Genomic DNA, 49,234 nt, shown 5'->3' with positions numbered 1-49,234 from the left:
CTGTACATCAATATTGTCGGGGGCGGGGCAACGGGGGTGGAACTGGCTGCCGAGTTGCTGGAAGCCCGTGCTGATTTAAGCATTTACAGCATTCCGGGCAGCAGTTCGGACCGCGAAGTGCGCATTACCTTGCTGGAAGGCGCCGATCGCATTCTGTCTGCTCTGCCGCCCAAGCTGTCCGCTACCGCTCAAAGTCTGCTGGAGCAGCGTGGCGTAGCGGTACGGACCTCGGTGCGGGTCAGCCGTCTGGCGGCGGACCACATCGAGGATGCGAACGGTGGTCAATATCCCAACGATTTGTGCGTTTGGGCGGCGGGGATTGAAGCCCCTGCCTTTTTGGGCCAGTTGGGTTTGCCCGTCAACCGCATCAATCAGCTGGTGCTGGATTCCTGTCTGTCCACACCCGATCCCTATATCTGGGCCTTGGGCGACTGCGCACAAGTGCCCTGGGACAAGGAAGGTCAGTTCCTGCCTGCACGTGCCCAGGTCGCGCACCAGCAAGCCAGTTACTTGCGCAAACGTCTGGCCGCTCGCATCCAGGGCAAGCCTGTGGATGAAGCACCCTTTGTCTATAAGGATTACGGCTCGCTGGTTTCCGTGGGCCACAGCCGTGGGGTAGGGAGCCTGATGGGGGTCTTGTCCGGCAAGAGCTGGTTTGTGGAAGGTTTGCTGGCTCGCATCATGTACATGAGTCTGCACCTGATGCACCACATGGCGATTTTAGGGGTTGCGCGAACGGCAACCTTGGCTTTGGGCCGCTTGCTCAGCAAACGGGCCGCCCCTCGTGTTAAATTACATTGAGATTTGGAACAAAACGGGCTTTTTAGCCCGTTTTATTCATTCGTCTTACGGCGGGTGTCGTGTTTCATCAAGCGTTCTTGTTCGCGCTTCCAGTCTTTGTCGCGGGAAACATCACGTTTATCGTGCAGTTTTTTACCGCGTCCCAGACCGAAGTCCAGCTTGATACGACCTTTCTTGTAGTGGAGGTTCAGGGGAACCAGGGCGTAACCACGTTGTTCAACCTTGCCGATCAGCTTGCTGATTTCTTCGGCTTTGAGCAGCAGTTTACGTGTACGAGTGGCATCGGGCCGGATATGAGTGGACGCTGTCGGCAAAGCGCTGACGTGCATCCCTAAAATAAACAGCTCGCCCTCGCGTACGATGACATAGCTTTCTTTGAGCTGAACATGCCCAGCTCGGATCGCCTTGACCTCCCAACCCTCCAAGACCAGACCGGCCTCAAAGCGCTCTTCGATAAAATATTCGTGGGTAGCCTTGCGATTATCAACAATACTCATGAATTAATTGCCAACCATAGATTGTAAAATCAGAACATTCTATCTATTAACCAGACCTGATGCATACAGTAAAACGCTCCGTCCTCCTTCCTTATAGCTGCGAACAGATGTTTGACCTGGTTGCAGAGGTGGAAAAATACCCTGAATTCATGCCGTGGTGTGGTGGCGCCAGTGTCAACCAGCGTGACGAAAAGGGGATGGAAGCCTCGGTTACCATCAGCATTGCGGGTATTCGTCAAACCTTCACCACACGTAACGAACACGATTATCCCAATCGTATTGTCTTGCGCCTGGTCAAAGGGCCCTTCTCGGCCTTGACGGGGGATTGGCAGTTTACTCCTTTGGGCGAAGACGGTTGCAAGATCGTGTTCACCATGGAGTACGAGTTCTCCAGCCGCGCGCTGGAAATGGTGGTCGGTCCCATCTTTAACCGCGTTGCCAACAGCTTTATCGATTCCTTCACCCGCCGTGCCCAAGAGGTCTACGGTGACTGAATTATCCGTCAGCGTCATTGTGGCTACCCAGGCGCAGGTCTGGAAAGCCGCCCTGCGTTTGCCTGCGGGCAGTTGTGTACGTGATGCCCTGTTAAAAGCTGGCATTGCCGAAGGCCTGCGTGAATGCGGCTTGCCGCCGCTGGACGACGAACAGGGACTGGACGGGCTGCACGTCGGTGTCTACGGCCAGCGCTGCCAGCTGGACCAACTCTTGCAGGATCAGGACCGGGTAGAAGTCTATCGCGAGCTGGTCTTTGACCCCATGGATTCCCGCCGTCGCCGTTATGCGCACAAGCTGGCCGCCCGCGCTGCCGCCAGACCCCGGCGCAAACCCGCCCGCGCCTAGTTCTTCTGCGCCTGATCATCAGGCCGCTACTTTCAGCTAGACTGTCGCCTCCTGCCTGGCACTGCCCCCTATGAAACGGCTGATTGTCATCAGCACGACAACTAAAGGGGGCGGCTCGCATTATGGTGGGTAAAAATAAGGAGACAGACATGATACTGACAGACGATCAGAACGCTTTTGCGCAAGCGGCTCGCGAGTTTGCACAAGGGGAACTGGCACCGCATGCGGCACGTTGGGATGAGGAACAGATTTTCCCGATCGAGGCGTTCCGTAAAGCCGGCGAGTTGGGTTTTTGCGGCTTGTATGCCCCGGAATCCATCGGCGGCCTGGGCCTGGGGCGTCTGGAGTCCAGCCTGGTGTTCGAAGAAATGGCGGCAGTTGATCCCTCGACCACCGCATTTCTGACTATCCACAATATGGTTACCTGGATGGTCGGCACCTGGGGTACGGACGAAGTCAAATCCCAATGGGGCGAGCTGCTGAGCAGCGGCCAGAAACTAGGCTCTTACTGTTTGACCGAACCGGGCGCAGGCTCGGATGCCGCCTCGCTGCGGACACGTGCCGAGCGTGATGGTGACGACTACCTGATCAGCGGCAGCAAAGCCTTTATCTCCGGTGCCGGAGACACGGACTTGTTGGTGGTTATGGCTCGTACCGGAGGGGATGGCGCAAAGGGGATTTCCGCTTTTGCCGTACCTGCCGATGCCGCCGGTATCACTTACGGCCGTAAAGAGTTGAAGATGGGCTGGAATAGCCAGTCCACACGGGGCATTACCTTTGAGCGCGTACGCGTTCCTGCCTCGGCCATGCTGGGCCAGGAGGGCGAGGGCTTCAAACTGGCCATGAAGGGCCTGGACGGTGGGCGCATCAATATTGCCTGCTGCTCGGTAGGAGCCGCCCAGGGTGCTTATGATGCTGCCCGTCAATATATGCAGGAGCGCCGCCAGTTCGGCAAGCATCTGGACCAGTTCCAGGCTCTGCAATTCAAGTTGTCCGACATTCTGACCAGCGTGGTTGCCGCCCGCCAAATGGTGCGCCTGGCCGCTTCGCACCTGGACGCCGGTAGCAGTCAGGCCAGCACCTACTGCGCCATGGCAAAGCGTATGGCCACGGATCTGGGTTTTCAGGCCTGCGTGGATGCACAACAGCTCTTTGGCGGTTATGGTTACCTGAAGGATTATCCTGTTGAGCGACTGGTGCGCGATACTCGGGTGCACCAGATTCTGGAAGGCACAAACGAGATCATGCGTGTCATCATTGCACGACAAATCATAGATCTTGGAGCTGATATTCGATGACGGATTCTGTTTTGTTTGATCGCCTGCCCGGCCAGAACGGCAAGGCGATTGGTGTTGCTACGCTGAACCGCCCGCAAGCCCTGAATGGGCTGAATTTGGAGATGTGCCAGCTGCTGTTCAAGCAGTTTCAGGAATGGGCGCAGGATTCCAGTATTGCCATGATCGTGTTGCATGGCGCCGGAGAAAAGGCCCTGTGTGCCGGGGGCGATCTGCATTCGCTGTATGCCTCCATGCAAAAGAACCAGGGTGGTTCGGCCTGGGATAACGAGTACGCCCGCGAATTCTTCGATGTGGAATACCGCCTGGATTATCTGATCCACACCTTCCCAAAACCTATCCTGTGCTGGGGTGACGGGATTGTAATGGGTGGGGGCGTGGGCTTGTTCAACGGCGCCAGCCATCGTGTGGTGACCGATACCACGCGTTTTGCCATGCCCGAGATCTCCATTGGCCTGTTCCCCGATGTGGGTGGCACCTGGATGCTATCACATCTGCCTGCGGGTATCGGCCATTTCCTGGCGCTGAGCGGCGCGCAAATCAACGCCTCGGATTGCTTGTTCCTGGGCTTGGCCGATGCCTACTTGCCACGGGTGCATTTCGATGCCTTGCTCAAGGCCTTGCAAGCCACGAACTGGTCTGATGAACGTGACGCTCGTGATAGCAGCGTGCATCAGGTCCTGCGTAGTCTGGCAGAGGGCGCTCGCCCCGATACCGGCCCGCTGGAGCAAAACTACGCCATGCTGCGTGATGTCTGCGCCAGTCGTGAGTTTGAACGCATTACACAGGCTCTGCAGCAGTGGCAGGACAGTGCCGACCCCTGGCTGTCCCGTGCCGCACAGACCTTCGCCAAAGGTGCTCCAGGTTCGGCTCGTTTGTCCTTTGAACTGCTGGAGCGTGTACACCACCTGTCTTTGGCTGATGTCTTCCGCCTGGAATACATTGTGTCGCTGCAATGTGGCGTACAGGGTGACTTCCAGGAAGGCATACGCGCACTGCTGATTGATAAAGACAAACAGCCACGCTGGAATCCGGCCTCGCTGGAACAGGCTGATGCCCGCTGGGTGGAACGTTTTTTTGTTCCCGCCTGGCCTGCAGAAACGACTCATCCCTTGGCTGACCTGTGATCCAGGCAGACCGCTGCGGCGCCTGACGGCGCCGTTTTCATAATGACGAGGAGACAAAATGAGTAACACGATTGCATTTATCGGGCTGGGCCATATGGGCAAACCCATGGCGCTGAATCTGCTCAAAGCCGGCCATAGCCTGAAGGTCTTTGACCTGAATGCAGATGCCATGAAGGAGCTGCAGGCAGCGGGGGCGCAAGTGGGCGAGTCGGCGGTGCAGATCGCCAAAGACGCGCAGATGGTCTTTACCATGCTGCCTGCTGGTCGCCACGTTCGTCAGGTTTACGAGGGCGAGAACGGCTTGTTGCAGGCCGTGGCCCCCGGCACAGTGCTGGTTGATTGCAGCACGATTGATGCTCAAACCAGCCAGGATCTGGCGGCCAAGGCGGCCAAGCTGGGTCTGTTGATGCTGGATGCGCCTGTTTCCGGTGGTACTGGTGGCGCAATGGCCGGCACCTTGACCTTTATGGTGGGGGGCGAGGATCCGGCGCTGGAAAAGGCGCGTCCTTACCTGGAAGCCATGGGCAAGAACATTTTTCATGCTGGTAAAGCCGGTGCGGGCCAGGTTGCCAAGATTTGCAACAATATGCTCTTGGGGATTTTGATGGCGGGTACCGCCGAGGCCCTGGCTCTGGGCGTTGCTCACGGTCTGGACCCGGCAGTGCTATCGTCCATCATGGCGCGCAGCTCCGGCCGTAACTGGGCGACCGAGCTGTACAACCCCTGGCCTGGCGTGATGCCGGATGTACCGGCTTCGCGTGATTATCAGGGTGGGTTTGCAACAGGTTTGATGCTGAAAGATCTGGGTTTGGCGGCCGATGCGGCCGTGAGCCAAAACAGTGCGACACCCTTAGGCGAACTGGCCCGTAACCTGTTCGCCTTGCATGCCGCACAGGGTCAGAATGCCGGGCTGGATTTCTCCAGCATTCTTAATTTGTACCGTCAGAAGAGCTAAGTTCTGGCAGAGCATAGGGCAGGGGCTGCAATTCCAGCGCCTGTCCTTGCTCCAGTTGAAACTGGCCTTGTTCCAGGTCCGCCAGTACCACTTCCATCAAGACATACAGACGCTGCTGCTCGGCTTGCCAGGCGCGGTTGATAATGCGCGCAGCCGCAACCGGCTCTGCGCCTTGCGAGACCAGGAGCACATCGGCGGCTTCTTGCACCTGTGGTGCCGTGTCCAGAATGGCGCTGCGGGCGGCCATCATGCGGCGCTTGATCGTGCCTCGATAGTGGCTGCGTGCTACCACTTCCTGGCCGGGATAGCAGCCCTTCTTGAAGTTGATGCCGTCGATCAGGTCCAGGTTCAGAGTCTGGGGAATGAACAGATCCTGCGTGTCGGCGCTGATCCAGGGCAAGCCCGCCAAAATATCTGCCGTTTCCCAACGACCCTCAGAAGCCGGAGCGTTCGTGTCCTGCTGGGGAGAAATCCGCCAGGAGCGATTCAAGCCGTCCAGCTCGCCGGGGGCTTGGATGAAGGTGTCGTCACCATCGCGCTGCAAATTCCAGACTGCTTGGGCAGCAGATTGATCTGCCACACCGTAAACCTGCAACTCGGCCAGACTGATCGTCACTTTGCTGCGCAGCACGAACATGCGCAGGCGCTTGATCAGGGCCTCGCTCAGGTCACGGCGCACCAGGGCATAGACGGTCTCGTCCTGTTCGCGCCACAAGACCATGGTCGCCAAACTGCGACCTTTGGCGGTGCAATAGGCCGCGATGCAGGCGCGGTCGGCTGCCAGATGCTCCAAATCATTGCTGACTTGAGCATGGAGAAAGGACACGGCATCGGCTCCCTGAAACTGGAGGACGCACAAATCAGGCAGGGCGAAAGAGGAGGGGGCTGGCATTCCGGTCATGGCTGAGCGAAAAAAATAAATTTAAACATCAATGATACCGTGTGTGAGGCCGGTTTCAGGGGCATATCCCCGCTGGGATCAGGGCATGAGCTGGATAGCGCAATCCGGTAGCGCGGGCCTGTCCCGGTTTCTGTGTTTGACTGTGACACATATTCAGGAATATGCCGCCTTATTCTGATTACAATAGCGCTCGCATGAAAAAAACTGTCAAGATCTTCTCTGCCCTGTTGGGCCTTCTGGTGGTCGTCGCCTGTGTGATAGCGGGTGGCGCCTGGTATTGGGCCAAGAAGCAGCCCGTGACGATGAGTGCTGAACGCATCGACTATGTGGTGCCTGCAGGCTCAGGCCCCCGTGCGATTGCACGCAGCATGCAGCAGGCCGGGATCGATATTCAGGAAGATGCTTTTGTCTGGATGGCGCGTCTCTCTGGCCTGGATACCTCCTTGCAAGCGGGGGCTTACGAGGCCGTGCGTGGTGATACGCCATGGATGGTGATGGAGCGCATGTCCAGCGGCAATATGCTGCAAACCCGCCTGACCATTCCTGAAGGCTGGACCTATCAACGCATTCGCGAGACGTTGGCGAGCAATCCCCAGGTTCGCCAAACCTTGAGTGATATCAGTGATGCAGACTTGCTGCAGCGTTTTGGCTTGGACGCTGTACATCCTGAAGGTCTGTTCTATCCCGATACCTACGTTTTTGTACCGGGTACGGCAGATGTGGATATCCTGCGGCGCGGGTTTCAGGCTCAGCAGGAACTGCTGGAGCAGCTATGGGCGGATCGGGATGCAGATTTGCCCTTGAAGACCCCGTATGAAGCCTTGATCATGGCTTCCATCGTGGAGCGTGAGACGGGCCACAGTCAGGATCGAGCGCGTGTAGCCGGGGTGTTCATGAACCGTTTGCGCGTAGGCATGCCATTGCAGACAGACCCAACGGTTATTTATGGCATGGGTTCAGCCTATGACGGCCGTATTCGCAAGCGCGATTTGACGACGGATACCCCTTGGAACACGTACACGCGCAATGGATTGCCTCCCACGCCGATAGCCAGTCCTGGCAAGGCTTCCTTGATGGCGACTTTGCATCCCGAAAAGCATAATTTCTATTATTTTGTATCGCGTGGCGATGGAACCAGCGAGTTCTCGACGAATCTGGCTGCACATAACCGGGCCGTCGCCAAATATATTCTGAAACGCTAAACCATTCAGGCCCTAACGGGGCCTGAATGGTTTTTGGGGGCGGTTTGGTGACACTTGTATGGCTGAGCGCTATCCAAGGCCAGGGAGTCAAAGCTTCAAGCCGTGCCGTTGCGTGAAGCCCGTCCACAAATCATGGACCTTGCTGGCCAGTTCTTCCAGGCCTGCGTCATTGCGAATCAGATAGTCCTGGGGGGCGCGTTCTACCCCCCATTCGGAAGAGTGCTGGCTGATCACTGGATTGCCAGGGCGTTCGATATGCCAGATCTCTCCACCATGTTCACGGATGAAATTGGCCTCGTTTTCGTAACGAATGTCTTTAATCAGCAGACAACGGGCCTGACTCATATCAGGAAGCTGGTGGCTGGGCAGGAACAGGGGCAAGGTTTGGCGACGCTGCTCGTAATCCGGGTATTCGGCCAGAACCTGATTGCGTAGATGTTCGGCCGCCTGACGCGGACTCAAACCCCAAAAGGCATCCACATGATCCGCCCGCTCATCATCCAGGTGCTCAGGCACCATGCCGTAAATCGCGGCCAGAGCCAGCGCCCAGACCGAGTAGTCCTGAATGCTCCTGGCAAGGGGGGAGCCCGGTCCAAACTCCAGCACATGTTGGGCGCGGCGTAGCCAATGATCGGGATCGCGCTGGCGCATCCAGTCTGTTCCCAGTAGCTGGAAACACTGTCTGGGGGAGCGCTGCCACAGGGCAATAGGCACTTCTTTCAGACTGTCGTCTGTCCAGGCCTGGGCCGGACCTAGGCCAAACAGCACTTCACAGCCCATTTTCACGGGGTCGGCCAAGGCATAGGCGGCCAATAGAGGGTTTTGTGCCAGTAGTAGATTGGCGACGGTATCTTTGCCTGAACGCGCTTTGGCGGCCAGCCCGATCAATAAGCTCACTTCATCATCCTTGGTAGTGGAGCAGGCATTTTACCGGTTCATATTACAATGTGCGCTGAGCTGTTCAAGCGGGGGCGATTGCCTGGTCTTTCCTGCGTGAATCAGGCCTTTTGATGTGCAACCTTGAGGCAATACGGTGTCTGATAGTTTGACTTTTCTACCTTGGCAAATCGCGACCGCCCAAAATTGGCTGGGCAATCAGGAGCGTTTTGCCCATGCCTGGCTGATCCACGGTCTGCCGGGCATCGGCAAGACGCAATTCGCCCGTGCGGCCGCCGCCAGTTTACTGTGCGACCAGCCGGTGCAGGGTCTGGCTTGTGGCCACTGTCAGGCCTGTCAGTGGGTGCGGGGGGGAAATCACCCGGACTTGCGCCTGCTGCGCCCGGATGCGGTTGCGCTGGAAGAGCAGGGGCCAGACACCCAGGAAGGGGACTTGGCCAAAGAGTCGGCTGCCCGCAAAAATCCTTCCCGGGAAATCCGGGTGGAGCAATTACGCCAGTTGCAGCACTGGTTCAATACGGCCACTCATAGAGGCGGGTGGCGAGTGGCGGTGCTCTATCCGGCTCAGGCTCTGAATCTGGTATCGGCCAATGCCTTGCTGAAGGTGCTGGAAGAACCTGCGGACCGCACGGTTTTTCTGCTGGTAGCCGATGCGCCAGATCGGCTGTTGCCTACACTGGTATCGCGTTGCCGCCGTTTGCCTTTGCCCGCACCTGATGCTCAGCAATCGGTGCAATGGCTGGAGCAACAAGGGGTGGATCAAGCCTCGGACTGGTTGGCTGCCTGGGGTGGTGCCCCACTAAAAGCGTTAAGCGCCAGCCAGGATATGAATGCGCCGTGCCCCGATTGGTTAAGCGTCTGGATGGATGGGGTATTGAAAGCAGGCCGTGAGGCGGATTTGTCCTTGGCCGATACGCTGGAAAAACTGCCTGCTCAAGAGTGGATTGACCATTGGCAACGCTTGTTTGTCGATATTCAGCTGGGTGGTTTTGCCCAACCGGCGCGTTACTATCCTTCCCTGCAAAAGCGCATTGATGCCTTGGCAGCCCAATCCAACACCACAGCGGTGACGGAAGCTCTGAAGTGGCTGGTGCAGCAAAAGCGGCTGGGGAATCATCCGCTCAATGCTAAATTGTTTATTCATCATGCCCTGGACCGTTTGCACCAGGCATGTCGTCGTGTTTAAAAAAGTACCGTCTAATCATGTTTGTTGATTCGCATTGCCATCTTAATTTCCCTGACCTTGCTGAAAATCTGGACGACATCCTGGACAAGATGCGCCAGAACCAGGTGGGCTGTGCGCTGGTGGTCAGCGTGGATATGGACGACTGGCCCGGTTTGATGGAGCTGGTGCGTCCCCACGGCCATTTGTTTGCCTCGGTTGGCGTGCATCCGGATTATGAGAAAGTCACCGAGCCTACCGTCCAGGAGCTGATCAAACATGCTCAAGATCCCAAAGTGGTGGCTATTGGCGAAACGGGTCTGGACTATTACCGCTTGCAAGAGCCCCTGGATTGGCAGCGTGAGCGTTTCCGCACCCACATCCGTGCCAGTCGCGAGTCGGGCCTGCCTTTGATCATCCATACTCGCTCGGCCAGTGAGGACACCATTGCCATCATGCGTGAAGAGCAGGCGCAGATTGCCGGGGGCGTGATGCACTGTTTCACTGAAACCTGGGAAGTGGCACAAGCGGCCTTGGATCTGAATTTCTACATTTCCTTCTCCGGGATTGTGACCTTCAAGAACGCTACCCAGCTGCAGGATGTGGCGCAACGCGTGCCGCTGGATCGTCTGCTGATCGAAACGGACTCGCCGTTTTTGGCTCCTGTGCCATATCGAGGCAAAACCAATAATCCTTCCCTGGTCATTCATGTGGCTGAGAAGATTGCGGAGCTTCGTGGGATATCGGTAAAGGAAGTTGAAGAGGCTAGCGCAGAGAATTTCTTCAAATTATTCAGTAAGGTACAGCTTTAAGTTAATCTCGTTTAGAGGTTCTGGTAAGGCTTTTGTGACTGTTTGAGCCAAGATTCAGGATCTTGCACAAGGGCGGTTTAAAGTTGATTTAAAACTTTAAGAAGATGATTTAACTAGTTGACTTTAAGAGTAAAAATAGAAATCTACTGGATTTTTCTGCCTTTTAGGCTTGGTTTAAATTCAATTGGAATGTTCAGTTTTTATTAATAATCAATGTGTTATTGATCATTCTTAAACCTGTTTGTAGTTAAATGCTTCTCGCCTGGATAGAGAGAAGCAACGCCTGAAGCGGCATCTATCTGTACTTTCATAACCTGATAAAGCACTTTATGAAAAGGATTTAATAGCATGATTTTTAAAAGAAAAATACCCAATAAAACCATCCTTTCCGTGGTGCTTCCTTTGGCTTTTCTGCTGTCAGCCCCTGTGTCGGCGCAGGAACCGGAGCTTGAGAGCCGAAATTGGTATTTGGCCCTGGAAAATGACCGACCCAACATCATCGAGCAGGAGTTCATCAAGGGGGCGAACCCCAACGCAGTCGATTCCAAGGGCAATCCTTCCTTGATGCTGGCGATCCGCAACAAGTCCTGGAAAGTGGTGGACACTTTGCTGGCTAACCGACAAACCAATGTGAACATCGAGAACGAGGCCCGCGAAACTCCCATGATGTATCTGGCCCTGATGGGGGAGACCGCTCGTTTGCGTGATCTGCAAGCACGAGGGGGGCAGGTGAATCGGGTGGGCTGGTCACCTTTGCACTATGCCGCTTCCAAAGGACATGAAGAGACGGTGCGCTATCTGCTGTCTCAGAAAGCGATTGTGAATGCACCTGCACCAGACGGAACCAGCCCCTTGATGATGGCGGCTTTGTCGGGCAAACGGGCGGTGGTGGATGTGCTATTGGCTGCCGGAGCGGATCCGAGTATGCAAAATGCCCAAGGTTTGAGTCCGGCAGACTGGGCGCGTTCAGCCAATCATGAACAATTGGCCAGTTATCTGGATCAAGCTGTCGCTCGTAAAGCGGCCGCTGCACCAGCCGCAGCGGGGACTCACTCCGGTGGAGCGGTACAGACTTATGGTGTGCCAGAGCGGGTAGAGCAGCCTGATCTGAATCGGGTGCAAACGGTGACGGTAGAGCCCGAGCCAGCTCCTGCAGAAGACAGCTCCAGTTCGAAACCTGCTTCGTCCAGCAGTACCAGTCGCTATTTTGACCTGGATCGTTTCGACAAGCCTGTACAGCCTTAAGTCTGGGGGCAGGATGTAAAAAGGAGCCTTGAGGGCTCCTTTTTTGTTACGGCAATAATCGGGAATGGTTGTAGTGATACTGACGTCCTGCACTGCTTTCGCAGCTGTGGTGACTCAGTATTTCTACAGGCAGGAAACCAAAACCCTTTTTATCTATTGCCGCTTAATTGCCCTTTTCTTGCGCCTTGGCCATATGGGAGGCATGCACAAAGGTCTGGAAACCTTGCAGGTAGTTGCTGAGCATTCTCTGGATATTCTCATCTTGCAGTTTGCCTTCCGCATCAAAGGAATTCTGCGCACGAGACACCAGCAACGAGCCGCCGCTGTACAGGGACACACCCAGCATTTTCAGCGTAGGTAACCAGGCTGCCTGGGAGGAGATCGTGCCAAAGCCCCCCATGGAAGCGCCAATCAGCCCGGTGATACGGCCCGAGAAGATGGCTTTCATGTCTGTGCGAGAGAGCCAGTCGATCCCGTTCTTGAACACACCGGGTACGCCATTGTTGTATTCCGGGGTAACCAGCAAGAGAGCATCGGCGTTCAGGATCTTTTCTTTCAAGGCCAGTACGGCTTCTGGAATGCCGTCCTTGTTTTCGAGATCGCCGTCATACAGGGGGATGCCGTGTAGGGTGGCGACTTCAATCGCCATGCCTTGGGGAGCCAGGGCTTGAGCGGCGTGTGCCAAAGCGGTGTTGAAGGAGCTTTGGCGCAGGCTGCCTGATAAAGCCAGAACGCGGCAAGGGCCGGACAGATTCACCACGCCAGTCGTTTGACGCAGGGCCTCGCTTAACTGGTCAATGATCTGGATCCATTCCGGGGAATCCTGGAGTCGTTTTTCCCGAATGAACTCGGCTTGAGACTCGTTCCAGAAGGGAGCGTCAGCCAGCAGTACGTCATTAGGCAAAGGGCGGTGTTTTTCCAGAAAGCTGGCAATCGCCTCGGGGGTGTTGGGCAGACCCAGTTGAGCAAACAGGTCGTGAAAGCGGAACAAGTTATCAGACATGGTGGTAGGGGAGCTTGGAAGAGGGGATGATCGGACGCTAAGGGCGGGCGCGGCTCCAGTATGTATGGCTAAAGGTGCCGGGCTTTGATTAGCGTACAAAAAAATTACTGTTTTTATTAACAGGCAGCCTGATATAGGCTGCCTGTCTATTTACGGTGACCCAAACGCCTAATTGGCGGGCAGGTAGTCAGGACGCAGAATGCCACGCAGTTCCGAATAGGGCAGCAATAGCTCTGGCTGACCGAAGGAATACGGGGCGACCTCGTACGGGTTGTACTTCACCAGCAAGCCCTGATCGGTCAGAGCAATGTTCTGGGCGGGCTGGAAGGGCCACATTCTGTCCCAACCGGCTCGGTCTTCACGTGCCTCACTCAGGCTGGAAACCCAGTTGTTGTGCGCCTGGCGTACCAGTTCCTGGAAAGGCTTGATCTTGCCGGGGGCAATAATGCGGTCCAGAGGTAAAGCGGTCTTCAGGCGATTGTCCCAGTTGATGAACTGGGTTGCTGTAATGCCGTGAGCTGCACCTGTCATGTAGATGCTCGAGCTTAGCTCTACGACCGTCAGATCCCGGTTCCGGTAGCGCGTACGGGCGGATAAATGCACTTCGTCACGATTATTGGCGGTAGCCCAGTAGTAGTTCTCGAATTCCTTCAAACCGCGATAGCCAGGATGGCGGTCAGAGATAACCGTCATATGAGCCAGGCTTTCATCGACCAGCTTGGTCAGCTCGGCATTGCCGGGGAAAATCAGAGATTTCACTTCCAGGCGCGGGCATTCACCGGTACAGCCTGGCTTGACGTGCTTGTAGTCCAAGGGCTGGGTAAAAACGCCATCTTTTTCAGTCTGATCCTGGGTTTGCGTAGGAATCAGGGAGATATTGCTGGGCGTGCTGGAACACGCAGACAGAGCCATGGCTGTCAGGCCAATAAGCAGCAGCTGATAGGGGCGCTGTAAGGTCATGGGATCGTAGTCCTATCGGATGGTTTTGGAATCTTGGCCAAAGAGGATTTGACGGGCCTTGTCGTCATGGACGGGCGAGCCGGGGTTGATCTGTTCGACCAAGGCATAGGCACGCTCAGTTGCGGGACGCGCACTAATACGCTCAAACCAACGCTTCAGATGCGGGAAGTCGTCCAGGTTCTGGCTTTGGCGCTGGTGGGAGACAATCCAGGGGTAGCTGGCCATATCGGCAATGGAGTAGTCCCCAGCAATAAAGTCGCGCTGCTCCAGATGTTTGTTCAGCACGCCGTAGAGACGGCCAGTCTCACGCACATAGCGGTCGATCGCGTACTCGATTTTGACGGGTGCATAGACATTGAAATGGTGGTTCTGGCCTGCCATGGGGCCCAGGCCACCCATCTGCCAGTACAGCCACTGCAAGGTTTCGGTACGCACTCGCAAATCGGTCGACAGGAACTGGCCGGTTTTTTCTGCCAGATATTGCAGAATGGCGCCGGACTCGAACAGGGAGATAGGTTCGCCACCGTCTTGCGGAGCCTGGTCCACAATGGCGGGAATGCGATTATTGGGGGCGATACGCAGGAATTCAGGTTTGAATTGATCGCCTTGGCCAATATTGATGGGGTGGATGGTGTAAGGCAGACCGGACTCTTCCAGAAACATCGTGACTTTATGTCCGTTGGGAGTGGTCCAGTAATACAGGTCGATCATGTGTTCTCCTGGCTAAGTGAAGACGCTGGCCTGTCTGCAGCAAGCTACCCAGATGACGTATCCGGCGGCGCTGGGCTACTATTGTTCGCCTGAATACGGTTTATAGGAAGTCAAAGACTGTCATGAGCAAAATCTATCATAATCCGCGCTGCAGCACTTCGCGTAATGCCCTGGCCATGATGCGTGAAAAAGGTCTGGAACCCGAGATCATCGAGTACCTGAAAACACCCTTGTCGCGCAGCGAACTCAAAACTCTGATTGCGGCAACGGGCTTGACGGTACGCGAGGCCATGCGCAGCAAAGAGGCTGTTTACAGCGAGCTGAACCTGGGTAATCCCGATCTGAGCGACGAGGACTTGCTGGCAGCGATTGAAGCTAATCCTGTTTTGTTGAACCGTCCTATCGTGGTGACAGAAAAAGGGACGCGTCTGGCGCGTCCCCTGGAAGTGGTTCAGGAAATCCTTTAAACAGACTTCCTGAGTAGCGAGTGCTTCGCTATTACTGGGCAATGGCTTCCAGCGCAATACGGATAGTGACTTCATCACCGACGTAAGGCACGTTGGCGGCCATGCCAAACTCGCTACGCTTGATCTCGATCTTGCCGTCCGCGCCCAGGGCGGGTTTGTTCATCATGGGGTGCTTGGGCATGGTCAGGAAGGACTCAATGGTCATGGTCACGGGCTTGGTAATGCCCTTGATGGTCAGGTCGCCCTTGGCGGACACAGGCTTGTCACCGTCGAACTGAATGTCCTTGGACACAAAAGTTGCTTCGGGGAACTGCTCGGTGTCGAAGTGATCCTTGCCCTGGATGTGTTCGTTGAACAGGGGAAAGCCGGTGCTGACCGAACGGGTGTCGACTTTCATGTCGATGCTGCCGGTCTTGGCTTCCTGGTCCAGGGTAACGGTGCCTTGTGCCTTGTCAAAGCGCTGGCTTTGCGTGCTCAGGCCCAGGTGCTTGTAGCTGAAGTGCACGAAGGTGTGGCTGGGTTCAACCTGATAGGTCACCGGCGCTGCCTGAGCGGCAAAAGCAAATAGAAAACTGGCGGACAGGGCAATCACTGGCTTGATCATGAGGGTGTAATCCTTGTTATGCAGGGAGAGAGAGGGGCGCTGATGCGTCTGCTTACTTGGCATCAATCTTGAAGTTGACGGTGATCTCGTTGGCCACGATGTCGTAGCTGGACCAGGAGCCTTCACCGATAGAAAAATCGCCACGCTTGATTTCAAAGGCACCGCTAAAAGTGGCTTTGTCGCCTTCGGGAGCCATGGTCGCCATGACAGTGACGGGTTGCTCACGGCCTTTGATCTGCAGCGTGCCTTGCACTTCATATTGCTGGTCGCTGACAGCGCGGAAACTCTTGGAGCTGAAAACGGCCTGGGGATGCGCGTCAATATCGAACCAGCGCACATCCTGCAATTCATCATCGGCTTCTTCTGAGCCGGTATCAACGCTATCCAGGGCGACCTTCAAGACCACCTTGGACTGATCCAGGGCGTCGGGGTTGAAGTTCAGTTCGCCTTCAAATTTACGGAACTGACCATCCAGCTTCACACCCATCTGGGAATACTGAAAGCCGATTTCGCTATTTTGGGTGTCCAGAGCCTGGTAGTTCTTGGCGTTGACGGCCAGACTGGTGCCCAGGCCCAGAGAGCCGATCAGCAGGGACACGAAGACAGATTTTTTCATGATTTGGCTTTGCCTAAAGTAAAGGTGATGCGGCCAAGCAAGCCGTCACGGTCTATGAACTGATGCTTCAAGGCCGCCAGAACATGCAGGCTGACCATGGCAATCAGGGCGTAATTCAAAAAGATGTGGACTTGGACCAGCAGCTCGCCCAAAGGTTTATCTTTGGAAACCAGATCGGGCAGGGGGATCACGCCAAACCACACTGTCTGAAAGCCTTTGGCAGAACTCATCAGCCAGCCTGTCAGGGGAATACCAATCATCAACAGGTACAACGCGGCATGACCACAGTGGGCCAGAGCCCGGCTGAAAACACACATGCCAGGGGGCAGAGCAGGGGGGCGGTTGAACAAACGCCAGAGCAGGCGCAGGATCACCAGTACCAGCAAGGAAATACCGGCCCATTTGTGCCAGGAATAGACTTGTAGTTTCAAAGGGGACAGGGGCAAGGTTTTCATGGTGTAGCCCACGGTCACCAGGGCGGTCAGGGCCAGTGCCATCAGCCAATGCAAGATGCGTGCGACTCGGGTGTAGCGTTGGCGATTCACTGGAACAGGGGTGATGCTCATTGATAATGCCTTTCATTTACGAAGCCAAGAAACTTTAACCTGTTTGTAAGCATCGTAAAAGACCAGATTTTGCAATGCAGTAATGCAATATTGAGGGGTATTGGTCGTGCGCTCTTGCAATATGACTATTTTCTTGCAGCGTGTGACAAGGCTTTCAGGGTGGGGTGGGGGCGGGCTAAACTCTTTTTTTCAGCTCGCAAGCAAGGAAGTCTCTATGTGGAAAACAGCGTTGGTCGTCGTGGTAGCCGGTTTGTTGGCAGGATGCCAGGACTCGAAAAAGGCCAATGAGGAAAATTTCAGCACGGCAATCCAGAGCTATCTGGATACGCGAGACGGCTTGTGTGTAGGAGTGCCTGGACGTGTGTATCCCTATCAGGCCGAGCACGACTCCCCCTTGATTGTGGAAGATCGAGCTCGTCTGGCTGCCTTGGCCAAGGTAGGTTTGTTGCGTCAGGTAGGAAAGGAAGAGGCACCGCGCTACGAGCTGGATGCCAATGCAGACACCTATTTGCGTCGTTCCAGCTCCGAACAGTCGCAGGGCGAGCATGATGCATTTTGTACAGGCCGCCTGGTTCTGGACCGTATCAATTACTTTACCGAACCGGCCAGCGCAGGCGGGTTTACCGTCAGTCAGGTGAGTTATGTCTATCATCTGGCCGATGCGGCGGGCTGGATCAAAGATAGCGCGGTTCAGGATACCTACGAGGATCTGCGCGCGTTGATGGCCCAGGAAGTCGAGGGGCAGGCACGAATGATTCTGACCAATAAGGGCTGGGTTCATCAGAATCTGTACAGATAGCCCGGTTCAATAGTGCAGCTTTGCATGATTGAGAGCTTGGGACGCAAGCAGCGAACTGTGCTTGGCAAGTAGCCGTAACGATGCGGCCGTTGTCACTTGTATTGATGCCAAGCGTTGCCCTGGTGCTGCTGTTGCTGCCAGTCTCGCTGCCAGCAATCAGGTTTCAGCAAGCAGGGGAGAGAGGTGGCTGACAGGCACCCAGCCCAGGGCGCCATCCTGGGGGCGCTGGCACCAGCACCAGCCATTCAGGATTTTCTCTCCTTGAACCCGATCGCCTTCATCCACATTCATTTCCAGCGCGCTGTAGTCTTGCAGGGCGCGACCGGTCCCAGCATCGGGCAGGCGCTCGATAATTTGTTCGGGCACCCATCCTCCAGGGTGTTCCTGAGTAGAGCAGTAAATCCAGTTATCCCAGTCTTCCGGGCCTTGATACCGTTCCCCAACTATAAGAAAGTCGCCTTTTTTCAGGACTAAGGGATTTGGATACTCAGAGCGATGTGGGGTGGTGACCAGGTACTTCATCGTGGCGTAGCTCGCAAAGGTTGTCAGGCTGTAGCATTGTACGCATTAGCATGAGACGAACATGCTTTCCAAGAACCTTCCTGTTTCTCCTTTATTCGCTTCCCCTTAGCGCTGCGTCAGCCCTTGCCATACAGACTGATTCCTCAATAAAATGCAATTAACGGAAAAGACGGATGCGAAATGAAAAAACGGTCTACAAGAGAAGAAGGGCAGTTTGATCTGCCTATTTTAGGCTCGCAGGCCGCCGACATTTCGGCGGAGGCCTTGTTTGATACCTGGTTGCAGCATCAACGCCCACCCATGGCACCCAGCACGCAGCGGGTGTATCGCACCTTGTGGCGGCGCTTCTTGCAGGCACTTCAGGATCATAAAAAGCAGTACACCCAGATCAAGCCTGTGGATATACGGAACTTTTTGAGCAATCTGGACGAAGTGCGCCGCCCGCAGCGTGAACGCTATCAACAAGTAATCGCCCGTGCTTATGAAGAACTATGCCGCCAGGATGGACGCTCCGAAAATCCTGCACTGGCCCCCGCCATCAACGACCCCTTCAAGGAAAGCTGGCGCCAGGCCCCTGACAACCAGGCCACCCAATTTCTTTCTGTAGATCAATGCTCTGCCACCATCAAGGCATTGCAAAATCGATGGCGTGTCCTGGAGTTGGCCAGTGATATGACCATTGCCGCCCGTTGGCGTGAATATCGAGATATGACGATTGTGGCTGTGATGCTGGGCACAGGCTTGCGGCCGGTGGAGTTGGGGCAGTTGCACCCTTCAGCTATCGGAGTGGCCCAACGCAGGGCCGACCCGGTGGAGTCGGACGAAGCAGATGAGGAGCACACCACGCAATGGCGCGAGGGAACTATCCTGCTGAAATTGACTGGAGCGGCCAAGCGCGAGGTCGTAGCCCCCATCTGGTGCGAAGCCATATTGCGTAGCTGGCTGATTTTCAGTGGTGCAGAGGACGCTTCAGCTTGGGCCAAGGACAGCCGCGTTTTCCCCGGCTCTCGTCAAGTCAGCGCTGCCCGACCCCAGGCACAAATGAATCCGGCCACGCTGGCTCGCATTGTCAGCAAATGGGGCATCAAGCAGATGGATCTGCTGATGACGCCTCAGCGTCTGCGCAATACCTTTGGGGCGGGTTTGATCGAACGAGGTTTTTCCTTGCCTGAGATCGAAGAAATTATGGGTTATGCCCCCGGTGCAGCCAGTGCCTGGCGCCTGCAGGCGTCCTGGCTAGCATGGCTGGAAGCGCAAAAGACTCCGGCCGATCCCGCGATTACCGAGAATACGCAATCGGAATGAAGGGCTAGTCACGGTTTCGTCAGCTCCGGGGGGCATAATTTAAGATCCATTTCGCTTTATTGAGGAGTTTGAAGTGACGTCGACACCTGTTTTTCGTCGTGCTGTGGTAGCGGATCTGGAGATCATCGTAGCCATGTTGGCCGACGATATTTTGGGCCAGAAACGGGAAAACACCAGCCTGCCTTTGGCTCAGTCCTATCTGGACGCTTTTGAGGCGATAGAAGCGGACCCCAATCAGTATCTGGCCGTTGTAGAGCTGGATGGCACGGTTGTGGGCACTTTGCAGATCACGTATATGCCAGGCCTGTCGCACCAGGGCGCGTGGCGTGGGGAGATTGAGTCTGTACGTATTGCCAGCGCTGCCCGTGGTACGGGTTTGGGGCGCTTGATGATTCAGTGGGCCATCGAACAATGCCGTGCACGCAATTGTCACCTTGTGCAGCTTACCTCGGATATGGCTCGTATCGATGCACATCGGTTTTATGAGCAACTGGGTTTCACGGCCAGCCACAAGGGTTTCAAGATGACGCTGTAGGATTCTTGCTTCAGGATGGATCTGGGCCAAGAGCGGTCATAGAACAAGAACTATAAGCACCGCATTAATGGAAAAGCTCCCCAGACATGATTGATGCCTGAAGAGCCTTTCATGGGGGAGACTGTTAAGGGAATTGCCTGAGTTTCAGGCCAAGTTATCCAAATATACTGTTGATTTTCTCAACGGTTCCGATATAGGTAGTGCTTATTTTTCTCAGAGTGTAGGGAACGGTATAAGTCCAATCCTTAGACCAGGAATCGCTGCTTAAGGTGCAAATGTTGAGATTGCCCAATTCTTTTTCCAAGGCGGCAAATTGATCTTGTAGAGATTGGCTTGACGCAAGACTCCGGCCCTGGCCTTGCCCCCGCCATTGAACTCCCTTGGCGGCAGAGTATGGAATAGGTATCAACCTGACACTGTCGTTAGTCAGAATCCCTTTGTCTTTATCAGCCGTTAGCTTCATTGCCATTTCGCCGCCTTTAGTGAAAATCATTTTTTCAGGCAAGGCTTTTCGCAATAGCATCAGGGACGGCCCGAAGGCATAAATATCACCATTCGTATCAATGAATGGGAGCATTTTTATGAACGAGCTAAACGCAGTCGGATTGTTGCTCCCATAGCTGCAATAAGCAGCCTTGTAGGTCACCTCGGGATACGGTATCGGCTTAACGTCGATAATTTCACTGCTTACTGACTGGTCCCCAATGAGCAGGCCCAGACCAAGCTCCGCATTACGCAAGAAACCAATTTCGTTCCAGGCGGTATAAATCTTCTTGGCTTCATCGCTTAAGGAGTTGAATGCGATTTCCACCGCATCGTCACTCTCTACGTTGTCGCTCAATACACCCTGTGCAATTTTGAACGAATCGGCTACTTGAGACGCTGAATTAAGATGGCAGAAATCCAGCTTGATATTGCAAGCGTTAAAGGTATTGTAAATAGTGTTCAAGGTGGACAAATCTTGCATCATGCAACGAATTTTCAGGATGTACTCGGCCACTTCAGCATCGTTGATTTCGTTCATGTATCCCATCGACATCCATGGGAAAATATCTGACCAGTTTGCTATCCAGGCGCCTAGAACGGCGTAGTCTGAGCTTGAATCCAAACTGCTTGCTCTGACCCCTTGAAGCGAGATGTTCTTCTTCCTTCTGGAGACGCTTCCTTCTGCTAACACGTCCAATGAGTTTTCCTGTACTTTGGAGGCCAGGTCGTTTAAGCCATCAATATTGTTCTTGTCCCGAACAGTTGATTTGAATTCTTCAAACGTTAAATTCGGGTTCGTTTTTTTGGCTTCTTCATATCCGGACGCGAGCGAGAACTCTTCAGAATCGCCCAGCTTTTTAATGGTATCCAGCTTTTCCGTTACCTCTTCATTTTTTTCTGGTTTGAGAAAATCAGGGATTTTTGGAGGAGGGCTTACCGAACTTTGCATTGGCGCTTTATCCAGCAGGCTAATTCCTGAGATCTCGGCAAAGGATTTGTTGGCAACAACATCAAACCAGGAATTTACCTGGCTTTCAACGCAACCTCCACTGGCGAGAGCCTTGCACGATACCTCAACTTCAGAGCTTTGATCTTTTTGAGAGCCATTATAGGTTTGCGCTATGGATACGGAACTTCCTATCCCTGAATAGCTGAATTCAGCCGTTTCTCCATACTTCCAGCTGTCTTCTGATTTTTTGCTCGTCATCTCCGTAGAAACAGAGCCCATCCCACCCCAGATGGCTCCAACGACCAGGCCATCCCCGTAGGATGAAATGAAGTTCTGCAGAGATTTGACCCATTCTTTCATGAGCTCGTCTTTTTCTGTAGACGATCCAGTGCAGTCACGGGCAGCAATAAATTTCTCTAAAACCTTTAATGAAAGATTTTTAGGTCCTGCGCTTAAGGAATTTAATACGTCTTCTACCGTCAAGTTGTCAAAGTCTATGTATTCTATTCCCGAGATCATGGAAATGTTGTAGGAAACTTTAATAGACTTGTACTCCGAAGCAGTCGCATTGCTGACGGATACAGCCACTGCTGACGTAAACTTGGCGATCCCCGAGGGGCCATAGGCTCCTGAAAAGCCAATGGTTCCCTCGTTCAAGGAGTCAGTATAGACATATTGGCTTTTACCACTCATACCCATTTCAATTTCTTTTTGGGTAATCATTCTGGTAATTGGATTTATCAGAACTGAAGGTTTGAAATCATTCCCAAGAACAGTAGATCCAACTGTGATTCCCAGTAATGGGTTGATGGATTTAGCTTCTATGCCCATGATTTTCTTCCTTAGGATTTTTTTACGACAGTAATGAAGATATTGCCTGTTGCGCCACTTGGGCTACCGCCACCTTTTTTACTCACTGTGTAGTTTTCTTTATCCTTTACGGTGAGTTCATCACTGTTGGAACCACTCCAGGGGCAATCCCAGTAATATTCGAAAACTAATTTATCACCGTCGTACAGGGAGAAACCTCCTTCAGTTCCTGACGAGGCGTTCTCGCGTCCGCAGGAGGCAATGGTGTATGAGTCTTCGTCTTTGATAATGGTGCCATTAATTTGGCTGGGAGTTATTTCCTTGTCTTTATCTCCTGGTACATGGAACTTTCCCCACTTCAGATAAGCCCCTTCTACTTTGAAGTTTGAGTTAACAACGAATATGGTAATTTCTATCCATTGTGCATAAGCCCGAACCTTGCTTTCTTCAGTTGCAATATCTTTAGCAGTCATGGTTAAGTCCTCAGCTTGTTAATTAAGTTGCGCCTAACTACATTTTTTGCACTTATGTGCAAGCAGAGAATAGCAGTTGAATTGTTTTAATACAATTTAATTTAAATAAAAAAATAGCTGCTTTTCTATCTCCTTTATTATTCGCAACCTAACTTAAATTAATATCGTAATTACGATGTTTTTATATGAATGAATTGTCTGAATTTTTCTTGATTAGTACGAAAACTGTTTTCTGCCCCTTCAGTCATGGCGTTGGCCCAATGTAGGTCCGACCTGGTGGAATGGGACAGCGTAGTGAAGAGCACGTCACGCATTGGTGCGATCGGACCAAGCAGCTGAGCAAGCCATCGTAGCCATGCTGGCCGACGATAATCTGGGCGAGAAGCTGGTGAACATCGGCCTGCCTTTGGCCCAGTCCTCTCTGGAAGCCTTTGCGGCGATAGAGGTAACCACAATCAGTATCTGACGGTTGTTGAGCTTGATGGTGCGGTGGCAGATGCTTTGCAGATCACGTATATGCCAGATTTGTCGCACCCGGAGGAGTGGAGAGATTGAGTCTGTGCATATGGCTAGCGCAGCTCGTAGTAGGGGATTGGCCCGTTTGATAATTCAGTGGACTATCGAACAATGCCGTGTGCGCAAGTGCCACCTTGTGCAGCTAGGCTCGGATACGGCTCGTATTAATGCCAAGCTGGCTATTTCTTTAGTCAATTTGCAGTCGTCAAACTCAAAGGTCATTTGCCGGTAGGCAATCCTGCACTGAATCCGGCGCTTGGAATCACAAACTCGAATACTTCCATGAAGACTAGACCCGCTTTGGCCCTGGCATCTTGCTGCATAAAGGTCGGGATTACCTCGACCTTTATGCAGTCTGGAAAAATGGACAGCTAGCCCTGAGCTTGGTTTTTAGCCTTATGATGCTTTCTCAAACTGAATGTTGGAGATAGGCAGATGGGTGTAGCGTCAAATTATCCAGTCATATTGATTACCGGCGGGAGTCGAGGGATAGGTGCTGCGACGGCGCGTCTGGCGGCGAAGCAGGGCTATAACGTTGTTCTTAGCTATGTCGCCAGTGAATCTGATGCCTTGTCAGTGGTCGCTGAAGTAGAGGCGACAGGTCGTCAAGCTGTTGCTTTCAAGGCGGATTGCGCAGACCCGGAGCAGATTACTCAGCTCTTTGAGCAGGTTGACCAAAGGTTTGGGCGGATTGATGTTTTGGTAAATAACGCAGGCGTGTTGTTTCAGCAGTCTCGTCTGGAAGATCTCAGCTTCGAGCGTATACAACACACTTTTGCGGTCAACACGATTGGTCCCATGCTTTGTGCGCAACAGGCGGCCAAACGCATGGCTTATCGCCATGGTGGGAAAGGCGGTTCTGTCATCAATGTTTCCTCTATAGCGGCCAAGCTTGGTAGTCCAAACGAATATGTGGATTACGCCGCTTCGAAAGGAGCTCTGGAGACTTTCACAACAGGTTTCGCTAAAGAGGTGGCCCGAGAAGGGATTCGTGTTAATTGTGTTCGGCCTGGGCATATTTATACCGAGATGCATGCCAGTGGCGGCGAGCCAGACCGTGTAGACCGATTAAAGGACAGCATCCCGATGGGCCGTGGTGGCCAAGCAGAGGAAGTGGCGCGTGCAATTTTATGGCTAGCCAGCTCTGAGGCGTCCTTTATCACGGGAACATTCCTGGATGCGAGCGGTGGCAAGTAGCCATTGAGGGTGACGAGGTTTTGGGCCTTGAAATACGATGTTCTGGATAATTATAAAAATCGCATAATGTGGCTTTATGTTAAGTCGCCTGTTAATTAGAGTTTTTTATACAGTAATTTAAGCAGAGATTTCGTTGGTTTTTCAACGAGGTTTTTTAATGCTTACATTCACAACTGTTGCCACTAAAGGTGGCGTTGGCAAAACCACATTAACTGCCAATTTGGGCGGATTGCTTGCTGATTTCGGATATCGCGTTCTTTTAATTGATGCGGATATTCAGCCATCTCTAACACGCTATTACAAACTGGCTCATCAAGCTCCTCATGGCTTAACGCAAATGGTGATGTCGGGAGCACTCACCACGGACTGCATTAGTCACGTCGAATTTCCACCTGCTGAATTTGAGAGTGATCGTTCAAGTTTGAATGTGCAGGGCGGTTTCTTGCATATTGTGTGCTCCGACACTCAGCGTGACGACAGCCCCCTTCAAATCTGGTTGTCTAATCAGCTTGATCGCCTGGTGCGTATTCGGATGGCCCTAAGTAACCCGGATATTCGTGCTCAGTACGACGTCTGCATCATCGATACCCAAGGGGCAGTGGGCCACCTACAAGACGCCGCCGTCAATGCGGCGGATGTGCTTCTCGCTCCTGTAGCCCCTGATGTTCTGTCGGCCCGTGAGTTTGTTGACGGCACGATTAAACTGGTGGCTCGTCACGAATCTGCCTCCAATCTTGGCTACAAGGTGCCCGCCATTCAGTGCGTGATAAATCGTACCGAAAATACCGTCGATAGCCGCACCATGTCCAGCTTAATCCGCAACCAGTTCATTGAAATGAGCGGGCGTGTCACCGTGCTGGCCACCCAGATTCCACAAGCGGTCGCGTACAAAAAAGCCGCTACCGCTCAAGTCCCGGCTCACTGGATTGATCCGGTCAGGGCGGGCGATCACATGCACAGTTTGCTATGGGAATTGATCCCCAATCTGAGCAATAAATTCACTCCCAATCACCGCAATGAGTTAGCTCCCGCGCTAGCGGCATTGCATGTCCCTATCTCCACGTCAGACGAGCCAGACAGCCCGCTAACGACTAACTCGTAGAGCGTGCCATGTCTAAAACTCCGGAATTGCTGACCGCCAGTCAGCGTGCCGCGCAGTTGCGCATGAACGCTGAGTTGAGCTCAACATCAAGAGAGACCAGTCCCGTGTCCTCAAAAAAATCGAACTATCAAGACATTGCAAAACGTTCCCTGATGGGTACGCCTCCACCGCTAAACGCCATGGGAGCTATGACGCCCATGGATGTAGTCGATGGCAGTATCTCAAATTTGGCGATTACCGATATTGATCGGTACGAATTTGATCCGCGTACCGAAATAAACCCACTCTATGACGAGATCAAGGCGTCGATTCGGGCCAATGGCATCTTGAACCATATCAGCGTTACCAGGCGTCCTGGTCAGCCGCGCTATATGGTCTACGGTGGAGGAAATACACGGCTGCGTATTGCGAAAGAGCTTTACGAAGAGGGTGACCAACGCTTCGCACGTCTGACGGTCATCGTCAAGGTCTGGAAAGGGGATGCTCCGACTATTGCGGCGCACCTGGCTGAAAACGAGCAGCGTGGCGATATTTCGTTTTGGGAAAAAGCCCAGGGAGTGCTGTCGTTTAAGGAGCATTTCGAGAAGGAATCGGGCAAAACACTTTCGACTACAGAATTGAACCGAGAGTTGCGCCAGGCCAGTGGCCTGAATTTCGGCATGAGCATGCTGCAAAACTTCCTTTTCGCTGTTGAGTATTTAGCTCCAATAGGTCCTTGGCTCAAAATTAGTGACGTTAATCTGGTTCTTAAACCTCGTTTAACACAGCTTTTAAAATTAGCTGACAAATTCAACCAACAGCCTATTGCTGAAACAGCATTACAAACAATCCTGCATAAATATGCCGCGTTGCTTAGCCAGCAATCCGCTGCCCGTCAACTGAGTAACCGTACTAGTGCGGAAGAGGTCAGCGATCGGGATGTGCCTGCACTTTTACAAGTGGAGCAACTACTCGAAGAGGTCACCATAGCGGTTGCTGCGGCTTTGGAGGTGATTCCCGATAAGTTATTAGCCATGGCTCAGGCTTTGGAAGCTAACCCACGTATGGCGGTTGAAACCCTTACGTTGATTGAGGCGACAGTTTCAACCCCCGTAGGCCAATCGTCCGCTGTTCCTGAACAGTCATTAAAGCAAACTCCAACGCAACCTCCGCTAGGTCGAATGTTGGCCAGTGTGCCCCCGCCTATGAGTAAGCCCGACAGTTCTGGCGGTGTCTTCCTACCAGTCTCCCCATCGGTTTCGCAAAGCGTGATTATGAGCGGGGAGAGCGAAGGATTTGATCCACAGCCGATATTTACGGTGTTAGGAGAGTTTCAAAGCCTGATTGATATGTCGGATGTGCTTTTTAAAAGCGATCAGCCACAACACATCTTCGGCTTTTATCTGGACTTCCCTGCCCAAGGTATTGGGTATGTTGATGGGATTGAGCTGGAGCCAGAATTGGTCATTTATCGCCGAGCCCTCTGGAAAATCCTGGTCAGTCTCACCGGTCAGCTTGATCGTCGATTTACGCAGCTCATTCCACACGAAGCCGATGGCTTCACCATTGCTTGGAAACAGCTTTGGGAGCAGGGCGAGGAGCAGTTTCAGGAAGGAGCGCTGGAGTTACTGGGCGAGGCATTTGACCATGTCTCGCTCCAAAGCGTGAGCCTGGTATTGCGGCATGAGCAATTGGGGCCGTTGGTGACTCGTCTACTCACAGAAATGGAACGGGTTCGGACTCGTTACCCAGAGCGTCAACTGGACGGGTTTATGCCCTTGTTCATGCCGGATGTGACGGAGGAAATTTCATGAATAAGATTCCCATTCAATGCCCTGTGTTACGACGCATGTTGTTGGCCCACATTATTGAACAAATCGATGGTGGGGAGATGGATTCGCTCTTGCGTGCAGGCTACTCCCCCGAGTTTCTTGATGATCTGCGTTACCGGACTACTCGGGACATCACGAATCTGGCCAACTCACCACAGGAAATGTGGTTTTCACTGTCTGAGCAGGTCATCAGCAAAGGGCTACATTTGCTCGATATGCGTCGTGAACACGCCAAGTTACGCGAATACTTCGTGATTCATGGCGCTTCGCGTCGGATGGTGTGTGCGTACTTCAAGTTGTCCCACGAGGAGTATCGGGACTTGCGCGCTCAGCTCAGACCTGGAGGGGAGCCCGGTGGCCGTACAGCCCTACCTCCAGTCGCTGTGCGTGATGCCATCCATCGAGCTTGGTTCGATATTCAGCAATCGATGTCTGATCAACCCTGCCGAGACCGAATCTACGCCTTACACCAACAGTTTCCTGAGCTGCGAATCAGTGTACTGCAGCAAACCATTGTCGAGTTTGCTGAAGATGATGAGCTTGGTTTGGAAATAAAGCCGACGACGCCACCACTGCAAGGATAAAGCCACATGGACGAAATTATGACTATGCCAAGTACTTCTACAACTGCGTTGCATCCGGCGACTGTCCCTGCGTCAGAGCGTGAGTATTGTGGTCAGGCTCAGGGCGAGTGGGCCTTACCGTCTTCTCATGTCGGGGGCACTCAGAACAGTAAAGACGCGCCAAGGGAAGACTTTCTAGCGCAGGCGGCGCTGTTGAATTTGATGGGGCAAACGCCAATCAGCTTTCATCGTCTGTATGTCGACATTACGGGCAATGTCATCACGGGCTTATGGCTTTCGTCTGTGTTGGAACGGGTTGCTCAAGCTAAGCCCGAGGAGTTCCAGGAGGATGATTATGTGTTTCGACTATCAGCGACGCAGTGTCATCAGGTCACAGGGATTACTGCCTCTCAGCAGCGGACATGCCGACGAGATTTGATCTCATTGGGCATGCTAAGTGAACAGTCCGGACCAGGCCGTGTACCGGAATACCGCTTGCATCTGAATGTTGTCGCAGATGCCATTCTCCAAGCGTCCGCTTCATTGGCCAACTCGCTCGAGGAGGTTCATCAACAACAAGGTTCATCGTCGTCACAACCCGTTATTTCCAAGCGATACGGATGAGATGGCTATGGGTGCCGCATTAAACACCGATACAACAACGGCGTCTCTAATTGATGAGGCTATGCAGTTGCTCACCAGCCAAGGGTTTGTGCAGTACTACCCAAACCTGGCTGAGACGCTGGGCAATTTCAAAGCTGCTTTGTTTTTGGGGCATGCGCTCTACTGGGCTCGGCATACTGCCGTTCACTATAAAAATCGTGATGGCTGGTTTTTTCTGACGGCAAAACAGTGTACGCAAGCAACGGGATTGACCACCCGAGAGCAGGAGAGCGCTCGTCTCTTGCTCGTTCAACATTCGTTGATCCAGGAAAAGTTGGCTGGTAGACCGGCCAAGCTCCACTATCGTATCAACCTTGATCGTCTCGCTTCTTGCCTGGGGATCTCAGTTGTTGATCAGAAAGCAAACTGGGCGCAACTCGCACCATTGCTGAAACGCTACGTGAGCTTCTATCGGCCATTGGCGGATATTGCGGGCAATGTGGCCTCTGGCTTGTACCTATCGTATCTGCTGATTCAGCAACGGCATGTTCTTACTTACAGCCGAAGCATCGAAGGTGAATTTACGCTGTCTCAACAGGCGATTCGTAACGCCCTATGCTTGACCAGTAAAACACAACGCAATGCCCGTGATCGCCTGAAACAAATGGGTTTACTCCAGGAGGCAGGTAATCGCATACGCATTAACTTGTTGGCCTTATGCCCTTTGTTACACGGTCAGGAGCAGTACCCCCTCAAGTCTGAGTCTACCGATCAGCCACCCATTGCTGCTACACCGAAACTGACACCGGTATCCAAACCTGACCCTGTTAATAATGGGCAGAAGCCTGCGCCATCACGATCAAGCAAATTATTTGGAGCTGGCACACAGTCACAAAGGCCGCTGTTTGATTTGGATAGTGCTGGCGCAGCACGGGCAAACGCTACCCTCCAGCACGCGCTGCGTGACCCTGCCAGTATGAATCCTGGACGTCTCTTTGCTCAGGCCTCAGTCAGTCCTGGTGCAGCTTGTGGACAACTCACAAAAGCAAGCGACCTCACAACTCGCCCAGCTGCCCAAAACGCGAAACTTGATGCCCAAACCGCAAAACTAACTTGCCCAAAACGCGAAACTAAGCTGCCCAAACCGCGAAACAACAATACAACAATATCTCTTCAAACAACTACAAGACCCGCCATCACCACGGCGTCTGCAGGGGATAAGTCCAAGGCACTGGCCGAGATAGCGGGTTGTCGTCGTGATGATTTGAATTTTCAAAACGACGAGGTTGATATCAGCCTACCCAGTGTGCTTGGCAAGCAATGGCATGAGGCTGTACGGAAAGTGCTGGCCACAGCTAAACCCGAACATCGTCAGTGTTTACTGGATGAACTGGAAGGCCAGTTGCGCAATCCAGGTAAGCAAATCGCAAATCCTCCTGGTTACTTGCATTCGCTGCGTGTTGGCTTGGAATCGGGGCGTGTGCATCTGGCGTATGCACAAAGCATCGCGAGCCAGCGTGAACAAAATCGACATGCGCAGGACGCCGTCCAAGAGCACATCAAGGCGCTCAATACAAACCTAACGACTTCTCTGCCTCCAATGACAAAAGAGGAGGCTTTTGCCCAGTTGCGCCAGCAAGTGCAAGCCATGAGGAAGCAGTCATGAGGACCTGGCTGACCAGAACTTCATTCAGTAGGACATTTTGTCCTAATCCCCAACAGTTGGGAGGTAGCCCATTTTGGGCCACCGCACACAGTGTGGGAGGTGGCCCGTTTTGGGCCACTTAACAGAACACATTCAGGAGATCCTATTAATGACCAACGAACAATTGTTTATCCATCTTCTGCATAGACTACAGAAATACAGCGATGCCCTGGTTCTTCATGTACTGCTACAAGACCACGGAGATGAGCGCCGAGTTCGGACGTCCGCTACCAAGATGGCTTTGGACTCATTGCTAGGTCAAATCAACCGTCGTCAAGTTCAACGCGCCTTAGAGCGACTGGAGACGATGGGACTTATTAATGTCATGCCTCAGCCCAATTACCGCACCTTGGTCACAGTCAACAGTGACGCCTTGTTGGAGTTCCTCAATCAAGACCCTTTGAGCGGCATGTTGCCTGGATTTCGTGCCAATACGTTCCCGTTTCTGGATGCTGTCAACGCAACCCCGCTGGCAGATTTCAAGGGCTCGACGATCTGATGATGTCCATCACCACCCATTCATTTTTCTCTTCTCAGTGACTACCTATGCCTACTTCGACTGATAAGCAGCCACGACTCAAGTCCGGCGACAAGCCCGCTGCCATTCCCGCACCCAAGTCTCTTATTGGGTTCTCTACGGAGGAGAACTCCCCATTCACCGATGGGTATTCGATTACCGGCGAAGAAGCTTTGCTGGCTGCGTATATGGCAGGTCCGATGCATGAGGATGATCCTCTTTATGAACGGTATATCGAACTGGAAGATCGCAAAGATCAATTGGCTCGTATGCAGGCCAAGTTCCACACACGCAAGGGGTCTGATCCCGACGTTAAGCCTGCTGAGTTCTTCGCTATGGATGACCTGGGCTCACTGGTTGATTCAGAAGACGATCTGATGACCTTGCATACCAAAGAAGCGTTCAGGTTGTTTATGGGGCGAGTTCGTGAGCCTGGCTCGGATGTGGCACCTATTGTGGGTGGTCGCCGTGTCGCCAGTTCGTTGCGCAGCTTATGGCTGCTAACGGGCAATGACAATCCCTATGCCGATTGGTCTTTGCTGCGTCATGAGCAATCCATGGAAGAAGTGAATGAGCGGCTGCAAGAGGAGATCAAGGCTGCCGAGACTTTGCTGTCTAGTCAGCAGCAACGAGGGTTGAGTTATTCCGTCCTGAAGTCTGCACAACCGCAGTCTTTGCAGCTGGGGTTCCGATCTCCCTACGGATACAGCATCAGCCGCTTGATTGTTGATTACGACTACTTCATACGTTTGCAAAAGACCCTGGGCCGCAAGACGCTCTTAAGCGATCAGCAGATGCGCCGCTCAATCACGGAAATGACTCGCTTTATCCGTCGCGTATTCAATGAAGTCGCCAGGTTTTCACGTTGGCTCATGCAGCCAGATATTAATGCGCTGTCCCGACTGGACTTCATTACGGAACATGCTTCAGAAGAAGGCAAGCAGCGGGTAGAGTTCGTGCGCGAAGTATTCGGCATGGTGCCTGCCGATGTGTTCACCGCCAAGCTGCAACCACGGCACTCTCGACGCCGGTACACATTGACTGAGAAGGAAAGGAACCTGTTGCAGTCAGTTGGTGTGCAACTGGCTGAAGCTGAAGCAAAGCGCGCAGCCGATGAGTATCAGGATGCCGATTCTGATTTGGTGTGAAGAAAGGGTTTTGTGAAGAAAGGGTAAATGAATGGCAAAGCAGACTCGAAGTCAACGTGTCAATGTAGTTGAGTGGGCAAGGGGGACCTTGGAGAACGAAACGTGTCAGAGCGTGATTGACACAAAGCCCTTTACGGGTAGGGGCACCGCCCAGACGCTGCGCCACCATCTTACGCAAGTTGACCAGGTTGAGGCAGACATGGTCGCTCTCTGTGCTGCCACAAAGAAAGTGGCTGGCTATTCCATGTATCTGGCCGAGCACCGTCGTAAAGCGGATGGCTATATGGCTCTGCGTTGGCGAGAGATTGGCACAAGAAAGCATCTGTCATGGGAAGAGGCGCATGCAAGATATTCAGTCTTACCGACCGTGCTGCGGCAGTGGTACGAGCACGCCAATGCCCAGGCACAAGAATTCAATTCGCAACACCTCAAATTGCGCGGGCTCGTACGTGAACTGAAGTTATTGAGCCAGCAACGCAAAGTGCCCACTTTTGCTAGGCCAATTCCGAGTCGAAGTAGGGCGTGATCCAGTTAACGCAGGGCAATCCGACCATATGGTCAAGTCGTTTGTTTTTCACCGAAAGGAGTTGATATGCAGAACTTGTTTATTGGTAAGGGCAACCTGGGCGACTCACCCACCTTGAAACGTATTCCTCGTAAGAACAATTCGGGGGAAGAGTTTAGTGTGTGCAGTATGCGTGTGTATTTTGGGCGTTATGGGGTGGACCAGGCCACCGGCGAAGTTGGGCAGATTGGGGGCTTCTGGCGCGAGGTCGAGATCTACGGCAGCAAGGCCGAGGCGTGTGCACAGTTCTTGCGCAAGGGAGCTCGCGTACTGGTAATTGGAGAGGAGCGGGATTTCTTTGCCAAAGATGAGACCACGAATGCCGAGGTACAAGTCATCAAGATCGTTGCTGAGGATGTAGCCCTGCAGCTCACTCGTATTGAGTCGATCACCTACAAACAAGCAAACCGACCTTCGTCAGCCCGTGATCAGGAGGCATCGTTGGATGAGGATGTGCCCGCTTGATCAGTAAAACAGTGGCCTGGTCTACAGAAACGGAGGAAATATGCAAGTAAAGTTGGCGTGGCTTGTTACGCAGGTGTCAGTGTTAACAATGACAGTAGTTGTGATTTGTTACGTATTCAATAGTGTTCTTGAGATTGAAATCAATGGCGGCTTTCTTTTCTTGGCCTTGTGTTCGTTAATCTTAGCGGTTGTGGTTCCGATTGTGCGTTTTCTGTATCTGCTTGAAAGGGAAAGAGAATCGAGTGTTTGAGTGGGAGGCAGGCGCCCTGGTACCAGCAGGGTGCTTGCGCGGGAATGGTCCCGATTCACTAAAAAGAGGAAGAGGTGATGAAGCCTAAATATGACGTAATTCTCATTACGGGCAAAACAGGTGTGGGTAAATCTAAATTGATTGCTTCTGTATTTACCGGGGAGGGCATCTTGCTACTCGATCCCTTGGTGAACCCCATTGAAAACTGGCTGTGGCCAGATCCAAAAACAACCAAAACGATTGTTATTGATCATGCCCTCCATCTCGATAAGGAAATATTGAATGAGGTTATCGGTTGGTGTAAGTGGAAGGGCGTTGCTCTCTGGATTGCGGAGCAGAATATTTCTGAATTGAGGACGCGTGGCATTCAATTGGACGGAGAGGTTTTCGAATTAAATTTAGTCTATAAATCTGAGCGGGAAAGGGAGGGAGCTGTAAGGGATCATCGAGGCATTGCGCTTGCCAAGCAGCTTCATAAAACAAATTGTGCCATACAAGCGATCTCACCCGAGATGCTGGATACCGTACTTGATAACACAAGCACAAGAATCGTTCTCCAACCTGATAGTGCTCTAAAGGGTTCAATATGAATTACGCAGCTATGCAGGACGCATTATTTTGGATAGTTGTTTTTTTAGCTGTAATCGCTTTAATTGCAAGTCTCGTATATATTTTTTGGGTTCCAGACCCTAATCAACCGGCAGAGAAAAAAAGGATAAGGAAAGCAATACGTATCCATCCACAAGTTGAAGTCTTAGTTCGGAAAAGACTTGATAGCGGCGAGGTGGTGACGAATTTTGATTTAGACAAGATTGTTGAAGAAGTTAGCTTAAATTGCTGGAAAAAAACAAATATTGAAAGACAGCGCCAAGATGTTGGCGAAGTCTCTTCTTAATTGGTGCCTGGAGCCTTAAAAATGTTAATTTTTGGGATATCTGCGATTGTTTTTTCAATAGGTGCTCTTGCCCTAATCTATGGGCTAAGCATGCATGGCAGTGATTTAGGGCTCTTCTCTTTCAGTATTGGTGGTGTTACTTCAGCCCTCGGTTTGATTGCTATGGCTGTTGCTTCGTTTTCGGCGTTTTAGGTGCTGCCATTGAGTATTGCGCCAATCTCCCTCAAGGCCCCTGAGTTACTGATTCAAGCCGTTTTTGACGGTCGTAGGCTTGGGCTACAGCTGTTCAATATTTCAGGAATGGCTGCCCGGTTGTCCAAAGCTGGAGCATGGTGGTGTCCAGGACGGCGAATGTGGGTATTGGAGCAGGCTAACGCGGACCATGCCCTGGCTTGGTTAGAAGCGCTCTATCTGCGTGAGCATGTTGAGTTTGACGGGGTTGCTGCGCTATTAAAAGCAGCTATAAGGGCACCCGAGCCTGATTACTTTACCCAACTGCTCGACGTCCAAATTTTTGAGCTGGCCAGAGGCGACCTCAACCATGGCCAACATGCCGTCAGCTTTTCGTACGATGGGCTGTGCGTGCGTGCCATGCGTGCGCTACAGGGGAGATTTCATAAACCCGCTGCAGCGTGGCAAGTACGTGGTGACGTAGCTCACATCCAGAAGATGCTCCGTGACCTGGCAGGCGTGGCCCCTGAATTTTCGTTCGTGCATGAGCAGCCCGTCGTACTCGAAGAGCTGGTATCACCGAATGCTGACGAATCTCCCATTCAGGTTCCTGCTGCAACACCTGAGCGAGGAGATGGCAGTCCTGGTCAAGATGTAGACGGCGCGGGTTTTTTGTCTGCTGACCTGGAACAAAGTAGTTCAGTTGACATCGATGAGGCTGTGCTGGCCGCTGCTGCTGTGGGCGCGGGCTTACGAGACTATCAGATCGAAGGGGTACGTCACCTTGCTGGGCAGACAGGAGCATGCTTAGGCGACGATATGGGTCTGGGCAAGACACGCCAGACAGTTGTGGGTGCTCGCCTGGCAGCAGGGCAGGGAAGAGTGCTTATTGTCTGTCCCGCCTCTCTGCGTATCAACTGGGAGCGTGAGATCCATGCCGTGTACCCCGATGCTATTGTCGGCTTTGCAGGGGATGATCGAATCTCGACGTTATACGGCTGTCAGTGGGTCATTGCGAACTACGAACGATTGGGTGGCCTGGTACGAGAAGTCGGGTTGGCGTTCGGGGCCATGGCTATTGATGAAGCGCATTACCTGAAGGAGCATAAATCTGGGCGTACACGCAATGCCTTTGTGATGGCCACGCGTATTCCGAAGCGCTATGTGGTGACCGGTACACCGCTTCTGAATCGTGAAATTGAGTTGCACACGCTTTTGCGTTTGACGGGCCACTCACTTGGCCATATGGAGCTGAAGGAGTTCCGCAAAGAATTCACTGGATCCCGTGATCGTCGAGCTGCATTAGCCCGTGCCTTGGGCGGTTGGATGCTGCGCAGGCGAAAAGACGTGCTCGACCTTGGCGCCAAAACGCACTCGGTGCGCTATATCTCACCTAGCGAAGGCTTGGCTGCCTACAAAGAGATTTACGATGACATGAGCCTTATGGCCATGCCTAAGATCACTAAGCTGCGCCAGTGTCTTGAAACGCTTAAAACACCGTTCCTGATAGAAACGGTTGAGAGCCTACAGGCCGAAGACAAGATCATCATCTTTTGCGAGTACATGAGCACGGTCAATGCCATGCATGATGCCTTTACGGCCGCTGGTATTAAGGCTGTGCGTCTGGTCGGAGCTGACTCTGCTATCAAGCGGCAAAAGGCCATCGACACATTCCAGGATGACCCCGAGGTCCGGGTGTTTATCGGCACTACGATGGCAGCTGGTGTCGGTATTACTCTAACCGCTGCTAACTACGTGGCCTTTGCATCGATGCCCTGGACCCCCGCGCTCATGCGCCAAGCCGAGGATAGGGCGTACCGGCTGGGCCAGCAGCGCGATGTGATGGTTATCGTGCCGCTCATACCCGACACGATCGATGAGGCTGTGTGGAAGATCCTGGAGGGCAAGCGTGAGACAGAAATTGATGTCGTAGAGGCTGTGACAATGACACAAGCAAATGAAGCCGCTGCGATCACGAATGCAGCATTGCAACGATGGATGCAAGGGGAGTCCGCCGCGCTTGCTCACGCTTGAAATCTGATTAAAGCCAGTTTGACTGCTGCGATTAAATCGAGTAGGTTGATTCTGTACCGTTTACCGATTGAAAGCGGTTCAGATGTGCTCAACCCTGAAAGTGCATCGAGGCATTGCCTGGGCTTTTTACACCCTTGCGGGCAGCAACCCGCAAGGGCTGCTGCTCCTTTTTTTTAGGAGCGAATATGCTTTTAATTTCATCCTCTCCAGGGGACATTCTGATGGCCAAACTTCACCTGGTTTATGCGGACTGGGATGCCGAGGCTGGTGTTTGGGTCGCCACGTCTCAGGACGTACCTGGCTTAATCACCGAGGCACCTACGATGGAACAACTGACACAAAAGTTGGACGTAATGGTGCCGGAGCTTTTGGACGCCAATGGCGTTCATAAGGATGCCACTGGTGAGAGTTTTGAACTCATTGCTAGGCGTGTTGCACCCCTCCAACGTAGCCAAGCTTGAGATGGGTGCGAGCTATACGCCGCAGCTGATAAAAATTCTCATACAAGCAGGCTGCGTCGAAGTACGCAAAGGGAAGGGCGACCATGTTATCTGGTATTCGCCTCTTACTGAAACCCACTTTCCAGTGGACTCTAAGATATTGTCTCGACACACTGCCAATGGTGTGCTGAAACAGGCAGGGCTGCCTAAGCAGTTCTGAGGCATCCTTTGTTTTTTGGCTCACCCTTTCCGTGGGGTGGGCCATTTTTATTATTCCGGTCATTAAATGGTTGAAACGTAGAATTGACTTTGACATTGATCGCTGATAATTTACTGTCGTGAATCGCCATAAGGCACCCCACAGCGGCGTCTCAACTCTTGAAAGACGCACGTACTGATCCTCTAAGACAGTACCAGAGTACATCTTCTTCTTTGCTACCCGGACAGGGAACCCGCTTTCCCTGTCCAGGCCATTCGGCTCTTGGGTGGGTGCGTGTTCCTCCAGTCCATTTTTCTGGAGTTCACTATCATGACTAACGCTTCCACTCAAACTTCTAACCACTTCAATCTTCACGTTAACGGTGTCGGTTATCTGAACCGTATTCGTTGGGTTGAAACCAAGGGTTCTGGCCGCAAAGCAAAGCCTTTTCTTTCTTGCTCGATTTCTGCCATGCGTGGAAAGACGGACGAACCTGACTACACCTACTTTGACCTCCGGGTCTCGGGGAGTGAAGCCATCGAAATGGTGGAAAAACTCAAGGGTGATGTCGAGGCTAAACGCAAGGTTTTCGTCTCGTTCCGTGTGGGTGATATTTACGCCCATTCCTACATGCGCAACCTTCGAGATGAGAATGGGCGCACTACTGGCGAGCAAGAGCCTGCCGCACTTATCAAGGGACGGCTGTTGTTGATCAACAGTGTCACTGTTGATGGCGTTAATATTTTCCGACGTGAATCGCAAGAAGAGTCCAGCGTGGATGACACTCCTTTCCAAGAGGAGGCTCCTCTGCAGAACCCCTCGACCGATAATGAATCTTCTCAGGATGTGCCTGAGCAGGGCCAGTCTGAAAATAAAGCTCCACAGGAAAACGCTCAAGGTCCAGCAACTCCAAGGTTCAACAGCACTCCGGTGCCCGTGAACCAAGGCGCTGCGGCATATCAAGCAGGATATGGAGCAAGTAGTGCGCTTCAATACGCTGCAAACTATGCTCATCAGAGCGTTGCTTAACCCACGCCTCATCAAAACCCTCGACACTGTTCCCATTTGGACGGTGCGAGGGTTTTTTCTTCGGAGCTGCTATGACACAAAATAATCAACAGTTCTCTCAGTCTGCTTGCTTTGATCGCGAGAACCTGATGAGAGCAATCGTAAAGGCAGGGCAACGAGCTGGGATTATCCGTCAGGATCTGGAAACATGTAGTGTTGCTGAGTGTTTACATATCCTGGATTGTTTAAGTGAGCCTATGGTAAAAACAGACAACTAATTTCAGTTGGCTTTTTTCTTGAAGTCGTGATGATTAGCGACTAAACTGCTTCGGTTTTGCGAGTGTTTTCAGGTGTCACTTGAATAACCTGGTCGCCTTCGGGCACGACACGTCAACCCCTGAAACGTGAACGCTCTGTATAGAGTTGGGGTACATCTCACACGAGTACGTCCGTTGAATTGCACGTTCAAACTGGAACCTCACGTGCTCTAAAGTACTATCCGATCGCAAGTTGGATGGCCACCATTCAAGCCCCCCTGTACCCGTCCGGCGTAAGCTGAACGGGTACTTTCATTTCACACCCCACCGGGAGATCTCTTCCGGCTGGATGTGGTCTCCCTGTCTTTCTGAAGGAGATCACGATGATCCGTATAGATGGAGCGCAGCTGCGCGTAAAGCGGATTCGACAAAGTCGAAATGGTGCGTTCTGCGTTGCAGACCTCTCAACTGCTTATGGTGAGTTCAAGGTCAAAGACCCCCTCCTGGATCAGTTTGAGGAAGGTGAGTACCTGGCAACTGTGTGGATTAGTGAAATCTATCTGTCGCAATACATCGCGTTTGGCAAAGGTGTGACAGAAATTCGCGCTCGTTTGCACGATTTACAAGTTGAGAGCCAGGCCGAATTATCGACTGCTCATGAGCAAGCTGAGCCTGACCCCATTGACGAGCAAAGACCTGTACGGGTTGCACCACCTAAAAAGCCAGTTCCTCCTCCATCTACCGCAAAAGACTTTAGCCACTTTAACAAGGGTGGGAAGCCCCAGTCAGGGTCTTCGGGTTCTGGACCACAAGAGTCAACGCAGGGAGGGCACGATGGGTTGCTTGACGCAGAAATGCTCCGAGCCATTGCCAACCGAGATCCCATCAAACTTGATGCGACTGTAGAACGTGCGTTGCTACGACGGCAAGCAGCTGAACTTGGCCAACGTCATGGCTACCGTTTCGATGCGAAACAACAAATCTGGTTTGCCCAGTAAACCCTCATTTCTAAACCGCCCGAAGGTGGCGGTTTGACTTATGTTCTTGATGCTATCGAGACCATGAGCCAGACCGCACAGTGCATTGGTGCATCGTTGAATCTGGGAGGCGGCGTCCTTATGCGTCCGCAGCTTTTGCGCTAAGCCGGAGCTGGTGATAGCAAAACCAGCCACGTACCTTGCGCGCCGTTTCTTTTGTCACCAGGACCTCCATTTCGGTGACGCACACCTTGGGTTCGCCAAGGGGAGTGAGGGGGTATGAATTTTAATTTGTTATTTAAGCCCGGAACCTAGATGGGTTCCCTTGCGAGCCAGGACAATCATTCCCGGCCTTCAAGGGAAATCATCTAAGCAAACCAACGATGGTTTCAAACAGGTGCGTTCAACCCTGTAAACGCACCAAGGTGGCTTTGGCTACCTGGGTATTTGCTTTTAACCGATGCATGCGGGGTTCTCCTGCGCTTCTTATTCATCCCATGGGGACACCGTGTCCCTGGGGGCTTGGTCGTCCCCTTTTCTTAGAGGACGATCATGGCTCAACTGCATTTTTTTCCTATCACCGTGGCTCAGCGTAAGAATCTGCACTCGATCTTCAATGACTGGCTCTCTCAAGCGAGTGATGAAGGTTTTGAACAGTTCCTGGCGGTTCGACATGAGCTTGCACCTGCACAGGTGTGCTCCTTCGTACGCCTCGTTCAAGGTTGCTCCGTTCGGCAGGATCTGGCTCAACGTCTACCTGGCGATCTCAAACAACGTCTGCAAGTTCATCGTTGGCTGCGATTCGGGGCTACAGTCGTAGCCGCTTAACGTATTAACCCACCCTTGAGGGCTTTGACCCTCAAGGGTAATAGCCCTCTTTATTTTTAAAGAGGTACGGTATGTCACTACATCCATCTGACTTGTTCCTGCTACGGCAAGGTCTGGACGATGCCGGTATGAAGCAAGAGGCTGCCGAAAACAGTGTTAAACACGACATTGCCATGCTTCGCACTGAGCTGCAGCACGACATTGCTATGTTTCGCATTAAGTTGACGCATGACATTGAGGTGAGAAGGCGGGAGATGATCACCCGCGTCTGTTTTATCTTGCTACTTGTTGCTTGTGCCAGTCTGATTGGCATCGTCATAAAGGCGCATTTCGGTGCGCCGCTATGGCAAGTGCTACTGCGGTTAGCCGCTTAATATTTAATCCACCCTTGAGGGCTTTGCCCCTCAAGGGTAATAGCCCTCTTTATTTTTTAAGAGGTACTATATGCCAATGAGTCCATCTGACTTGTTCCTGCTACGGCAAGGTCTGGTCGATGCCGGTATGAAGCAAGAGGTTGCCGAAAAGGTGGCCATCGCAATGGAGGGTGCTATGGCACTCACACTTGATCAAGTGCTGGAGAAGTGGTCAGCCAAGGTTGAACACGACATTGCCGCGCTTCGCACTGAACTGAAGCACGATATTGAAGTGACCAGAAAAGACATTGAGGTGACCAAGCGGGATATGACCATCCGTCTTGGCTTGATGCTGGCTGGTTTTGCCGGTCTGATCTTAAGCGGCATGAAAATGTTCATGCTCTAGCGTTTAGCACGCGATTGTTTCCGCACACCTCGGTGTGCCTTGATGAGGAGTGCGCTCCTCCTAACTAGCGAATGTATGCCAGGTCTTTCATCGGTCTGGTGACATTCGCTTTTCTTTTGTCTTTCTATTTTCACCCCTGCGGGCACAGACCCGCATGGGTATGGCCTGCGCATTTTTAGTGAGGCCGACTATGACTGAACAGACTCAACCTGTGTGCAGAGATTCCTTCGATCTCTCGCCTCTTGCCAATGTGCTGCCGCGCTTTGAACTCGGTGTGGTTGTGGCTACACCAGGTGTTACCAAGCTGGATCAAGAAGGCACGATCAACGCTTGTGAGTACCTGGCTCGTCACGCTGTTGGTGATTGGGGGGATCTGTGCCACGAAGATTGGCGATTTAACCAGCGCTCCCTAGCGTGTGGAGGGCGATTGATGTCGTCGTATCGCGTCAATGACCAACTCCTAATCTGGATCGTTACAGAATGGGATCGATCCAGTACCACACTGACGTTGCCATCGGAGTACTGATCCTCTAACCCATGCAAACCCATCAGGATGGGTTTGCATTTTCCTCTTTCACTTTCCCGGCGGGACGATCCGTCTGGGTCTCTCGTCGTGTTTTTTTCGGAGACCCACATGATCGTTGTCCGTTATTTCACCTTACCGCTGTACACAACTGACAGAAACCGTACCGACGATCGACTGATCTGGACCGGACCAGAACCTGTTCCAGCCATGGGCGAAACAGTGATGGTCAGGTTCAACAATATTGGTGAATGCAGAATCGTTTGCTTTGCCTCACAAGGTCCGTACCTTGGGCTGCTTGTTTACCCCCTTCAACCACCCAGTTGGTGGATTTCTCAGAATGGCGAGCCTTCACCTGAAACAGCAGGCCTGGTGTTTGGCCGTGAGATCTCGCTCATTGATGGTCAGGAGGTGTGAAATGGCGCTTTTGTTCACCCGCTTGGCTCGCAACTTCGTCAAAGCCGGGTACTACCCGACCGATGACGAGACTTTGCAGCGGATTCAACACTTTCTCATGCCAGCATCAAGACCAATGCGATTGCTTGACCCATGTTGTGGGGAAGGTGCGGCGCTGGCTGACATCCGTTTTGGCCTACAGGAGCGTGCTGGTGACGCTTCAGTAAGCATTGAAGCTCTGGGTGTTGAGTTTGATAAAGAACGCGCCTGGCACGCGAAAACCCTCTTAGATAGGGTTATTCACGCGGATATTCATGACGTCGTGGTTAAGGCGCGCAGTATTGGCCTACTGTTTCTGAATCCTCCTTACGGATTTGGGATCAGTGATGCGGCGAACCTGGCAAACGCTGATTCTGACAAAGCCGAACGTCTGGAGCGTACGTTCTTAAAGAAAACGGCATCATTCCTGGTTGAGGGTGGGGTACTTATCTACATCATTCCGTACTACGCCTTAGATGCTGAGATTCGGACATTTTTGGCCCGTAATTTCGACAATTTACGGTTCTTTATGGCCCCTGAGCAGCAATTCAAACAATGTGTCATTTTCGGGACCAAAATCCGAAGCACACATCCACGTAAAAGCGTTCTTGACTGGCTTGCGCAGGCTCAGGCCGGAGAGTTCGTAGATCAAGTATTGCCAGAGGTCTGGGATGATGAACCCTACCAGGTGCCAGCAGCTGATGCGGAGCTTGACTTTCATGCTGTGCGAATCGATGCCGCTCAATTGAAAGACGAGCTCAATACATGGAAGGCGAGTCTATTGTGGCAAGGCTTTGATGCTCATTTCTCTCAGGTGCGGACCAGTCACAGAAGACCGCTTCGTACGATGACTCAATGGCACCTAGCGCTTGCGCTGGCGGCCGGCCAGGTGACTGGCTGCATTGAATCGAAAGACGGCCGGATTTTTCTGATAAAGGGGGATACCTTTAAGAAGAAAGAACGTATCCAGAACCTGGAGGTGGATGAGAAAGGGAATGTCTCAGAGACCATCACGATGCTGGATAAGTTTGTGCCTACGATCAATGCGATTGAATTTACTGCCGATCATCGGCTTGGTCAGATAGTTAAAATCAGCTGATGCTTTATTCCTCGGTGCCAATAGTTGGCGCTATTCACCCTTCATTAGAAGGGTTCCTCAAGGGGCCTGGTCCAGGTCATTTGGGGAAACCTTCTCATTAAGCCAAAAGGGGTTTCTATAGGTGCGTTCAACCCTGTAAACGCATCAAGGTGGTCTTTGACTGCCTGGGTAGTTTTTCTTATCTGCTGCAGTCATGCATGGCATGTCAGCAGCCTCGTCTTATCCCTTGGGGACATCCGTCCTCAAGGGGCCGGATGTCTCCAGCTTTTTGGAGATACCCCATGTCTTCTTTCACTCAGTCGATTTTACCCATTGAGCCGCCTGTATTCGCTCAGGCAGCGCTTGAACCCGCGCAACTGCATGTTGCTGATGCGCATGGGCACTACGTGTTGGCGACTCCAGGCCAGATATTGGAGGCCGCACGTGAGGCGATTGTGTCTTTAGTGCCTTCGGGAACTCCCATGTCAACGCCGAGCATTGCGGAACGCTATGCCGTCGCTCGTTTGGCTGGCCTAGAACACGAGGTTTTTGCTGTCTTCTTTTTAGACAACCAGCTTCGCCTGATCCAGTATCGGGAATTGTTCCAAGGCACCCTGAATCAAACGGTTGTCTATCCTCGTGAGGTCGTTAAAGAGGTGATCAAAAACAATGCTGGCGCGGTCATTTTGGCTCATAACCATCCAAGCGGAAAGTTAGAGCCTAGCCAGGTAGACCGCCAACTTACTGAGCGGCTGAAAAAAGCATTGGAGCTGATCGATGTAAGGGTTCTGGACCATTTGATCGTCGGGCCTTCAGCCGACACAACTAGCTATTCGTTCGCTGAGCACGGCGACCTGTAACTTGCGTCATTTCTTGTTTGTTTAGCCCGCATTTGGGCGTTTTTAACCTGTACCCATGGGGTCGCTGCGGCCCTTATGGGGCGTTGCGACTCATTTTCTGGAGTTTGTCATGAGTCGTCATTACTTTGAAACCACCTATAAAGATCATCCCGTTACCGTGCTGTTAGGTTGGGATAGGGCTTTGGGGCATTATTTTTTGGTCATCGAAAAGCAGGTGGATTTTGTGGATCCGGATGTGACCGGGTTCGATGATCAGTATCTGTATAGCAATCTTTATGAGTCCAACCCATTTGGTTTGAGCCTGGAGCATTTTAAAGCGGTGTTGCACCGGCTCAAAATCACTGTGCCAGCAAATATGTTTACTGAGGTCCAACGCGACTCCTGGAACAACGTGGGGAATCGAGACATCACCCATCAAGCTGACGGCTCATTTGCCGTGCGCTCGGCTTGACCATCTCTCTAAACGACGCGGCCTGGCCTCTTCCTCCATTTTGCGAGGAAGGGGCCAGTCGCATAACTATGGAGCTCGGTGATGTACCAAGTAGAGGAGTTTCCTGAAGTCTGGGCAGATGCCTGCATCCGAGAGTCGGACGGTCGCTTTTTGTTCGTTTCACTGTATGGACGTGATGGATCGCTGATGCAATTCATGGCTGCGATGCAGTTGGGCAATAAGGAAGGCGGTATACAACGCTTTCACTTGCTCGGCGATGATGGCCAGCGCCACTTGGTGGAGGTCGGCGGTGTGGATCGCTTAGGCAAACACACCGGCAGATTGCCTAAACAAAACCTGTTTGGGCCTCTGGGGCAACTGTGGGTATTTGACAAGAATCTACAGGAGCCAGACCGTGCCAATCGAATCGGTTGGGCTCTTCACTACTCAGCAATGAGCGACCTGGCCAGCCTTAAAGAGTCTCAGGAGCATGATCTCGATGATCGTGCCTGGCAACTGATTAAAAGCTTGTCGCCGGTGGCTCTTTTAGACCATTGGCGTGTAGAAGTGCTGGCGTGGTGCCGCGATAAGCAAGCTGTGCAGATAATGGGCAGCGATCTATATCCCACGCTTGGCCCTGTCAAGGCAGTTCGGGTGAGCCTAAGTGAGCATTTTCTTGATTTCATCTCTGATGGGGTCAGGGTAGGGCGCCTACGTTTGCAGTTGTAGTTTTTCTAAGCTGATTGGCTGATTTTCGGATCCAGCCTTTTCTACATTTTCTTCTAACCCATGCGGGGAGCAGCCCCGCTGGCTCCCCGTATTTCTTTTGTGGAGAGCCAGTATGGGCGCTATACATCCCCAGCTAGATACCCCAGAGCAAGATGCCGATGATCTGCATATGCCTCTGGCCAATTTTATTGATCAGTTTGGTGAGGGCTTGTTGGAGCAAGTCCGTCGCCAGAACCCGCCTATTTACGATCCGGACCTGGACACTCAAACTCCCGTTTGGTGTGCGCGGCAACACGTTCTGGAAAATCTGACCCGTAAGCCATTTGAAGCCCAGGCCCATGCTGTACACGCCGTTGTGAAGCTGTTGTTGGATCACAATGAACCGGCAGCGGTACTCAATGCGGATATGGGCACGGGCAAAACCATGATGGCCATATGTGTTGCGACTTTGATGCAGAGTACGCATCCACGTACCCTGATCGTTTCGCCGCCTCATCTAGTCTACAAGTGGCGACGTGAGATCCTGGCCACCGTCCCTGGTGCTAAGGTTTGGATTCTGAATGGGCCAGATACGCTACGCAAACTGTTGGCGCTACGAAATGCCCTGGGTTTGAAAACCAGCAAGCCAGAGTTCTTTGTGCTTGGGCGTGTGCGTATGCGCATGGGGTTTCACTGGAAACCGGCATTTTTGACTCGCCAGGTATTGCAAGATGGTCAACGGTTTAGGTTTGCTTGCTGCCCTGATTGCATGGAACCCATCGAACGTGAGAATGCGGATGGTGAAATGATGCCGCTCTCCGCTGAGGCGGCCGCACTCATGCTTGCTGACAGACGCTGCAAATGCAGCCACTGCGATAGCACGCTTTGGACGTTGATTCGTGCAGGTAAGCGTATCGACTCCATGCACGATCTGGTGTTGGGTGCCTTGAAGCAAATGCCGACGATCGGAGATAAAACCGCTCGCAAATTGCTCTCGATCTTTGGAGAGGATCTGCTTGGGGGAATGCTCGACGATAACGTCTATGAGTTTCTCAACCTCATGGATGAATCTGGTGAGCTTGTTTTCTCCGATCGGCAGGCCATGCGTATGGAGCGATCCCTCGCGTCCTTTGAGTTCAGTATAGGGGAGGGGGGCTATCAAGCCACTGAGTTCATCAAACGCTACTTGCCTCGTGGATATTTCGGTCTTTTGGTTGTAGATGAAGGCCATGAATACAAAAATGAGGGCTCAGCCCAAGGCCAGGCCATGGGCGTGCTGGCCAGCCAATGCCAAAAAACACTGCTGCTCACTGGGACACTGATGGGGGGCTATGCCGATGACTTATTTCATCTTTTGTGGAGAATAAATCCGACACAGATGATTCAAGACGGCTTCAAACCTGCTCGTAATGGGTCAATGGGAAGCGCAGCTATGGCGTTTATGCGTGAGCATGGCGTGCTCAAAGACGTGTACAAGGAAAGCACTGGTCCATCGCACCGTACCGCTAAAGGTAAGCAGATGACGGTACGGACCAGTAAAGCTCCTGGCTTTGGTCCGGTTGGCATTATGCGGTATGTAGTGCCGATCACCGTTTTCTTGAAGTTGCGCGACATTGGCCAGAACGTCTTGCCTGACTATGACGAACACTTCATCAACGTACCAATGAGCCAGGCGCAGGATGAGGCCTATCAGCGCATGGCAAAGCACCTGGTGTACGAGCTCAAGAAGGCGTTGGCCCAAAAGGACAATAGCTTGCTTGGGGTTGTGATGAATACGCTACTGGCTTGGCCAGAGTGCTGCTTTCGCCCAGAAACCGTCCGGCACCCTCGAAGTAAGGCAGTCTTGTTTTCGCAGGGCCCTGTTTTTCAGGAGTCTGAACTTACCCCCAAAGAGCAACAGCTCTTGGACCTCTGCAAACAGGAGAAGACTCAGGGAAGGAAGGTGTTGGTGTACTCGATTTACTCGGGAACACGTGACACCACCGCTCGGCTCAAAAGCCACCTTGAGATGAACGGCTTCAAAGTTGCTGTGTTGCGTGCTTCAGTCGATGCGGCTCAACGCGAAGACTGGGTTGCTGACCAGGTGGAGCGGGGTATTGACGTTCTTGTCACCAATCCAGAGCTGGTCAAGACTGGCCTGGATCTGCTGGAGTTTCCTACGATTGTGTTCATGCAGTCTGGTTTTAACGTCTACACGCTAATGCAGGCGGCCAGACGGTCATGGCGGATTGGCCAGAAGCATCCAGTCAAGGTCGTGTTCTTGGGCTACTCAGGTTCCAGTCAAGTGGAGTGTTTAAGGCTGATGGCCAAGAAGATCGCTGTTACACAGTCAACGTCAGGGGATATGCCTGATTGTGGTTTGGATGTTCTGAATGATGCCGGTGACAGCATTGAAGTGCAGTTGGCTAAGCAGTTGTTGGCCAACGCGTAGCATACTTTTCCTTACACTTTGCCCCTCAATATGAACTGTACCCCAAAGGTTGGACATTGATCCAACCTTTGGGGGGGGCACGATGACTCCAGTGCCGCATTTCTCTGGACTACGCCAAGGCTTCACCTTCGTCGGGCGGCAACTTCGGTTGCATATCGACCAGACTTGGTACCGGGTGGATCTGCTGTCCTTCCATAGCAAGCTGAGCTGTCTGGTCATCATCGACCTGAAGCTGAGCAGTCTGACTCATGCCGATATGGGGCAGATGCATATGTACTGCATGCTTAGGATCATGGGACCTACCCGGACGAGAACCCGCCAGCTGGCCGGATCCTGTGCGCTGACAAGGGCCATGCTTTGGTGCGAGATGCGTTGGACGGCTTGCCGACCAAGGTGATGGCAGTAAACTATCGCACCGTGCTGCCGGATGCCGAGTTGCTACAAAAAGAGTTGGAGAACACGCGGCGTCTGCTCGAATCGCGCGGAGCCGCTTTCGCTCAAAAATAACAAAGTCTCTACAGTGGATCATGACACGGCTCAGAACCAATGAGAACGTAAAATTAGGTGGTGAGAACAGTGGGCATGCGAATCTCTTGAAAGCCGCTCGCAACCAATTTAGGCCGTAGTTCAGATAGCGAATTGGCCGGAACGCCCAGCCACAAGAGATCCCTGGCGCGTGTCACCGCGACGTATCCTATGCGTCCGACCTCTGAGGCCACTCCGTCTAGCATGGCCGTGACATGTTCTTTGGTTGCGATGTAGAGAACAGCGTCCAGGCTCTCGCCTTTCGCCTGATGAACTGTATCCACACGGATTCTGGCGGCATTGGATGCCGCCAGGTCCGCGGCAGCGGCAAGAGGCGCATTGGGCAATTTCGTCTTGGCGAGTTTCCTGCCTATGTTGTCAACAGGCTTCAAGCCATGGTCCTTCTCCAACGTAGCCAGCAATGCCTTTACCCTGGTGAGCAACAGTGGATGCCATTCGGTGTGCGCCTGCAAGGAAGCAGAAGGTAGTCCCGCGTCCGAGTTTCGCGTGAAACGCCAAATGAGACGGCGCAACGGTTGGGCTTCGGGATAGCGCGCGGGCTGTGTGACGGTAGCCACCCACCCCTTGGGCAAATCGACGAGAAGACCAGCAATGCAAACGGCGACGCCTTTGAAGGCCTCGACGTAGTCCTGCTTCTTGTCACGGGCGATGGCGGCCTGGACAAAGCCTTTCACAGTTCCCTGTCCTGCGGGAGAATCGTTACCGGCCAACTTATTGGCAAGGTCACGGCCACGACAAAGCACGGCGGAACGTTCGGCCATCAGCCCCGCCGCGATGACGGTGGCTTGGAATGCGTGTATCAGGTTGTCGCGGTCAGCCGTCTTATAGGGGATGAAGAACGCGCCATGTTCAGTTGCCGGGGCGATGCGATCTGGATCGTCGCTACGGGCTGACAGCTTATTCGCCAGTTCGAGAATCGGCGGTACGGACCGATAATTGCGGGTCAATTTCAACCCAGTGACGCCAGTACGCGCCCCGTATTGCGACAAAAAACTTCCATTGGCTCCTGCAAATTCGTAGATGCCTTGGTTGGGATCTCCGATGAGCGATACCTGCACGCCTGCATTGATGAGTTGTTCAAGAATGGCCTGATGGAGTGTGCCAATGTCCTGCGCTTCGTCAATCAGGATATGCGGATACCGGCGCGCCAATGCGCGGAGAATAACCGGCTGTTCCTTAAGTGTGCGATAACACCAGTAACGACCAAGATTGTGAGTATAGGCACCCGCCTTCCCCAGCCGATGGACGATCGCAGAGGCGTAGTCGTGGTTCAGTTCCACCACTTGGTCGTTATTCGCGTAGTAGAAGTAGATGCCGGAGTCACGCCACCCGACCTGCATGGATGTGATGCCCACAGGGTAGTTTCCTGGCTTGAAAGTGAAACCGCTCAGGAACGACTCGCCTCCGGTGGCAAGAAAGGCCGCTTGTGTTGCCTGCATGGTCCGGTAGGCATGAGGATGAAGCACATGGCGTGTGATGAAACCGTCCAGCGTATCAATGTCAACGCGGTGGCCGCCAGGACCGACCGACACTTCAAGGGCCAAAGACTGATAGCTCTGTCGGAACGTGTCCACAGCGATATTGGAGAAGGACAGCAGCGCCACTCGGCCACGATGGCTACCAAGCAGCCGGCGCATCTCCGCCAGCCGACGTACAGCCGTATGTGTCTTTCC

The 49,234-nt window shown here is 52.8% G+C and carries 54 protein-coding genes and 1 pseudogene (1 of these 55 running past the window's edge); 42 read left to right on the top strand and 13 right to left on the bottom strand.

Features of this window, described 5'->3' with window-relative positions; genetic code table 11:
• Positions 1–801, top strand: an 801-nt coding sequence (locus ACLPGZ_RS06795; RefSeq protein WP_429641101.1) for an NAD(P)/FAD-dependent oxidoreductase, incomplete at its 5' end; no start/stop codon positions are given.
• Between the two features lie 32 nt (positions 802–833).
• Here the strand turns inward: ACLPGZ_RS06795 and smpB are convergent.
• A complete protein-coding gene (smpB, locus tag ACLPGZ_RS06790) occupies positions 834–1,298 on the bottom strand; it encodes an SsrA-binding protein SmpB (protein ID WP_003799781.1) in 465 nt (154 codons plus the stop codon).
• Positions 1,299–1,357: 59 nt separating this feature from the next.
• Here smpB and ACLPGZ_RS06785 point away from each other — a divergent pair, with 59 nt between their 5' ends.
• The 5 genes from ACLPGZ_RS06785 (at position 1,358) to mmsB (ending at position 5,515) form a co-directional block, all read left to right on the top strand.
• Positions 1,358–1,792 (top strand): type II toxin-antitoxin system RatA family toxin, encoded by a 435-nt coding sequence (locus tag ACLPGZ_RS06785; protein WP_009454121.1) that lies wholly within the window; start codon positions 1,358–1,360, stop codon positions 1,790–1,792.
• On the top strand, positions 1,785–2,138 hold the full coding sequence (locus ACLPGZ_RS06780) for an RnfH family protein (protein ID WP_137430331.1): 354 nt from the start codon (positions 1,785–1,787) through the stop codon (positions 2,136–2,138). Before ACLPGZ_RS06785 ends, ACLPGZ_RS06780 begins: the two co-directional genes overlap by 8 nt.
• A 149-nt stretch (positions 2,139–2,287) precedes the next feature.
• Positions 2,288–3,436 (top strand): acyl-CoA dehydrogenase family protein, encoded by a 1,149-nt coding sequence (locus ACLPGZ_RS06775; protein WP_021446562.1) that lies wholly within the window; start codon positions 2,288–2,290, stop codon positions 3,434–3,436.
• On the top strand, positions 3,433–4,560 hold the full coding sequence (locus tag ACLPGZ_RS06770; protein WP_115633726.1) for an enoyl-CoA hydratase/isomerase family protein: 1,128 nt from the start codon (positions 3,433–3,435) through the stop codon (positions 4,558–4,560). Before ACLPGZ_RS06775 ends, ACLPGZ_RS06770 begins: the two co-directional genes overlap by 4 nt.
• Before the next feature lie 58 nt (positions 4,561–4,618).
• Positions 4,619–5,515 carry a 3-hydroxyisobutyrate dehydrogenase gene (gene mmsB / locus ACLPGZ_RS06765; protein ID WP_083053492.1) on the top strand — a complete coding sequence of 299 codons (897 nt, stop codon included), beginning with the start codon at positions 4,619–4,621 and terminating at the stop codon, positions 5,513–5,515.
• On the opposite strand, the gene ygfZ is transcribed toward mmsB, so the two are convergent.
• Positions 5,490–6,341 (bottom strand): CAF17-like 4Fe-4S cluster assembly/insertion protein YgfZ, encoded by an 852-nt coding sequence (gene ygfZ, locus ACLPGZ_RS06760; RefSeq protein WP_239054279.1) that lies wholly within the window; start codon positions 6,339–6,341, stop codon positions 5,490–5,492. The genes mmsB and ygfZ overlap by 26 nt on opposite strands.
• A gap of 269 nt (positions 6,342–6,610) precedes the next feature.
• Between ygfZ and mltG the strand changes: the two genes are divergently transcribed.
• Positions 6,611–7,618 carry an endolytic transglycosylase MltG gene (gene mltG / locus ACLPGZ_RS06755; RefSeq protein ID WP_060185099.1) on the top strand — a complete coding sequence of 336 codons (1,008 nt, stop codon included), beginning with the start codon at positions 6,611–6,613 and terminating at the stop codon, positions 7,616–7,618.
• Between the two features lie 87 nt (positions 7,619–7,705).
• Here mltG and ACLPGZ_RS06750 read toward each other — a convergent pair whose 3' ends face one another.
• Positions 7,706–8,515: a deoxynucleotide monophosphate kinase family protein gene (locus ACLPGZ_RS06750; protein ID WP_239054278.1), complete on the bottom strand. Its 810-nt coding sequence runs from the start codon at positions 8,513–8,515 to the stop codon at positions 7,706–7,708.
• A 136-nt stretch (positions 8,516–8,651) separates the two neighbouring features.
• Between ACLPGZ_RS06750 and holB the strand changes: the two genes are divergently transcribed.
• The 3 genes from holB to ACLPGZ_RS06735 all read left to right on the top strand — a co-directional run bounded on the left by holB (position 8,652) and on the right by ACLPGZ_RS06735 (position 11,734).
• On the top strand, positions 8,652–9,701 hold the full coding sequence (gene holB / locus ACLPGZ_RS06745; protein WP_035271699.1) for a DNA polymerase III subunit delta': 1,050 nt from the start codon (positions 8,652–8,654) through the stop codon (positions 9,699–9,701).
• A 17-nt stretch (positions 9,702–9,718) separates the two neighbouring features.
• Complete coding sequence (locus tag ACLPGZ_RS06740) at positions 9,719–10,489, top strand: TatD family hydrolase (protein ID WP_239054277.1); 771 nt, start codon at positions 9,719–9,721, stop codon at positions 10,487–10,489.
• 348 nt (positions 10,490–10,837) lie between these two features.
• Positions 10,838–11,734, top strand: coding sequence for an ankyrin repeat domain-containing protein (locus tag ACLPGZ_RS06735; protein WP_239054276.1), 897 nt, complete (start codon positions 10,838–10,840; stop codon positions 11,732–11,734).
• A 163-nt stretch (positions 11,735–11,897) separates the two neighbouring features.
• Here ACLPGZ_RS06735 and ACLPGZ_RS06730 read toward each other — a convergent pair whose 3' ends face one another.
• From ACLPGZ_RS06730 to ACLPGZ_RS06720, 3 genes are all read right to left on the bottom strand, one after another.
• On the bottom strand, positions 11,898–12,737 hold the full coding sequence (locus ACLPGZ_RS06730; RefSeq protein ID WP_343212353.1) for a DUF2789 family protein: 840 nt from the start codon (positions 12,735–12,737) through the stop codon (positions 11,898–11,900).
• Between the two features lie 168 nt (positions 12,738–12,905).
• Positions 12,906–13,697: an RsiV family protein gene (locus ACLPGZ_RS06725; protein WP_239054275.1), complete on the bottom strand. Its 792-nt coding sequence runs from the start codon at positions 13,695–13,697 to the stop codon at positions 12,906–12,908.
• A gap of 12 nt (positions 13,698–13,709) precedes the next feature.
• Positions 13,710–14,408, bottom strand: coding sequence for a glutathione binding-like protein (locus tag ACLPGZ_RS06720; protein ID WP_035271693.1), 699 nt, complete (start codon positions 14,406–14,408; stop codon positions 13,710–13,712).
• A gap of 122 nt (positions 14,409–14,530) precedes the next feature.
• On the opposite strand from ACLPGZ_RS06720, the gene arsC reads away from it, so the two are divergent.
• A complete protein-coding gene (arsC, locus tag ACLPGZ_RS06715) occupies positions 14,531–14,875 on the top strand; it encodes an arsenate reductase (glutaredoxin) (protein ID WP_035271689.1) in 345 nt (114 codons plus the stop codon).
• Between the two features lie 31 nt (positions 14,876–14,906).
• On the opposite strand, the gene ACLPGZ_RS06710 is transcribed toward arsC, so the two are convergent.
• From ACLPGZ_RS06710 to ACLPGZ_RS06700, 3 genes are read right to left on the bottom strand one after another with little or no spacing between them, the layout of a single operon-like run.
• Positions 14,907–15,479, bottom strand: coding sequence for a YceI family protein (locus ACLPGZ_RS06710; RefSeq protein WP_009454094.1), 573 nt, complete (start codon positions 15,477–15,479; stop codon positions 14,907–14,909).
• Between the two features lie 52 nt (positions 15,480–15,531).
• Positions 15,532–16,095, bottom strand: coding sequence for a YceI family protein (locus ACLPGZ_RS06705; protein WP_250755709.1), 564 nt, complete (start codon positions 16,093–16,095; stop codon positions 15,532–15,534).
• Positions 16,092–16,661: a cytochrome b gene (locus ACLPGZ_RS06700; protein ID WP_429641100.1), complete on the bottom strand. Its 570-nt coding sequence runs from the start codon at positions 16,659–16,661 to the stop codon at positions 16,092–16,094. Before ACLPGZ_RS06700 ends, ACLPGZ_RS06705 begins: the two co-directional genes overlap by 4 nt.
• A gap of 214 nt (positions 16,662–16,875) precedes the next feature.
• On the opposite strand from ACLPGZ_RS06700, the gene ACLPGZ_RS06695 reads away from it, so the two are divergent.
• Positions 16,876–17,460, top strand: coding sequence for a hypothetical protein (locus ACLPGZ_RS06695; protein WP_429641099.1), 585 nt, complete (start codon positions 16,876–16,878; stop codon positions 17,458–17,460).
• A 156-nt stretch (positions 17,461–17,616) separates the two neighbouring features.
• Here ACLPGZ_RS06695 and ACLPGZ_RS06690 read toward each other — a convergent pair whose 3' ends face one another.
• Positions 17,617–17,982 (bottom strand): SH3 domain-containing protein, encoded by a 366-nt coding sequence (locus ACLPGZ_RS06690; RefSeq protein WP_035271682.1) that lies wholly within the window; start codon positions 17,980–17,982, stop codon positions 17,617–17,619.
• A 180-nt stretch (positions 17,983–18,162) separates the two neighbouring features.
• On the opposite strand from ACLPGZ_RS06690, the gene ACLPGZ_RS06685 reads away from it, so the two are divergent.
• Positions 18,163–19,287, top strand: a complete 1,125-nt coding sequence (locus ACLPGZ_RS06685) for a site-specific integrase (RefSeq protein WP_429641098.1) — start codon at positions 18,163–18,165, stop codon at positions 19,285–19,287.
• Between the two features lie 73 nt (positions 19,288–19,360).
• Positions 19,361–19,822 carry a GNAT family N-acetyltransferase gene (locus ACLPGZ_RS06680; RefSeq protein WP_429641097.1) on the top strand — a complete coding sequence of 154 codons (462 nt, stop codon included), beginning with the start codon at positions 19,361–19,363 and terminating at the stop codon, positions 19,820–19,822.
• Between the two features lie 154 nt (positions 19,823–19,976).
• Here the strand turns inward: ACLPGZ_RS06680 and ACLPGZ_RS06675 are convergent, their stop codons facing one another.
• Together ACLPGZ_RS06675 and ACLPGZ_RS06670 are read right to left on the bottom strand one after the other, a co-directional pair.
• Positions 19,977–22,088, bottom strand: coding sequence for a hypothetical protein (locus tag ACLPGZ_RS06675; RefSeq protein ID WP_137430341.1), 2,112 nt, complete (start codon positions 22,086–22,088; stop codon positions 19,977–19,979).
• An 11-nt stretch (positions 22,089–22,099) separates the two neighbouring features.
• Positions 22,100–22,540, bottom strand: a complete 441-nt coding sequence (locus ACLPGZ_RS06670) for an aegerolysin family protein (RefSeq protein ID WP_052159390.1) — start codon at positions 22,538–22,540, stop codon at positions 22,100–22,102.
• Positions 22,541–22,856: 316 nt separating this feature from the next.
• Here ACLPGZ_RS06670 and ACLPGZ_RS06665 point away from each other — a divergent pair, with 316 nt between their 5' ends.
• The 28 genes and pseudogenes from ACLPGZ_RS06665 to ACLPGZ_RS06530 all read left to right on the top strand — a co-directional run.
• A complete protein-coding gene (locus tag ACLPGZ_RS06665; RefSeq protein ID WP_429641096.1) occupies positions 22,857–23,006 on the top strand; it encodes a hypothetical protein in 150 nt (49 codons plus the stop codon).
• Between the two features lie 15 nt (positions 23,007–23,021).
• Positions 23,022–23,288 carry a GNAT family N-acetyltransferase gene (locus ACLPGZ_RS06660; RefSeq protein ID WP_429641105.1) on the top strand — a complete coding sequence of 89 codons (267 nt, stop codon included), beginning with the start codon at positions 23,022–23,024 and terminating at the stop codon, positions 23,286–23,288.
• Between the two features lie 203 nt (positions 23,289–23,491).
• The gene (locus ACLPGZ_RS06655) at positions 23,492–24,253 is read left to right on the top strand and encodes a glucose 1-dehydrogenase (protein WP_035271677.1); all 762 of its coding nucleotides are present in this window, start codon (positions 23,492–23,494) and stop codon (positions 24,251–24,253) included.
• Positions 24,254–24,410: 157 nt separating this feature from the next.
• Complete coding sequence (locus ACLPGZ_RS06650) at positions 24,411–25,355, top strand: ParA family protein (RefSeq protein WP_429641095.1); 945 nt, start codon at positions 24,411–24,413, stop codon at positions 25,353–25,355.
• Positions 25,356–25,363: 8 nt separating this feature from the next.
• Positions 25,364–27,148 carry a ParB family protein gene (locus ACLPGZ_RS06645; protein WP_429641094.1) on the top strand — a complete coding sequence of 595 codons (1,785 nt, stop codon included), beginning with the start codon at positions 25,364–25,366 and terminating at the stop codon, positions 27,146–27,148.
• On the top strand, positions 27,145–27,750 hold the full coding sequence (locus tag ACLPGZ_RS06640) for an STY4526/YPO1902 family pathogenicity island replication protein (protein WP_222667350.1): 606 nt from the start codon (positions 27,145–27,147) through the stop codon (positions 27,748–27,750). The genes ACLPGZ_RS06645 and ACLPGZ_RS06640 overlap by 4 nt, the downstream gene beginning before the upstream one ends.
• A 6-nt stretch (positions 27,751–27,756) precedes the next feature.
• The gene (locus ACLPGZ_RS06635; protein WP_429641093.1) at positions 27,757–28,353 is read left to right on the top strand and encodes a hypothetical protein; all 597 of its coding nucleotides are present in this window, start codon (positions 27,757–27,759) and stop codon (positions 28,351–28,353) included.
• 7 nt (positions 28,354–28,360) lie between these two features.
• Positions 28,361–29,998, top strand: a complete 1,638-nt coding sequence (locus ACLPGZ_RS06630) for a hypothetical protein (protein ID WP_429641092.1) — start codon at positions 28,361–28,363, stop codon at positions 29,996–29,998.
• Positions 29,999–30,146: 148 nt separating this feature from the next.
• A complete protein-coding gene (locus tag ACLPGZ_RS06625; protein ID WP_051316415.1) occupies positions 30,147–30,536 on the top strand; it encodes a hypothetical protein in 390 nt (129 codons plus the stop codon).
• Positions 30,537–30,583: 47 nt separating this feature from the next.
• A complete protein-coding gene (locus ACLPGZ_RS06620; RefSeq protein ID WP_131070576.1) occupies positions 30,584–31,702 on the top strand; it encodes a PFL_4669 family integrating conjugative element protein in 1,119 nt (372 codons plus the stop codon).
• Positions 31,703–32,294: 592 nt separating this feature from the next.
• A complete protein-coding gene (locus ACLPGZ_RS06615) occupies positions 32,295–32,732 on the top strand; it encodes a single-stranded DNA-binding protein (RefSeq protein WP_026484866.1) in 438 nt (145 codons plus the stop codon).
• 327 nt (positions 32,733–33,059) lie between these two features.
• Positions 33,060–33,572 carry a hypothetical protein gene (locus ACLPGZ_RS06610; RefSeq protein ID WP_429641091.1) on the top strand — a complete coding sequence of 171 codons (513 nt, stop codon included), beginning with the start codon at positions 33,060–33,062 and terminating at the stop codon, positions 33,570–33,572.
• Positions 33,569–33,877, top strand: coding sequence for a hypothetical protein (locus tag ACLPGZ_RS06605; protein ID WP_429641090.1), 309 nt, complete (start codon positions 33,569–33,571; stop codon positions 33,875–33,877). Before ACLPGZ_RS06610 ends, ACLPGZ_RS06605 begins: the two co-directional genes overlap by 4 nt.
• A gap of 351 nt (positions 33,878–34,228) precedes the next feature.
• The gene (locus ACLPGZ_RS06600) at positions 34,229–36,082 is read left to right on the top strand and encodes a DEAD/DEAH box helicase (RefSeq protein ID WP_230406157.1); all 1,854 of its coding nucleotides are present in this window, start codon (positions 34,229–34,231) and stop codon (positions 36,080–36,082) included.
• 185 nt (positions 36,083–36,267) lie between these two features.
• Positions 36,268–36,543, top strand: a complete 276-nt coding sequence (locus ACLPGZ_RS06595) for a DUF1902 domain-containing protein (protein WP_222667358.1) — start codon at positions 36,268–36,270, stop codon at positions 36,541–36,543.
• Entirely contained in the window at positions 36,461–36,742 is a 282-nt protein-coding gene (locus ACLPGZ_RS06590; protein WP_346659465.1) for a type II toxin-antitoxin system HicA family toxin, read from the top strand. The genes ACLPGZ_RS06595 and ACLPGZ_RS06590 overlap by 83 nt, the downstream gene beginning before the upstream one ends.
• A gap of 309 nt (positions 36,743–37,051) precedes the next feature.
• Positions 37,052–37,750 (top strand): DUF3577 domain-containing protein, encoded by a 699-nt coding sequence (locus ACLPGZ_RS06585; protein WP_226348709.1) that lies wholly within the window; start codon positions 37,052–37,054, stop codon positions 37,748–37,750.
• Positions 37,751–38,369: 619 nt separating this feature from the next.
• A complete protein-coding gene (locus ACLPGZ_RS06580; RefSeq protein ID WP_222667360.1) occupies positions 38,370–38,984 on the top strand; it encodes a DUF3275 family protein in 615 nt (204 codons plus the stop codon).
• A gap of 531 nt (positions 38,985–39,515) precedes the next feature.
• Complete coding sequence (locus ACLPGZ_RS06575; RefSeq protein ID WP_429641089.1) at positions 39,516–39,791, top strand: hypothetical protein; 276 nt, start codon at positions 39,516–39,518, stop codon at positions 39,789–39,791.
• Positions 39,792–39,862: 71 nt separating this feature from the next.
• The gene (locus ACLPGZ_RS06570) at positions 39,863–40,165 is read left to right on the top strand and encodes a hypothetical protein (RefSeq protein WP_429641088.1); all 303 of its coding nucleotides are present in this window, start codon (positions 39,863–39,865) and stop codon (positions 40,163–40,165) included.
• 76 nt (positions 40,166–40,241) lie between these two features.
• A complete protein-coding gene (locus tag ACLPGZ_RS06565) occupies positions 40,242–40,550 on the top strand; it encodes a hypothetical protein (protein WP_021446568.1) in 309 nt (102 codons plus the stop codon).
• 634 nt (positions 40,551–41,184) lie between these two features.
• Complete coding sequence (locus ACLPGZ_RS06560; protein ID WP_226348707.1) at positions 41,185–41,490, top strand: hypothetical protein; 306 nt, start codon at positions 41,185–41,187, stop codon at positions 41,488–41,490.
• Position 41,491: 1 nt separating this feature from the next.
• The gene (locus ACLPGZ_RS06555; protein ID WP_429641087.1) at positions 41,492–42,607 is read left to right on the top strand and encodes a DUF6094 domain-containing protein; all 1,116 of its coding nucleotides are present in this window, start codon (positions 41,492–41,494) and stop codon (positions 42,605–42,607) included.
• Between the two features lie 281 nt (positions 42,608–42,888).
• The gene (radC, locus tag ACLPGZ_RS06550; RefSeq protein WP_429641086.1) at positions 42,889–43,446 is read left to right on the top strand and encodes a RadC family protein; all 558 of its coding nucleotides are present in this window, start codon (positions 42,889–42,891) and stop codon (positions 43,444–43,446) included.
• A 109-nt stretch (positions 43,447–43,555) separates the two neighbouring features.
• Positions 43,556–43,897 (top strand): hypothetical protein, encoded by a 342-nt coding sequence (locus tag ACLPGZ_RS06545; RefSeq protein WP_264671678.1) that lies wholly within the window; start codon positions 43,556–43,558, stop codon positions 43,895–43,897.
• A gap of 81 nt (positions 43,898–43,978) precedes the next feature.
• The gene (locus ACLPGZ_RS06540; protein WP_125276791.1) at positions 43,979–44,605 is read left to right on the top strand and encodes a hypothetical protein; all 627 of its coding nucleotides are present in this window, start codon (positions 43,979–43,981) and stop codon (positions 44,603–44,605) included.
• A gap of 112 nt (positions 44,606–44,717) precedes the next feature.
• Positions 44,718–47,015 carry an SNF2-related protein gene (locus ACLPGZ_RS06535; protein WP_429641085.1) on the top strand — a complete coding sequence of 766 codons (2,298 nt, stop codon included), beginning with the start codon at positions 44,718–44,720 and terminating at the stop codon, positions 47,013–47,015.
• Positions 47,016–47,124: 109 nt separating this feature from the next.
• A pseudogene (locus tag ACLPGZ_RS06530) lies at positions 47,125–47,522 on the top strand (PDDEXK nuclease domain-containing protein); the annotation flags it as partial.
• A gap of 53 nt (positions 47,523–47,575) precedes the next feature.
• On the opposite strand, the gene ACLPGZ_RS06525 reads toward ACLPGZ_RS06530, so the two are convergent.
• Positions 47,576–49,234, bottom strand: the 3' portion of a protein-coding gene (locus ACLPGZ_RS06525) for an ATP-dependent helicase (RefSeq protein WP_123049383.1). The gene runs 81 nt beyond the window's last position; only the last 1,659 of its 1,740 coding nucleotides appear in the window; its start codon lies beyond the right edge, outside the window; it ends in the stop codon at positions 47,576–47,578.

The sequence above is a fragment of the Alcaligenes sp. Me129 genome (assembly GCF_050487245.1).
GTDB classification, from domain to species: Bacteria; Pseudomonadota; Gammaproteobacteria; order Burkholderiales; family Burkholderiaceae_B; genus Alcaligenes; species Alcaligenes phenolicus.
The sequence above is the reverse complement of the archived record's forward strand: the minus strand, read 5'-3'. Positions and strand labels throughout refer to the sequence as shown.

Bases quoted from the DNA above. Each gene is read 5' to 3' on its own strand.
- ACLPGZ_RS06580 (WP_222667360.1), top strand. From the start codon at position 38,370: ATGATCCGTATAGATGGAGCGCAGCTGCGCGTAAAGCGGATTCGACAA.
- ACLPGZ_RS06675 (WP_137430341.1), bottom strand. From the start codon at position 22,088: ATGGGCATAGAAGCTAAATCCATCAACCCATTACTGGGAATCACAGTT.
- ACLPGZ_RS06570 (WP_429641088.1), top strand. From the start codon at position 39,863: ATGTCACTACATCCATCTGACTTGTTCCTGCTACGGCAAGGTCTGGAC.
- ACLPGZ_RS06775 (WP_021446562.1), top strand. From the start codon at position 2,288: ATGATACTGACAGACGATCAGAACGCTTTTGCGCAAGCGGCTCGCGAG.
- ACLPGZ_RS06630 (WP_429641092.1), top strand. From the start codon at position 28,361: ATGGGTGCCGCATTAAACACCGATACAACAACGGCGTCTCTAATTGAT.
- ACLPGZ_RS06545 (WP_264671678.1), top strand. From the start codon at position 43,556: ATGAGTCGTCATTACTTTGAAACCACCTATAAAGATCATCCCGTTACC.
- ACLPGZ_RS06595 (WP_222667358.1), top strand. From the start codon at position 36,268: ATGCTTTTAATTTCATCCTCTCCAGGGGACATTCTGATGGCCAAACTT.
- ACLPGZ_RS06660 (WP_429641105.1), top strand. From the start codon at position 23,022: ATGGTGCGGTGGCAGATGCTTTGCAGATCACGTATATGCCAGATTTGT.
- ACLPGZ_RS06575 (WP_429641089.1), top strand. From the start codon at position 39,516: ATGGCTCAACTGCATTTTTTTCCTATCACCGTGGCTCAGCGTAAGAAT.
- mmsB (WP_083053492.1), top strand. From the start codon at position 4,619: ATGAGTAACACGATTGCATTTATCGGGCTGGGCCATATGGGCAAACCC.
- ACLPGZ_RS06670 (WP_052159390.1), bottom strand. From the start codon at position 22,540: ATGACTGCTAAAGATATTGCAACTGAAGAAAGCAAGGTTCGGGCTTAT.
- ACLPGZ_RS06555 (WP_429641087.1), top strand. From the start codon at position 41,492: ATGGCGCTTTTGTTCACCCGCTTGGCTCGCAACTTCGTCAAAGCCGGG.
- ACLPGZ_RS06640 (WP_222667350.1), top strand. From the start codon at position 27,145: ATGAATAAGATTCCCATTCAATGCCCTGTGTTACGACGCATGTTGTTG.
- mltG (WP_060185099.1), top strand. From the start codon at position 6,611: ATGAAAAAAACTGTCAAGATCTTCTCTGCCCTGTTGGGCCTTCTGGTG.
- ACLPGZ_RS06705 (WP_250755709.1), bottom strand. From the start codon at position 16,095: ATGAAAAAATCTGTCTTCGTGTCCCTGCTGATCGGCTCTCTGGGCCTG.
- ACLPGZ_RS06770 (WP_115633726.1), top strand. From the start codon at position 3,433: ATGACGGATTCTGTTTTGTTTGATCGCCTGCCCGGCCAGAACGGCAAG.
- ACLPGZ_RS06590 (WP_346659465.1), top strand. From the start codon at position 36,461: ATGGCGTTCATAAGGATGCCACTGGTGAGAGTTTTGAACTCATTGCTA.
- smpB (WP_003799781.1), bottom strand. From the start codon at position 1,298: ATGAGTATTGTTGATAATCGCAAGGCTACCCACGAATATTTTATCGAA.
- ACLPGZ_RS06625 (WP_051316415.1), top strand. From the start codon at position 30,147: ATGACCAACGAACAATTGTTTATCCATCTTCTGCATAGACTACAGAAA.
- ACLPGZ_RS06560 (WP_226348707.1), top strand. From the start codon at position 41,185: ATGATCGTTGTCCGTTATTTCACCTTACCGCTGTACACAACTGACAGA.
- radC (WP_429641086.1), top strand. From the start codon at position 42,889: ATGTCTTCTTTCACTCAGTCGATTTTACCCATTGAGCCGCCTGTATTC.
- ACLPGZ_RS06740 (WP_239054277.1), top strand. From the start codon at position 9,719: ATGTTTGTTGATTCGCATTGCCATCTTAATTTCCCTGACCTTGCTGAA.
- ACLPGZ_RS06600 (WP_230406157.1), top strand. From the start codon at position 34,229: ATGTGGGTATTGGAGCAGGCTAACGCGGACCATGCCCTGGCTTGGTTA.
- ACLPGZ_RS06650 (WP_429641095.1), top strand. From the start codon at position 24,411: ATGCTTACATTCACAACTGTTGCCACTAAAGGTGGCGTTGGCAAAACC.
- ACLPGZ_RS06605 (WP_429641090.1), top strand. From the start codon at position 33,569: ATGAATTACGCAGCTATGCAGGACGCATTATTTTGGATAGTTGTTTTT.
- ACLPGZ_RS06565 (WP_021446568.1), top strand. From the start codon at position 40,242: ATGAGTCCATCTGACTTGTTCCTGCTACGGCAAGGTCTGGTCGATGCC.
- ACLPGZ_RS06690 (WP_035271682.1), bottom strand. From the start codon at position 17,982: ATGAAGTACCTGGTCACCACCCCACATCGCTCTGAGTATCCAAATCCC.
- ACLPGZ_RS06645 (WP_429641094.1), top strand. From the start codon at position 25,364: ATGTCTAAAACTCCGGAATTGCTGACCGCCAGTCAGCGTGCCGCGCAG.
- ACLPGZ_RS06735 (WP_239054276.1), top strand. From the start codon at position 10,838: ATGATTTTTAAAAGAAAAATACCCAATAAAACCATCCTTTCCGTGGTG.
- ACLPGZ_RS06725 (WP_239054275.1), bottom strand. From the start codon at position 13,697: ATGACCTTACAGCGCCCCTATCAGCTGCTGCTTATTGGCCTGACAGCC.
- ACLPGZ_RS06655 (WP_035271677.1), top strand. From the start codon at position 23,492: ATGGGTGTAGCGTCAAATTATCCAGTCATATTGATTACCGGCGGGAGT.
- ACLPGZ_RS06785 (WP_009454121.1), top strand. From the start codon at position 1,358: ATGCATACAGTAAAACGCTCCGTCCTCCTTCCTTATAGCTGCGAACAG.
- ACLPGZ_RS06610 (WP_429641091.1), top strand. From the start codon at position 33,060: ATGAAGCCTAAATATGACGTAATTCTCATTACGGGCAAAACAGGTGTG.
- ACLPGZ_RS06635 (WP_429641093.1), top strand. From the start codon at position 27,757: ATGGACGAAATTATGACTATGCCAAGTACTTCTACAACTGCGTTGCAT.
- ACLPGZ_RS06585 (WP_226348709.1), top strand. From the start codon at position 37,052: ATGACTAACGCTTCCACTCAAACTTCTAACCACTTCAATCTTCACGTT.
- ACLPGZ_RS06710 (WP_009454094.1), bottom strand. From the start codon at position 15,479: ATGATCAAGCCAGTGATTGCCCTGTCCGCCAGTTTTCTATTTGCTTTT.
- ACLPGZ_RS06700 (WP_429641100.1), bottom strand. From the start codon at position 16,661: ATGAGCATCACCCCTGTTCCAGTGAATCGCCAACGCTACACCCGAGTC.
- ACLPGZ_RS06615 (WP_026484866.1), top strand. From the start codon at position 32,295: ATGCAGAACTTGTTTATTGGTAAGGGCAACCTGGGCGACTCACCCACC.
- ACLPGZ_RS06620 (WP_131070576.1), top strand. From the start codon at position 30,584: ATGCCTACTTCGACTGATAAGCAGCCACGACTCAAGTCCGGCGACAAG.
- ACLPGZ_RS06685 (WP_429641098.1), top strand. From the start codon at position 18,163: ATGAAAAAACGGTCTACAAGAGAAGAAGGGCAGTTTGATCTGCCTATT.
- ACLPGZ_RS06720 (WP_035271693.1), bottom strand. From the start codon at position 14,408: ATGATCGACCTGTATTACTGGACCACTCCCAACGGACATAAAGTCACG.
- ACLPGZ_RS06540 (WP_125276791.1), top strand. From the start codon at position 43,979: ATGTACCAAGTAGAGGAGTTTCCTGAAGTCTGGGCAGATGCCTGCATC.
- ACLPGZ_RS06695 (WP_429641099.1), top strand. From the start codon at position 16,876: ATGTGGAAAACAGCGTTGGTCGTCGTGGTAGCCGGTTTGTTGGCAGGA.
- ACLPGZ_RS06730 (WP_343212353.1), bottom strand. From the start codon at position 12,737: ATGTCTGATAACTTGTTCCGCTTTCACGACCTGTTTGCTCAACTGGGT.
- ACLPGZ_RS06535 (WP_429641085.1), top strand. From the start codon at position 44,718: ATGGGCGCTATACATCCCCAGCTAGATACCCCAGAGCAAGATGCCGAT.
- arsC (WP_035271689.1), top strand. From the start codon at position 14,531: ATGAGCAAAATCTATCATAATCCGCGCTGCAGCACTTCGCGTAATGCC.